Genomic DNA, 53428 nt, shown 5'->3' with positions numbered 1-53428 from the left:
GCTCCTGCACCTCGCCTATGGCGTCCTCAAATCGGGCACCGCGTTCGACCCGAAAAGGGGCCTTGCCTGCTAGGGGGTAAGACGGTATCTACGAGAAAGCGGCATGCACGCCGTAGGAGCGGCTTCAGCCGCGACCGCATGCGGTTGTGATGCGTTTCGTGCGGGCGCCGATGGCCGGCCGCACCTCATGCCCGCGGCGAGGCGCCTGGTTTACCGCCGCGCCGCAAGGCGCAACCCGCGCGGGGTCAGCACCCGCTCCAGCAGCTCGAACAGGCCCTGTACCAGCAGCGCCAGCAGCGCGGCCGGCACCGCGCCTTCCAGGATCAGGCCGAGATCGTCCAGGCGGATGCCGGTGAGGATCGGCTGGCCGTAGCCGCCGGCGCCGATCAGCGCGCCCAGGGTCGCGGTACCGACGTTGATCACCGCCGCGGTCTTGATGCCGGCGAGGATGGTGCGCAGCGCCAGCGGCAGTTCGATCCGCCACAGCCGGGTGCCCGGCGGCAGGCCGAGCGCGGCGGCGGTCTCGCGCAGTTCGCGGGCGATACCGGTGATGCCGGCATGGGTGTTGCGCACGATCGGCAGCAGGCTGTACAGGAACAGCGCGGCGATCGCCGGTTTGGCGCCGATGCCGAACAGCGGGATCATGAACACGAACACCGCCAGCGACGGCAGCGTCTGCAGCACGCCGGTCAGGGCCAGCACCGCCTGGCCGAGCCGTGGCCGGTGTGCCGCCAGGATGCCCAGCGGCAGCGCCACCAGCAGGGCCAGGCCCAGCGACAGCCCGACCAGCGCCAGGTGCTCGCGGGTGCGTTGCAGCAGCCGCTGCAGGCGTCCGTCCTGGGCCGGCGCGGCGATGCCCAACCAGTGCGCGGCGATGGCGCTTTCGGCGCGCTTGTCGAGCTTGGCCTCGGCGTTGAGGCGCTGCATGGTCGCCGCGTCGATGCGTCCGCCCAGTCCCTGCAGCGCCTGCACGAAGCGCGGCGCGCGCTGCGCCAGGTCGGCGCGATACAGGAACACTGCGGCGTAGCGCGGGAAGTAATGCTTGTCGTCCTGCAGCACCAGCAGGCCGTGCGCCGGAATCTCGGCATCGGTGCTGTACAGGTCGGTGAGGTCGATCGCGCCGCTGTCGAGCGCGCGGTAGGCGAGGTCGTGGTCCAGGCCGGTGGGGGTCTGCGGCAGGCGGTAGGCGTCGCGCACGCCGGGCCAGCCGTCGGCACGCGAGACGAATTCGCTGCTCAGCCCGAATTTGAGCGTCGGATGTGCGGCGAGGTCGGACAGGCGTGCGATGCCCAGCGCCTGCGCGCGTTGCCGGCGCATGCCGAACGCATAGGTGTTGTCGAAGCCCAGCGGCGCGCTCATCGCCAGGCCGCGCTGCGCCAGCGCCTTGCGCAGCGCGGCGTCGTCGGCGCCAGGCATCTGCAGCAGCTCGGCGGCCAGGGTGCCGGTGTACTCGGCGTAGGCGTCGATCGAGCCCTGCTCCAGCGCACGCCAGAGGATGCGGGTGCCGCCGAGTTGGCGCCGGTGCTCGACCTCGACGCCGGCCTGGCGCCCGGCGCCGGCGGCGATCTCGCCCAGCACCACCGCTTCGGTGAAGTTCTTCGAGCCGACCACCACCTTGGCGTCGGCGGCCGCGGCCGGCGCGCCCAGCAGGTTGGCCAGGCCGCCCAGGGCGACCAGCGCGATCGCGCGCCAGTGCGCGCCCGGCGACGTCACCGCGCATCCTCCAGGGTGCGCTGCGCCTGCAGGAACTGGCCGACGAACGGATCGGCCGGCGTCTCCAGCAAGGTGCGTGCGCTGCCTTCCTGCAACACGCGGCCGCCGCGCATCAGCACCAGGGTATCGCCCAGGTAGGCGGCCTCGGCGACGTCGTGGGTCACCAGCACCACGGTCTTGCCGAGCAGCGCGAACAGCTCGCGCATCTGCGTCTGCAGCTCGTGGCGCACGATCGGGTCGAGCGCGCCCAGCGGTTCGTCCAGCAGCAGCACCGGCGGGTCCAGCAACAGCGCGCGGATCAGCCCCACGCGCTGGCGCTGGCCGCCGGACAGCTCGGCCGGGTAACGCGCCAGCAGCGCTTCCGGCAGGCGGCACAATTCGGCCAGCTCGTGCAGGCGCGCCTCGATGCGCGGCCGTGTCCAGCCCAGCGTGCGGGCCAGCAAGGCGGCGTTGTCGCGCGCGCTCAGGTGCGGGAACAGGCCGCCTTCCTGGATCACGTAGCCGATGCGCCGGCGCTGCGCCAGCAGAGTGGCGCGGCGCAGCGGTTCGCCCTGGAAGCGCACTTCGCCGGCGTCCGGCCATTCCAGCCCCAGCAGCAGGCGCAGCACGCTGGACTTGCCGGCGCCGCTGGGGCCGATCAACGCGGTGGTGCGGCCCGGTGCGATGCGCAGATCGACCCGGTCCAGTGCTAGCGTGTCGCCGTAGCGGCGGGTGACCCGATGCAGTTCGAACATCGCCGCAGCATAGCCGCAGGCGGCGACCACGCCGCGCGAAGACGCCGCCGCGGCCTCAGCGGGCGGCGTCGGTCAGCAGGTCCAGGGTCGGTTTCGGCCGGCTCAGGTCGTACATCAGGCCGAAATGGGCTTCCGCGCCCTGCTGGTCCGGCTGGTCGAGCAATTCGTAGAGATTGACCTCGGCGACCACGTCGGCGTAATCGCTGCGCAGTGTCTGCAGGAGGTCCGCCACGCTGTCGTAGCAGGCGCCGTCGCCGGGATGGCCGCCATCGGTGTTGCCGGTGTACACCTCGGCGCAGTTGAGCTCGTTGACGTACACCTTGGTGCCGTACTTCTGCGCGGCGGCGCGCAGTTGTCCGAGATACAGGTCCATCCAGTAGCCGCGCTCCCCGTGGAAGGCGTAGTAGTGGAAGCTGATGCGGTCGAAGTCGAAGCCGGCCGCCTTGGCCTGGTCCAGGAACCACAGCGAGCCGTTGCGGTCGCCGGGGCAGCGCGCGTTGGCCGAGTGATCGTCGCTGTTGCAGGCGGTGATGTTGATGGTGAACTGCAGGCCGGCGCCGAGTTCGTCGGATGCCTGCTTCATGCCGCGGTACATCGTGGTCATCGCCGCGATCCGCGCCGGGGCGGCGGCACGGTCCAGATCCTGCTCGTTGCCGATCTCCCAGACCTTGATGTCGTTGGCGTAGCGGCGCGCCAGCGCGTAGCCGATCTCGCGCGACATCGGATACACCATCGGCCGCAGCGCGATGTTGTACTTGCGCGAGAGCTGCACCAACTGGTCGAGCACGGTGAAGTTGCGTGGATCCACGTCGAACCGGTAGCTGCGCAGGTTGCGCTGGTCGAGCAGCCGGAACACCGCCTCGCTCTGGCTGAGCGGGTAGGCCTGGCGGCCGTCGTGGCCGTTGACCCCGTACACGATGGCCGGTGCCGCGGCGGCCGGAAGGGCGGCAGAGGCGAGAACGGCGGCGAACAACCACAGCAGCGGGCGCAGGATGGGCATGGGCATGGGTCCCAGCGGATCGGCACGGAGGAGGCGTGGAGGCAGCCTAGCAAGCGCGGCCGGCGGCGTCGGCACCAATTCCCGGGACTGCGGTGCGGGTCGCACTCCGCCGTGCCTGGTCTGGAAGCGCGCGCACACGGCTGTGCGCCCTGTGGCCAGGGCAGCCCTGCTGCGTAGGCACCGGCCTCTGTGCGCCCTGGCGCGTCGCCACAGTCTTCCCCGGCGGCCGAACACACGCGCCGACCAGTCGGCAGAGGTCCAATCGGCAGCCCTCAAACGCGACAGGGGCCTTGCGGCCCCTGTCGGTGTGCGTGTTGCCGGCGCGGTGGATCAGCGCTGCATCTGCGAGTTGGACTGTCCGGTGGCGGCGGACTTCTCGCCGGCGAACGGGTTGAGCTTGCGGATCATCCACGGGTACTTCGGCCAGTTGCCGGTCAGCCACGGATGCTGCGGGTCGTTGAGCTCGAGCACGCGGCGCGCGTCGGCGGCCAGGGTCTTGTTGCCCAGGTGGGTGTAGGCATCGGCCAGCACTGCCACTGCGTCGTACTGGTACGCGCTCTGCGGGTAGGTCTCCAGCAGGTAGGTGGCGCGCGAGGCGGCCGACACCCAGGCGTCGCGGCGCAGGTAGTACAGCGCGTTGTCCAGCTCGTGCTGGGCGAACACGTTGCGCAGGGCGATCATGCGCTCGCGCGCATCGGCGGCGTAGCGGCTGTTCGGGTAGCGCTCGGCCACGGTATTGAAGTCGGCATAGGCCTGCTGCGGGGTGGACAGGTCGCGGCGGCTGGCATCCAGCGACCACACCCGGCGCAGGAACACCGTGTCGCGGTTGGAGTTGGACAACCCGCGCAGGTAGTACATGTAGGCGATGTTGCGCTGGGTCGGGTAGGTGCGGATGAAGCGGTCGATGGTGGACACCGCGTCGTCGTGCTTGCCGGCCTTGTACTGGGCGTAGGCGCTCTCGATCATCGCCTGCTCGGTGTAGTTGCCGTACGGGTACTGCGCGATCAGCCGCTTGAAGCTGCTCTCGGCGCCGGCCCAGTTGCCGCTCTCCATCTGCGCATGCGCCTTCTGGTAGAGCTGCTCCACCGGCATCCCCTCTTCGGGGTTCTTCTTCTGACGGTGGCAACCCGTCGCCACGACCAGCGTGACCAGCAGCAGGGCGATGAAACGGACGTGCGCGGACAGCGGGACGGAGCGTCGGATCATGGGTTCGGGCGCGGCAGGGCAGGAATACGAAGGGGCGATGATAGCCTAGTGGCCTGTCCTGCGACTGACTATGGCCGCCGCGACCCCCTTTTTCCGACCCAAGCCGTGCCTCTGCCATGCCCCATACCCCCCCGGATCTCCCCGAGGACGCCGTCAGCGACGGCCCGCGCCAGGCGCGCGTCCCCGATCATGCCGCCGGCCGCCGCTTCGACGCGGTGCTGGCCGAACTGTTCCCCGAATACTCGCGCTCGCGCCTGGCCGAGTGGATCAAATCCGGCGACGCCCTGCTGGACGGCGCCCCGGCGCGGCCGCGCGATGCGCTGCGCGGCGGCGAGATCGCCAGCCTGCACGCGGTGCTGGACACCCAGACCCACGCCCTGCCCGAGGACATCCCGCTGGAGGTGCTGTACGAGGACGACCAGGTCATCGTGCTGAACAAGCCGGCCGGGCTGGTGGTGCATCCGGGCGCCGGCAACCCCAGCGGCACCCTGGTCAACGCCTTGCTGTACCGCGATCCGGGGCTGTCGGCGCTGCCGCGCGCCGGCATCGTGCACCGCCTGGACAAGGACACCAGCGGCGCCATGGTGGTGGCGCGGACCCTGCAGGCGCACACCTCGCTGGTGGCGCAGCTGTCCGCGCGCGATGTGCACCGGCAATACCTGGCGGTGGTGGTCGGGGCGCTGGTCTCCGGCGGCACCGCCAACGCGCCGATCGACCGCCATCCGCGCGACCGCCTGCGCATGGCGGTGCGCGAGGACGGCCGCGACGCGGTCACCCACTACCGGCTGCGCGAGCGCTTCCGTGCCCACACGGCCCTGGAATGCCGCCTGGAGACCGGCCGTACCCACCAGATCCGCGTGCACATGGCGCACCTGAAGCACCCCATCGTCGGCGACCCGCTGTACGGCGGCCCGTTGAAGCTGCCCAAGGGCGCCAGCGAGGAGCTGATCGGCGAGCTGCGCGGCTTCAAGCGCCAGGCACTGCATGCCGAGACCCTGGAGTTCAAGCATCCGTCGAGCGGCGAGCCGGTGCGCGCCACCGCGGCGGTGCCGGCCGACCTGCAGCAGTTGATGGCCTCCTTGCGTGCGGATGCGCAGGCGGCCGCCGAGCGGACGCGGCGCTGAGCATGGCCAGGTCGCCCGTCTCCCGTGCCCTGCTGGCCTGCGGTCCGGCCCTGGCGCATGGACGGCCGGTCCGCGGCGACGCGGCAGTCGCTGCCGGCCGAGCGTGCCGCCGATGACCGACTTCGCCCTGCACGCCGACTGGCCGGCCCCGCCGCGCGTACGCGCCCTGACCACGCTGCGCCACGGTGCCGGCGCCTCGCTGCCGCCGTTCGACCATTTCAATCTGGGCAACCGCAGCGCCGCCGATGGCGACGACCCGGCCACGGTGCAGCGCAACCGCGACGAGCTGGCAGAGCGGCTGGCGCTGCCGACGCCGCCGCACTGGCTGCGCCAGGTGCACGGCGTGCAGGTGCTGCGCTTCGACGGGCCGCCGCACGGCACCGGCGTCGACGCCGAGCCGACTGCCGATGCCGCAGTCACCGCCGAAGCGGGCGTGGTGCTGGCGATCCTGACCGCCGACTGCCTGCCGGTGGTGTTTGCCGCGCGCGATGGCAGCGAGGTCGGTGCCGCGCACGCCGGCTGGCAGGGGCTGGCCGGCGGCGTGCTGGAGGCCATGGTGGCCGCGCTGCGCACGCCGGCGGCACACCTGCAGGCCTGGCTGGGCCCGGCGGCCGGACCGCAGCATTACGAGATCGGCAGCGAGGTGCGCGAGGCGTTCCTGCGCCACGATCCGGCCGCCGCCGCGGCGTTCGTGGACACCCGGCCCGGACACTGGCGGGTGGACCTGTACGCGCTGGCGCGGCAGCGCCTGGTCGTGGCCGGCATGGCGCCGGACCAGATCCACGGCGGCGGCCTGTGCACCATCGCCGATGCGCAGCGCTTCTACTCCTATCGGCGCGACCGCCGCAGCGGGCGCATGGCGACCCTGGCGTGGATCGCGCCCTGACCCCGCCGTTGTTCGCGCAGCTGCTGGGGCCGGCGTTCGCGCAGTTGCCGCCGGTGCTGCGCGCGCTGCACACCCCGTCGTCGCAGTCGCGCTATGTCGGTCAGGCCGTGGTGCAGCGCGGCCGGCATCCGTTGCTGCCGCTGTGCGCGTGGCTGGTACGGCTGCCGCGCACCGGGCCGGCGACGCCGGTGGAGGTGGTGTTCCGCGCCGATGCGCACGGCGAGCGCTGGGAGCGCCGCTTCGGCACGCATGCCATGCCCTCGCGGCTGTGGTTGCACCGTGGCCGCCTGCGCGAGCGCCTGGGTGCGGTGGTCTTCGAATTCGCCTTGCGGATCGACGGCGCCGGCATCGAATGGCGCGCGGCGCGCGCCTGGGCCTTCGGCGTGCTGCCGCTGCCTGGGCGCTGGCTGGCCGGCGTGCACTGCCGCGAAGACCAGCGCGACGGCCGCTATGCGTTCGTGATCGCGGTGACCCTGCCGTGGATCGGGCCGTTCATCCGCTACGAGGGCTGGCTTGCGCCGGCCTGAGCCGCTGCCGGTCGCGACGCCCACGGCGCCGGAGGACGCGGCCATCGTCGTGTTCGACGGGGTGTGTGCGCTGTGCAGCCGCTGGGTGCGGTTCCTGCTGCGCCATGACCGCCGCGGTCGTTACCGCTTTGCGGCGATGCAGTCGCCGCGCGGCAGCGCCTTGTTGCGCGAACACGGGCTGGATCCGGCCGATCCGCTGTCGTTCCTGCTGCTGACCCGGCATGGCGCATTGACCGATTCGGACGCGGCGATCGCGGTGATCGCCGGACTCGGTGGGGTGTGGCGCAGCGTCGCGGTGCTGCGCCTGCTGCCGCGGCGCTGGCGCGACGCCGGCTATCGGGTGCTGGCGCGCAACCGCCATCGCTGGTTCGGCACCACCGCGCAGTGTTTCCTGCCGGAGCCGGCGCAGCGGTCGCGGTTTCTGGACTGAGCGCGGCGCTCCGCCCGGCTCAGCCGCTGCCGCGCGCGAACGGCACCACCTTGCCTTCGGTACCGCCGGCGCGGCCGCTGTCGAGGCGGAACACGCCGACCGCGGCGGCCAGGCCGCCAGCCTGTTCCTCCATGCTGCGCGCGGCGGCGGTGGCTTCCTCGACCAGGGCGGCATTGCGCTGGGTCACTTCGTCCAGCTGCGCCACGGTGCGGTTGACCTGTTCGATGCCGCTGGACTGCTCGCCGCTGGCGGCGCTGATCTCGCCGATCAGGCCGGTCACGCGCTGCACCGAGCCGACGATCTCGTGCATGGTGGCGCCGGCGCGGTTGACCAGCGCCGCGCCTTCGCCGACGGTGCGCGTCGATGCCTCGATCAGGTCCTTGATCTCCTTGGCCGCGTCGGCCGAGCGCTGCGCCAGCGAGCGCACTTCCGCGGCGACCACGGCGAAGCCGCGGCCCTGTTCGCCGGCGCGCGCCGCCTCCACCGCGGCGTTGAGCGCCAGGATGTTGGTCTGGAAGGCGATGCCGTCGATCACGCCGATGATCTCGCCGATGCGCTGCGAGGAGGCGCTGATCGCGCGCATCGTCGCCACCACCTCGTCCATCACCTGGCCGCCGGAACGGGCGACCTCGCCGGTGTTCTGCACCAGGCCGTTGGCCTGCTGCGCGTTGTCGGCGTTCTGCTTCACCGCCGAGGTCAGTTCCTCCATCGAGCTGGCGGTCTCTTCCAGGCTCGCCGCCTGCTGTTCGGTGCGATCGGACAGGTCGGTGTTGCCCGCGGCGATCTCGGAGGCGGCGCGGCGGATGGTCTCGGCCGCGTCCTGGATGCCGACGATGATCTCGGTGAGCTTGGCGACGGTGCGGTTGGTGTCATCGCGCAACCGTGCGAACACGCCCTGCGCCTGGCCGTCGACGCGGTGGGTGAGATCGCCCTCGGCCAGCGCCGTCAGCGCCCCGGCCAGTTCCGCCAGGTTGCGCTCCACCGCGTCGGCGATCCGGTTGACGCCTTCGGCCAGCGACTTGAGCACCCCGTCCATCGCCGCGGTGTCGATGCGCTGGCTGAAATCGCCGCGCGCGGCGGCCTCGATCACCGTGGCCAGCGCCTGTTCGGCGGCGACCTGTGCGGTCACCTCCTCCCATTGCGCGATGGTGCCCAGGCGGCGGCCGTCGGCACCGTTGATCGGGCTGTACACGAAATCGATCTGGCGGCCGAAGAACGGCGCACGCACACGCTTGGAGCCGGTCAGCGCGCGCATGCGGTCGATCGCCGCCTGGCTGTCCGGGTAGATGTCGCCGATGCTGCCGCCGACGAACTGTTCGGCACGAAATTCCGGGCGGAAGCGCTGCACGTCCGGCTCGATGGTGCGCAGCATCTGCAGCAGCTTGCGGTTGGCGAAATGCACGCGGCCATCGTCGTCGGCGATGCGCACCATGGTGTCGAGATCGTCCAGCGCCTGGATGACGAAGCGGCCATGCTGCAGTTCCGCTTCGGTCTGCGCCTGGCGCGCGGCCAGCGCTTGCTGCGCGTGCTGCACCGCGCGCAACAGCGCCGCCTCGGCGGCGTCGCCGGTCAGGTCCACACGGTGCTCGAAGCGGCCTTCGCCGAGCGCCTGCAGCGCCTGCGTGGCCCGCTCCAGCGAGCGCGGCGCGCTGCGCCTGCCGGCCCAGGCCAGCGTCGCCGCCACGGCTGCGGCCCCCAGCAGTGCCGGAAGCAAGCGCGGTAGCGCCGATCCGGTGGGCCCGGCCGTGCGACCCACATGTACGGCATAGCCGGCCAGCGCCAGCAGCACCAGGACATGGGCGAGGGCGAGGGCGAGCAGCGCCGAATGCGGGCGCAGCCAGGAAGGGGAGGTCGGGCGGAGAGCGGCAGATGGCGAGGGCATGGTGTGCACCGGTTGGGAAACAACGGGCAACGCCGCGGGGGCGACGCGATCTCGCGGGGGTACACCCAGTATCGGCGCATCGCCAGGCGTGCTTGATCGCAGGCGCCTGCCGTTCGTCGGAAACTTCACATGGCCTGGACAACCGTCGCCCGCTGGGCAAGGTGTCATGGTGTGCTGCGTTGCAGCAGGATGGGCGCCGCGGGCGGACGTGCGGTCGGCCAGGCGGGCGCGCCGGCCCAGCCATGGCCGGGCAGGCCGTCATCGCCACCGGCCGCATCTGCGCGGCCGGTGGCGGGGTGGTACGGCGCGGGCCGCTTACTTCGCCGGCGTCGCCGCGTCGGGCAGGGTCCAGGCGATCACGCTGTCGCCGGCCTTGGTGTCCATGCGGTCGTGGCCGCCGATCGCGGCGACGATGTACTGCTTGCCATCGACCGTGTAGCTCAGCGGCGCGGCCTGCGGACCGGCCGGCACGCGCACTTCCCACAGCAGCTTGCCGGTCTGGGTGTCGTAGCCGCGCAGGAAGTCGTCCAGCGCCGCACCGATGAAGGTCACGCCGCCGGCGGTGGCTAGCGAGCCGCTGTTGTTGGGCGTGCCGAGCTCGAACTTCATCTTCGACGGAATGCCCATCGGGCCCTGGTCGTAGCCGGTGCCCAGCGGACGCCGCCAGATCACCTGCTGGGTGCGCAGGTCCACGCCGGAAATGTAGCCCCACGGCGGCGCCACGCACGGGGTGTTCAGCGGCGACATCCACGGCTCCTTGCGCGCGCCGTAGGGCAGGCCTTCCTGGGCCATGTAGCCGGGCGTCTTGCTCTTGCCGTTGAACACCGACATCACGCCCAGCGCCTGCATTTCCTGGCGCGGATACACGTGTTCGGTGTAGGGCAGGCGATTGCTGTTCATCACCATGATGCCGAGCTGCAGGTCCACCGACACGCCGCCCCAGTTGATGCCGCCGTGGTTGCCGGTGAAGGCCAGCGAGCCGCCCAGGCTGGGCGGGGTGAACATGCCCTCATAGCGCAGCCGCTTGAACTGGATGCGGCATACGAGTTGGTCGAACGGGGTGATGCCCCAGGCGTCGGATTCGACGAGGGTCTCGTAGTCCTTGCTCGGCGCGCCGACGGTGTTGGGCATGCCCGGCGACACCGGCTGGGTCTTGGCGGTCCAGTCGCCGTGGTCGGTGCCCTGCGGCACCGGGAGCTGCTGCACCGGCATGATCGGCGCGCCGGTTTCGCGGTCGAGCACGAACACCTGGCCGGACTTGGTGGCCTGGATCACCGCCGGGCGGGTGCCGCCGCCGGGCACCGGGAAGTCCACCAGGTTCGGCTGCGGGCCGATGTCGTAGTCCCACAGGTCGTGGTTGATGGTGCGGAAATGCCAGCGCTCCTTGCCGGTGGCCGCATCCAGCGCGACCAGCGAGGCGGTGTACTCCTCTTCCTGCGGCGTGCGCTGCTTGCCGAAGAAATCGCCGGAGGCGTTGCCGGTGGGCAGATAGACCAGGCCCAACTGGTCGTCGGCGGCCATCAGCGACCACACGTTCGGGGTCGAGCGGGTGTAGGTCTGGCCAGCCGGCGGCGCCGCGTCGATCGCCGGATTGCCGAGGTCCCAGGCCCAGCGCAGCTGCCCGCTGATCGCGTCGAAGGCGCGCACCACGCCGGACGGCGCGTCGCGTTCCTGGCCGTCGCGGATCTGCCCGGTGGGCTGGATCACCACGCCGCGCATCACCACCGGCGGCGAGGTGGGGCCGACGAAGCCGGGCTTGGTGTTGCCGGTGTCCTTGTTCAGATCGACGTAGCCGTGCGTGCCGAAGCTGTCGCACAGCTTGCCGGTGAGTGCGTCGAGCGCGCCCAGGCGGCCATCCACCATCGGCCAGAAGATGCGCTTGGCGCATTCGGCGACCGGGGTGGGCGCCTCGAAGTAGGACACGCCGCGGCAGGTGGTGGCGGCGACGCCGGCCATGGCCTTCGGATTGGTCTGCGGATCGAAGCGCCAGCGCTCCTTGCCGGTGGTGGCCTCGACCGCGATCACCTTCTGCGTGGGCGTGCAGATGTAGACCAGATCGCCGACCTTCAGCGGGGTGTTCTGGAACGCGTAGCCGAGCTTGGAGCCGGCCGGCTTGAGGTCGCCGGTATGGAATTCCCAGGCGATCTTCAGGTCCTTGACGTTGTCCGGGGTGATCTGCGCGCCGGGGCTGTAGTGGTTGGACAGGTTGGACCCGGCATAGGCGGTCCAGTTGCCGGCGTCGTGGTTGCCGGCGACGTTGCCATCGGGGCTGTTCACCGTGGCGCGGCTGAAGGCGGCCTGCGGGCGCTGCGCGGCCAGGCTGGGATCGGCCAGTTCCACCGTGCGCGGGAACAGCAGCGGCGCGAACACCAGGGCCGCGCCCAGCACCGGCAGCACGCCGGCGACCACCAGATAGCCGATGCCGGAGACGGGCGCCAGACGCCAGCGTGCGACCTTCCAGAACGGCAACAGCAGCAGGCCGAGCACCGAGATCATCGCTAGGCGCGGGATCAGCGCCCAGCCGTCCAGGCCGACCTCGGCCAGGGCCCAGGCGATGGTCGCGGCCAGGGTCACGCCGAACAGCCACAGGCCGACGCGGCGGCCGAGCGCGAGCAGCAAGCCGGACACGGCCAGTGCCACGCCGGCGAGCAGGTAGTACCAGGAGCCGCCGACGGCGACGAGTTGCCCACCCATGACGGCGAGCGCGACGCCGATCACGGCGATGAGGACGGCGTAGCCGGCGAACAGCCAGCGACCGGGTCCGTGTGGGGAGGAAGAAGCAGTCATGAGCGAAACATCCGACGAGGATCCCTGGCGCGTGGCGCGAATGGCGGCGGTGCAGGCGGATCGTGGGGGGAGAGGCGAGGGCGGGGCCGCGAGGACGGCGCGCATCGCAAGGCAGCGACCGCGCCGCTGCGTTCTCGGAAAGCATGGAACCGGCGCGGCGCGTCGGGCTTATTTTAGGCGGCGTAGGTCGTCGGGCCGTGATGGCACGCGGAACACAGCGTCATGCGGCGCCGTGGTGGACGCCGCATGGCGATATCTCGAGGGGAGCGCGCGGCGCGCAGGGGCCGGCCGCGCGGCGTGCGAAAGCGCGCCGCCGCTAACGCAGGCTTTCCAGCGCCTGCAGATAGCGCTGGCGCCAGGCATTGATGTCGTGCTTGCGCAGGTGGTCCATCATCGCCTGCCAACGTTCGATGCGCTTGGCCTTGGGCAACGAGGCGCCGGTGGCGATGGCGTCGGCGACGCCGTCCAGGTCGTGCGGATTGACCAGCAGCGCTTCCTTCAGTTCGTCGGCGGCGCCGGCCAGCAGCGACAGCACCAGCACGCCGGGATTCTCCGGATCCTGTGCGGCCACGTACTCCTTGGCCACCAGGTTCATGCCGTCGCGCAGCGGCGTCACCAGGCCGACCTGCGCGGCGCGGTAGAAGCCGGTCAGGGTGGCGTGGGTGAAGTTGCGGTTGACGTAGCGCAGCGGGGTCCAGTCCGGCTCGGCATGGCCGCCGTTGATGTGCCCGGCGATCTGTTCGAGCTGGTTGCGCAGCTGCTTGTATTCGGTGACGTCGCCGCGCGAGACCGGGGCGATCTGCAGGTAGGTGAGGCTGCCGCGCTGGTCGGCATGCCGTTCCAGGTAGCGTTCGAAGCCGAGGAAACGTTCCGGCAGGCCCTTGGAGTAGTCCAGCCGGTCCACGCCGATCGCCAGCTGGCGATCGCGCAGACTGTTGCGCAAATCGCGTACCGCCGGCTTGCTCACTGCCGCGCGCGCCTGCTGCGCGATCAGGTTGGTGTCGATGCCGATCGGGAACATCGCGGCGCGGAAGCGGCGGCCGCCCGGGGCTTCCAGCACGCCGTCCTTGATCACCTTGCCGCCGCCGAACAGGCGCACGTAGGCCTGGAAGCGGTCGACGTCGCGGCGGGTCTGGAAGCCGATCAGGTCGTAGGCGTAGAAGCCGGAGAACAGTCGTGCGTGGTCCGGCAGCGCCTGGATCAGGTCGGCCGAGGGGAACGGCACGTGCAGGAAGAACCCGATGCGGCAGCCGATGCCGCGTTCGCGCAGCAGCGAGGCCAGCGGAATCAGGTGATAGTCGTGGATCCACACCGTGTCGTCCTCGCGCAGCATCGGCGCGAGCTTGTCGGCGAACATGGCGTTGACCCGGCGGTAGCCTTCGCGCGTGGCGCGGTCGTAGTCGACCAGGTCCAGGCGGAAGTGCAGCAGCGGCCACAGCGTGCGGTTGGCGAAACCGTTGTAGTAGGCGTCCAGGTCGGCGCGATTCAGGTCCATGGTGACGAAGCGGATGTCACCCTGAGTCTGTTCGTGCATGGCGCCGCTGTCGCCGCGCACGGTCTTGCCGCTCCAGCCGAACCACACGCCGCCGCGCTCCTTCAGCGCCGCCAGCAAGCCCACCGCCAGGCCGCCGGCGCGGTTCTCGCCGGGCAAGGCCACACGGTTGGATACCACCACCAATCTGCTCATGATGCCTCCTGCCAACTGCGCGACAGACGCATGGCGGCGATGATCAGGCCGACATGCGAATAGGTCTGCGGGAAATTGCCCCAGGCTTCGCCGTTGTCGAAGGCCAGATCCTCCGACAGCAGGCCCAGGTGATTGCGCCGGGCGAGGATGCGCTCGAACAGCTCGCGCGCTTCCTCCTTGCGGCCGATCGCGGCCAGGGCGTCGATGTACCAGAACGTGCAGATGGTGAAGCTGGTCTCCGGTTCGCCGAAATCGTCCGGCGCCACGTAGCGGTACAGCGCATCGCCATGCTTGAGGTCGCGGCCGATCGCCTCGACCGTGGCGATGAAGCGCGGATCGTCCGGGGCGATGAAGCCGATGTCCGCCAGCAACAGCAGCGAGGCGTCCAGCCGGTGGCCGTTGAAGGTGTCGGTGAAGTGCCCCAGCTCCGCGTTCCAGGCCTCGGCCAGCACGCGCGCGTGGATGCGGTCGGCGCGTTCGCGCCAGTGCGCCACGCGCTCGTCCAGGCCCAGCCGTGCGGCGATCTTGGCCAGACGGTCGCAGGCGGCCCAGCACATGGCGCTGGTGTAGGTGTGCACCTCGGCGCGGCCGCGGAATTCCCACAGGCCGGCGTCGGGCACGTCGTGCAGTTCGAACGCGCGCTCGCCCAGCGGTTCCAGGCGCAGGAAGGTGTGGGTGTCGCCGGGATCCTTCAGGCGCAGGTCGAAGAACAGCTGGGTGGAGGCCAGCACCACGCTGCCGTACACGTCGTGCTGCTTCTGGATCCAGGCCAGGTTGCCGCGCCGCACCGGGCCCATGCCGCGATAGCCCGCCAGCGATTCGACCTCGTGTTCCTCCAGCGCCGCCTCGAAGCCGATGCCGTACAGCGGCTGCAGGCTGCCGTCGGTGGTGGCGATGTTGAAGATGTAGCCGAGGAACTGCTCCATGGTGCGGGTGGCGCCGAGCCGGTTCAGCGCGCGCACCACGAAGGCGGCGTCGCGCAGCCAGCAGTAGCGGTAGTCCCAGTTGCGCGGTGTGTCCGGCGCTTCCGGGATGGAGGTGGTCATCGCCGCGATGATCGCGCCGCTGTCCTCGTACTGGCACAGCTTCAGGGTGATCGCGCTGCGGATCACCGCGTCCTGCCAGTCCAGCGGCACCGACAGGTAGCGCACCCACTCGCGCCAGTATTCCTCGGTGCGTTCCTGCGCTTCCTGGATGTAGCCGGTCAGCGAACGGGTCAGCGATTCGTCCACGCCCAGCATCAGGTTGACCGGGTGGTTGAGCACGAACGGCAGCTCGTCGCGGATGAAGCGCACCGGCACGTCGGTGGTCAGGCGCAGGGTGAAGTCCGGCAGCAGCCAACGCACGTGGTTGCTGCCCCAGGTGCGCTCCGGCTGGCGGGCGCCCCAGTCGGCCAGCGGCCTGGCCAGCACGCGGATGCGCGGGTTGCCGGCCAGCGGCCGCACTTGGCGGATGATGCTGACCGGGCGGTAGAAGCGGCCGTGGTTGCGCCAGCGCGGCGCGAAGTCGATCACCTCCACCGCGCCGCCATGGGCGTCGCGCAGCACGGTGCGCAGGATCGCGGTGTTGACCAGGTAGTGTTGGTCGCTGTCGACGAAATCTTCCAGCTCGATGCTGAAGTCGCCGCCGGGATGCGCACGCGGGGAGAGCAGGGCGCAGAACGCCGGATCGCCGTCGAAGGCCGGCAGGCAGCTCCACACCACGCTGGCCCGTTTGTCGATCAGGGCGCCGAAGCTGCCGTTGCCGATGACGCCGAGGTCGAGATTGGGGGAACTCATGGAGCGGACGGGTCCTTGTGCGGAAGCAGTGGGGGAAGCGGCCACGGGGCGCAGGCGGGCGGGCGCATTGGCGCCCTCATCCAGCGTTATCGCGCAGCCAGGCGTGTACGCCGCGTGGATCGGGCAGCGCATAGGTGGCGACGCTGTCGGCGCGGGTGCCGACCAGCACGCTCCAGCCGCCGGCCTGGTTGGCCGCGGCGAAGCCGAATTCGTCGGTGAGATCGTCGCCGACGAACACCGGGCGGCGCCCGCGGAACGGCGGCTGCTGCAGCAGCGTGGTCAGCGCCACGCCCTTGTCGCTGCCCTCGGGCACGAACTCGACGACGTGGTCGCCGGGCTGCAGGCGGTAGCCCGGCAGGTCGGCGATCTGTTCGTGCGCGAACGCCAGCACCGCGTCGGCCGCTATCGGTGCCGCACGCCAATGCAGCGCCATGCTGGCGCCCTTGTCTTCGACCAGCACGCCCGGATGCGCCTGGCGCAGGTGTGCGGCGCGCGCATGCAGCGCATGGAGAAACGCCGAGGTATCGGCGGGCATCGCCGCCTGCGCGTCGGCGTCGCTGCGCAGCTCGTGGCCGTGCAGGCCGGCGGCGGGCAGCCGCAGCGGTGCGAACAAGGCGTCGAGCTGGGTCAGCGGACGTCCGCTGACCAGCGCCACCGCGCCGCCGAGGCGCTGGTGCAGGCGGCCGATCGCCTCGCGGACCTCGGGCAGCAACTGCACCTGGTCGGGGCGTTCGGCAAAGGCGATGAGGGTGCCGTCCACGTCCAGGAACAATGCGCAGGCATCGTCCAGACGCGGCGGCGGCGGTCGGAGGGGGAGCGCGTCTGCCATCAGGCGATGATGAACGAGACAGCGTTAGCGCCAGGTGGATTGGGGGCGGGGATTCGGGAGTGGGGATTGGGGATTCGCAACATCGGGCGCCCAGCGGCTGCGGTTGTCTGCAGATGCCGGGATTGGGAGTGGAGATTCGTGCTTGGGTAGCGCTCCACGAGCGCCGACGCGCCGCTTTTGCGAATCCCCAATCCCCACTCCCGAATCCCGGCTGTCTGCAGATGCCGGGATTGGGGAATGGAGATTCGGGATTGGGTAGCGCTCCACGAGTGCCGACGCACCGCTTTTACGAATCCCCAATCCCCACTCCCGAATCCCGGCTGTTTTTGCGACTCCCCAATCCCGACTCCCCAATCCCGGCACCTCAGTCAGAAGGTGTACCGCACCCGCCCATAGTAGTAAGCGCCGTTGCTGCCGATCGGCGACAGCACGTCGTAGGGCAGGTTGCCGAAGTAGGCGATGTCCGGTTTGGAGCGGTCGGCGTAGGCGTCGGTGAGGTTCTGGCCGCCCACCGCCACGCTCCACTGCGGGGTGAGGTGGTATTCGACCTCGGCGTCGAGTTGCCACTTGGCGCGGTAGGTCTGCTCCGGGGCGAAGCCGTCGCCGAAGTCGAACACGCGGGTGGCGCTGCCGTAGCGGGTGACACGGGTCTGCAACGACCAGCGCGTGTCGCTCCAGTTCGCCGCCAGCTGCGCGCGGGTGCGCGGGGTCGCCTCGGTCAGGGTGTTGCGCTCTTCCACGCCGAACAGCACGTAGTCCGGGTTCAGCGCCAGCAACTGCGCAGGCGTGGCCACGACGTTTTCCAGCTCGGTCTTGGCGTAGCTCCAGGTGCCGGTCAACTGCAATTGGCCCTGGCCCAGCGCCTGCCGCCAGTTGCTGACCAGCTCGGCGCCGCGGGTACGGGTGTCGGCGGCGTTGACGAAGAAGCTGGCGCTCTGCAGGCCGGTGATGCCGAAGCGCTGCGCGACGAAGTCGGTCAGGGCGTCGCCGTCGATGCTTTCCGACAGCGCGATGCGCTTGTCGATGTCGATCTGGAACAGGTCCAGCGACAGGTCGAAGTGGCTGCCGACGCGGCTGGTGAAGCCCAGGCTGTAGTTGCGCGACTTTTCCGGCTGCAGCGTGCGGGCGCCCAGCGCCTGCGCGATCGGGTTGTCGACCGAGAGCAGGCGGCCCTGCAGCAACTGCCCGTTGGCGTTGTAGCCGGTGGAACTGGCCTCGTAGCCGATCTGGCTCAAGGACGGTGCGCGGAAGTTGTTGGAGATCGCGCCGCGCAGGGCGAACGCCGGGACGAACTCGTAGCGCGCGGCCAGCTTGCCGGTCAGTTCGCCGCCGAAGTCCTGGTAGTGCTCGTAGCGCGCGGCCAGGTCGGTGGAGAGCTTGTCGCCGAACTGGCTGGACACGCTGGCGTAGACGCTGGCGACGTTGCGCGACAGGTCGGCCGCGTCCTGCGGGGTCAGGCCGCCGCCGGCCTGGGCGCCGGTGGGCCGGTCGGTGTAGGGACCGGCGGCGTAGCTGGCTGGGTCGCCCGGACGGGTGCGGTAGTGCTCGCGGCGCAGCTCCACGCCGCTGCCCACGGTGTGGGTGGCGCCGGCGGCGTCGAAGCTGCGGCTCAGGTCGAGATTGGCCACGCCTTGTTCGAAGGCGTAGTCGCCGGTCTTGAAGCGGGTCGGGCTGCCCGGGCCCAGCGAGGCGTTGAGCGAGTGCTTGAGCCGGTAGGTGAAGTCGTTGCGGCCGTAGTCGAGGCTGGCGTCGTAGGCCCATTCGCCCCATTGCCCGCGCGCGCCGACCACGGCCTGCAGGTCGCGGTTCTCGCCCAGCGACACCGGGCGGTAGCCCTGCGGATACACCTGCGTCCAGTTGGCGGCGCCGTCGGGGTAGCGGAAGTAGTTGGCGCCCTGCGTGTCGCGCTGGTTGTAGGTGCCGAAGGCATAGACCTCGCCGCCCTGGCCGAACGGCAGCTTGCCGTTGATCCAGGCGTTGAGGTCCTTGCTGGCGCCGTCGCCGAGTTCATAGTTGCGCTTGCCGGCCAGCGCCAGGTTGGCCGGGGTCTGCTCCTCGAACGGCGGGATCTGGTCGAAGCCGGCGCGGTTGGTGGACTCGTGGTTCTTCAGCTCCAGGCCGACCTTGAAGAAGCCGCCGTCCTCGCCCAGGCGCGTGCCGACCTTGCCGCTGGCATAGCCGGTCTGGCCGTCGGTGAGGGTGCGGTGGATCGGCTTGACGTCGGTGTGGTTGGCGCCGTAGCTGGCCTCCAGCGCGCCGCTGTCCGGGTCGTCGTCGAGGATCACGTTGATCACCCCGGCCACCGCGTCGGAGCCGTACTGCGCGCCGGCACCGTCGCGCAGCACTTCGATGCGCTTGATCGCGCTGATCGGGATCGCGTTGAAGTCCACCGGCGTGGTGCCCTTGCCGATCTTGCTGTCGGTGTTGACCAGGGCGGAGGTGTGGCGGCGCTTGCCGTTGACCAGCACCAGCACCTGGTCGGGCGAGAGTCCACGCAGCTGCGCGGCGCGCACGTGGTCGGCGCCGCCGGAGTTGGACTGGCGCGGAAAGTTGAAGGAGGGCAGCAGCGCCTGCAGCGCGCTGCCGAGTTCGCCGTTGACCACGCCGGCCTTGCGGATGTCCTCGGCGCTGAGCACGTCCACCGGGGCGGTGGATTCGAGCACGGTGCGGCCGCTGGCGCGGGTGCCGGTGACGATGACCGTGTCCAGGTTGGTCGCGGTGGCCGGGGCGGCCTCCTGGGCGAACGCGGGGGCCGCCAGGGCCAGGGCGATGGCCAGGCTCAGCGGCCTGACGAACGGGGACGACATGGGGGTTCTCTCCTGAAACGATGACCATCAAGACCGGCCGCGCCGGCCGTGGCGGCGACTGGGGTCGGCAAAGGTTGCTGCATCCATCCGGATGAAGCGATATATTAGCCCGACGTTAAGGCGATGTGCGAGCCGCGTGCTCGGTGCTTCGGGCATGAGTTCATGCCCGGCAGTTATCCGGCCCCGCACCGCGCCTGGCCTACGATCGCCTGCTCCCTTCCCGTTCCGACCGAGACCCTGCCGATGCTGCTGCGTGCCCCGTTGATCGCCGTCCTCCTGGCCCTGAGCGCCTGCGCCAGCATCGCGCCCACCGCGTCCACCGCGCCGAGCAAGGTCAGCGCGACGCTGCAGGGCGATGCGGCGCGGCCGGGGCAGGCCAGTGGTTGGGTGCGCAGCGAGCTGTACTTCGGCGTGGGCGAGGAGAGCGGCCCGGCCGACCGCCCGCAGGCCGAGCCGATCAGCGAGGCGCGCTGGCGCGCGTTCCTGGACCAGGAGGTCACGCCGCGCTTTCCCGATGGCCTGACCGTGTTCGACGCCTACGGCCAGTGGCTGTTCCGCGGAGCCAAGGAGCCGAACCGGCTCAACACCAAGGTGCTGGTGATCCTGCACGAGGACACCCCGCAGCGCCGCGCCGACATCGAGGCGATCCGGCTGGCGTGGAAGCAGGCCACCGGCCACCAGTCGGTGCTGTGGGCGCGGTCGCCGGTGGACGTGTCGTTTTGACGGCGGGGATTCGGGAGTGGGGATTGGGGATTCGCAAGGGCGGGGTGCTGCGGTGATGGTGGGGCCGTTCGTGATTCGGCCCGGTGATCTCGACGATCCGGCGGTGCGTGGGTTGCTGGAGTACCACCTGCAGCAGATGCATGCGCAGTCGCCGCCGGGCAGTGTGTATGCGCTGGATCTGTCGGGTCTGCGGCAGCCGCAGGTGCGCGTGTGGAGCGTGTGGCGCGACGACGCGCTGGCTGCGGTCGGTGCGCTGCGCGTGCTCGGCGATGGCGGCGGCGAGCTGAAGTCGATGCGCACGCATCCGGCCTTCCTGCGGCAGGGTGCGGCCGCGGCGCTGCTCGAGCATATGATCGCGGTCGCCCGCGCCGAGGGTCTGCCGCGGCTGAGCCTGGAAACAGGCAGCGGCGCGGCGTTCGAGGCGGCGCTGGCGTTGTACCGGCGGCGCGGCTTCCGCAACGGGCCGGCGTTCGGCGACTACGTGCCGAGTGCGTTCAATCAATTCCTGCATCTGCCGCTGTCGCCGTAGCGGCGCGCCGTCGCCGGAAAACGGCATCCTGCGCGTGCAGCGTTCTTGCGGCACCGCTTCCCCTTACCATCCCTCGACTCCCAACGCCGCCACTGCCCGCATGTCCACTCCCGCTCCTGTCTCGCCGCGTCCGCGTTGGTTCGTCGCCGGCGACCTCAACGGCTTCTTCGGCCTGGTGGTCGACAACCTGTCGATCCTCGGTTTCATCACCCTGGCCCTGGTCGGCCTGTTCCAGTTCCCCGCCGAGGTCATCTACACCCGGATGATTCCCGGCACCGCCTTCGGCGTGCTGGTCGGCAATCTGCTGTACACGTGGATGGCGCGGCGGCTGGCCGCGCGCAGCGGGCGCAGCGACGTGACCGCGATGCCGCTGGGCCTGGACGCACCGACCAGCATCGGCATGGCCCTGCTGGTGCTCGGCCCGGCCTTCGTGCGCTACAAGCAGCAGGGCCTGGATCCGCAGGCCGCGGCGCTGGCCACCTGGCACCTGGGCATGGCCGCGCTGGTGGTGATGGGCGCGCTGAAGACGGTGCTGTCGTTCTTCGGCGATGCGGTGACCCGCGCGCTGCCGCGCGCCGCGCTGCTCGGCTCCATCGCCGGCATCGCGATCGTGTTGATGGGCTTCCTGCCGCTGCTGGAGACGCTGCGCACGCCGCTGGTCGGGCTGGTGGTGCTGGGCCTGCTGCTGTACGTGCTGATCGCCAAGGGGCGGCTGCCGTGGCGCCTGCCCGGGGTACCGCTGGCGCTGGCGCTGGGCACCGGCCTGTACTACTGGGCCAATGCGGCCGGCTTCGGCATTCCCGGCCACCAGGCGCCGCAGTGGATCGCGCCGCAGCTGGTGCTGCCGTGGCCGAGCCTGGGCTTCGTCGCCGGCCTGGCCGACACGGTGCCGTTGCTGCCGCTGCTGCTGCCGTTCGGCCTGCTGATGGTGGTCGGCGGCATCAACGTCAGCGAAAGCGCGCGCGCCGCCGGCGACGACTACCGCACCCGCGACATCCTGCTGGTCGAAGCCGGCGCGACGCTGATTGCCGGCGTCTGCGGCGGCGTCGCCCAGACCACGCCGTACATCGGCCAGCCGGCCTACAAGCACATGGGCGCGCGCAGCGGCTACACCCTGCTGACCGGCCTGTTCATCGGCCTGGGCGGCATGTTCGGGCTGGTCGCCGGCCTGGTGCAGTGGCTGCCGATGGCGGTGCTCGCGCCGATCATCGTCTACGTCGCCATCGACATCACCACCCAGGCCTTCCAGGCCACGCCCAAGCGCCACGCCGGGGCGATGGTGCTGGGTTTCCTGCCGTCGGTGGCGTACCTGCTGGCGATCAAGGCGCCGGGCTGGATCGCCCCGGAGCAGCTGGCGAAACTCACCACCACCCTGGACGGCCACGGGCTGCCGGAACTGGCGGTGATCCTGACCCTGGGCAACGGCTTCATCATCACCGCGATGCTGTGGATCGCCACGGTGGCGGCGATGGTCGACGGGCGCCTGCGCCGCGCCGCCGTGTTCCTGCTGGTGGCGGCCGGGCTGACCCTGTTCGGGCTGATCCATTCGGTGGACCCGCGCGGGGGCCTATACCTGCCGTGGACCCTGAGCGGCGTGCCGAAGCTGATCGCCTGGCAGTTCGTCGGCGGCTATCTGGTGCTGGCCGCACTGCTCGGCCTGCTGTCGCTGCAGAAGCCGCGCGCGGTGCTGGTGGAGTGAGCGCCGCTGCGGCACGCTTTCCGCCTCGCGTGCGGTGGTCGTGCGGCTGCCGTTCGATCGCAAGCCGGCCGTGGCCGCCTCGTTGCGGGTGCGCGCGTCGCTGCGGCCTCCCGGATAGTGCCTCGCCGCCGCGCAGCTAGCGCCCTGCGGCGCGAGGATGCGTCGCAGACCGAATGCTTGAGGTCTGCCGGTCATCACCTCCCATGGCGCGCCGCACCGCGACAACAGTGAAAGCGTTCTTCGATTGATGTGCGCCCAGGCTGAACGCTGGCCGTCCCGCGCTGGAACCGGGGCGCACCGCCGCGGTCACACCTTCACTGTCCAATGGAGATGTGCATCCCATGCAGCCGCGTCATTCGTTCTGGCCGTGGATCCTGGTCGCCGTGCTGGTGGCCGCCGCCGCGGCGTGGTTGTTCCGCGACAACATCGCGGCGCTGTGGCCCACCGCCGCGCCGGCACCTGCCGCGGCCGCGCCAGCGCCCGCCGCCGCCCCGCCTGCAGCACCCGACGCGCCGGCCGCGGCCGCAACGCCACCGCCGATCCAGCACCCCATCGATGCGGCGGAAGCCGCCGATGCGGCGATTCCGGCCCTGGCCGCCAGCGACGATGCCGCCTGGGCGGCACTGAGCGCGCTGGCCGGCGGCGATGCGCCGCTGGCGCTGCTGCTGCGCGACCACCTGATCCAGCGCCTGGTGACCATGGTCGACAACCTGACCCAGCGCCGCGTCACCTCGCGCGCGCTGGCGCTCAAGCCGGTGCCGGGCGAGCTGCAGGTGAGTACCGATGCCAGCGGCGTCAGCGTCATTGCCGACGCCAACGCACAACGCTATGCGCCCTACGTGGAGGCGTTCACCCGCGCCGATCCGGCGACGGCGGTGGCGGCCTACCGGCGCTTCTATCCGCTGTTCCAGCAGGCCTACGTGGAACTGGGCTATCCGCAGGGCTACTTCAACGATCGCCTGGTGCAGGTGATCGACCATCTGCTGCAGACCCCGACGCCGAAGGGTCCGCTGGCGGTGGCGGTCGATCCGGTGCGCGGCAAGTACGGCTTCGTCGATCCGGCGCTGGAGTCGCTGTCGATCGGGCAGAAGGCGCTGCTGCGCATGGGCCCGACCCAGGCCGCTGCGGTCAAGGCGCAATTGCGTGCGGTGCGCGAGGCGCTGACGCGGACCTGAGCGACAGGGCGATCCAGGGGAGGCGCCTACCGCGCCATGCGGCCGCGTCTGCGGGTCTTTTGTTTTTTGTAGGAGCGGCTTCAGCCGCGATGGGCATTACCGGTAACGCCCGTCGCGGCCGATGGCCCGAGGCCATGTCGAGCCGCTCCGGCGGGAAGCGCATATGGCCACCCCTGAAGCGCCCTTGTGGGAGGGGCTTCAGTCCCGACGCGCTACACCATCCCTGTCATTGCCAAGTGGGAGATCACCACGGCATGACGGCTGTTTTTCAACGGACGTGGCAGGCCAACGCCAGACGTACAGCCCCGCTCAACCATCCAACTCCGGGTAATGCCGGAAGATGCCGTTCTCGTTGAACGGCAGGCGCCGTGGCGAGGCCAGGTAGGTGGCGATGCCCGGACGCTCGCACACGCGCTGCTGCAACGCGCGCAGCCGCGGCAGCTTCGGCGAGAGCCGTTTCATCGCCTGCGGGAACGCGTAGTCCAGCCCGCTCATCAGTTGGAACAACGACAGATCCACGTAGGAATGCTCGCGCAGCGCGTGGCGGCCGCCGCCCTGGTCCAGCACCTGCTCGAAATAGCCCAGGAACTTCGGCAGCCGCTGCGTGCGCAGGTCCTCGGCGCGGCGCCGCGCTTCGGCTTGCTGGTCTTCGTAGTACAGCCCGCTGGCGATGGGGTGGTGGCTGTCGTGGATTTCGGTGACCAGGTCGGCGATGGTCAATTGCAGTTGCAGTGCCTGCAGTCGCCGCGATTCGCTGTCCGGCACCAGGCCCAGCGATGGACCGAGGAAGTGCAGGATGTTGGCGACCTGCGCGATCACCAGCCGGCCGGCCTTGAGGAACGGTGGCGCGAATGGGCGCGCACCGGCATGAGCGCCGTCGAGGAAGGGCTGCATCGCCGCGTCGCCCTGCTCGCGGGCCACGTCGCGATAGCCGGCGCCGGCATCCTCCAACGCCAGCCGCACGAACTCGCCGCGGCCCTGGATGCCGGTCCAGTAGTAAAGCTCATAGTGCATGGCGGCTCCTGCGCGTGGGGACGGGAGCGCCGAGGGTAGCCGCCGTTCCGGTAGCGGCGTGTGACCGCCGGGAGGCGGCGGCCGCGGCGGCCCTGGACCGCGGCGATGGCCGTCCGCCGTCTACGGCGATCGCCGCCGGCCTTGAAACAGGGGCGGACAGCCGCATTTTGCTGGCATGCCGGCACGGCCGGCCCTTCATGACAGAGGACTTCCCGATGCGGATGGACAAGCTCACCTCGCGCTTCCAGCAGGCCCTGGCCGACGCGCAGTCGCTGGCCGTGGGCCGCGATCACACCATCATCGAGCCGGTGCACGTGTTCGTGGCGCTGCTCGACCAGGCCGGCGGCAGCACCCGGCCGTTGCTGGCGCAGGCCGGCGTCAACGTGCCGGTGCTGCGCGAGCGGCTCGGCGAGGCGCTGGAGAAATTGCCCAAGGTCAGCGGCCAGCCCGGCAACCTGTCGATGGGCAACGACCTCAGCCGCCTGCTCAACCAGACCGACAAGCTGGCGCAGCAGCACAACGACCAGTTCATCGCCAGCGAGTGGTTCGTGCTGGCCGCCGCCGACGACAGCGGTGCGCTGGGCCTGGCGCTGCGCGCCGCCGGCGCCGACAAGAAGAAGCTCGAGGCCGCCATCGACAAGCTGCGCGGCGGCGAGACCGTGCAGTCGGAGAACGCCGAGGAACAGCGCCAGGCGCTGGAGAAGTACACCATCGACCTCACCGCGCGCGCCGAGAGCGGCAAGCTCGATCCGGTGATCGGCCGCGACGAGGAAATCCGCCGCACCATCCAGGTGCTGCAGCGGCGCACCAAGAACAATCCGGTGCTGATCGGCGAGCCCGGCGTCGGCAAGACTGCGATCGTCGAGGGCCTGGCGCAGCGCATCGTCAACGGCGAGGTGCCGGAAGGCCTGCGCGGCAAGCGCGTGCTGTCGCTGGACATGGGCGCGCTGATCGCCGGCGCCAAGTTCCGCGGCGAGTTCGAGGAACGGCTCAAGGGCGTGCTCAACGACCTGTCCAAGAACGAAGGCCAGATCATTCTGTTCATCGACGAGCTGCACACCATGGTCGGCGCCGGCAAGGCCGATGGCGCCATGGACGCGGGCAATATGCTCAAGCCGGCGCTGGCGCGCGGCGAGCTGCACTGCATCGGCGCCACCACCCTGGACGAGTACCGCAAGTACATCGAGAAGGACGCGGCGCTGGAGCGGCGCTTCCAGAAAGTGTTCGTCGGCGAGCCGTCGGTGGAGGACACCATCGCCATCCTGCGCGGGCTCAAGGAGCGCTACGCGGTGCACCACGGCGTGGAGATCACCGACCCGGCGATCGTCGCCGCGGCCACCCTGTCCAACCGCTACATCACCGACCGCCAACTGCCGGACAAGGCCATCGACCTGATGGACGAGGCGGCCAGCCGCATCCGCATGGAGATCGACTCCAAGCCGGAGGAACTGGACCGCCTGGAGCGGCGCCTGATCCAGCTCAAGATCCAGCGCGAGATGCTGAAGAAGGAGAAGGACGACGCCTCGCGGCAGCGCCTGGCCGACCTGGAAAGCGACATCGACAAGCTCGAGCGCGAGTTCTCCGACCTGGACGAGGTGTGGAAGTCGGAGAAGGCCGCGCTGCAGGGCGCGACCAAGATCAAGGAGCAGATCGAGCAGGCGCGCGTGGAACTGGAGGCGGCGCAGCGGCGCCAGGACTACGCCAAGATGAGCGAGATCCAGTACGGCCTGCTGCCGAACCTGGAGAAGCAGCTGGCCGCGGCCAACGAGGCCGAGCAGCACGACTTCAAGCTGGTGCAGGACCGCGTCACCGCCGAGGAGATCGCCGAGGTGGTGTCGCGCTGGACCGGTATCCCGGTCAACAAGATGCTCGAGGGCGAGCGCGACAAGCTGCTGCGCATGGAAGACGAACTGCATCAGCGCGTGGTCGGCCAGGAAGAGGCGATCAAGGTGGTGTCCGACGCGGTGCGCCGCTCGCGTGCCGGCCTGTCCGATCCGAACCGGCCCAGCGGCTCGTTCCTGTTCCTGGGTCCCACCGGCGTCGGCAAGACCGAGCTGTGCAAGGCGCTGGCCGAGTTCCTGTTCGACAGCAGCGACGCGATGATCCGCATCGACATGAGCGAGTTCATGGAGAAGCACTCGGTGGCGCGGCTGATCGGCGCGCCTCCGGGCTACGTCGGCTATGAAGAAGGTGGTTACCTCACCGAGGCGGTGCGGCGCCGGCCGTATTCGCTGATCCTGCTCGACGAGGTCGAGAAGGCGCACAGCGACGTGTTCAACATCCTGTTGCAGGTGCTCGACGATGGTCGCCTCACCGACGGCCAGGGCCGCACCGTGGACTTCCGCAACACCGTCATCGTGATGACCTCCAACCTGGGCTCGCACCAGATCCAGGAGCTGAGCGGCGACGGCAGCGCCGAGGCCTACACGCAGATGAAGGCGGCGGTGATGGGTGTGGTGCAGGCGCATTTCCGCCCGGAGTTCATCAACCGCCTGGACGACATCGTGGTGTTCCATCCGCTGGACAAGGCGCAAATCAAGTCGATCGCGCGCATCCAGTTGCACGGCCTGGAGAAGCGCCTGGCCGAGCGCGGGTTGAAGATCGAGCTGGGCGAGCGTGCGCTGGAGTTGCTCGGCAACGTCGGCTTCGATCCGGTGTACGGTGCGCGCCCGCTGAAGCGCGCGATCCAGGCGCAGTTGGAGAATCCGCTGGCGCAGCAGATCCTGTCCGGCCAGTTCCTCAGCGGCGACACCATCAAGGTCGAGGCCGAGGGCGGCCGCCTGGTGTTCGAGAAGGCCTGATGGGCCCCGTCGGGCAGGCGCCGCAGGCGCGTTCCGCCGCGTCTGCGGCGCGCGCGCTGCTGGTGGACATGGACGGCGTGCTGCGGCTGTGGCCCGACAACGACGCAGCATTGGAGCGCGCGCACGGCGTGCTGCCAGGCAGCCTGCGCGCGGTGGCGTTCGCGCCGGCGCTGCTGGAGCCGGCGATCCGCGGGACCACAAGCGACGCGCAATGGCTCGCCGAAGTGGCCGCGCGCATCGCTGCGCTGGCGCCCGAGGCGGACGCCCCCGCGCTGGTCGCCGCATGGTCCGCGCCGACGGCGGCCCGCCTCAATCAGCCCGTGCTGGCGCTGCTGCGGGACGTGCGGCAGCGCATGCCGGTTGTGCTGCTGAGCAACGCCACTTCGCGGCTGCCGCGCGATCTGGACGCACTCGGCATCGCCGATGCATTCGATGCGGTGGTGAATTCGAGCGAGGTCGGCGCCATCAAACCGGAGCCGGCGATCTTCCTGCATGCGCTGGCGCAGCTCGGGATGGGCGCGGACGAGGTGCTGTTCGTCGATGACACCGCTGCCAATATCGAGGCCGCGCGCGCCTTGGGCCTGCGCGCCGAGCGCTACGTGGACGCCGCGGCATTGCGGGCCTGGTTGCTCGCGCAGGGTGCGCTCGGCAACGATTGAACCCGCTCGGCCACGGCAGCGACGCATCTTCCCGCACCCGCCGGCGTGGGGTTCGGCGCCGCAACGTCGATTCTCTGGACCCGCGTGGCGTTGTCGACGCTGACAGCGAGCCGGGTGGACCCGGCCGGCGGCGGCCCGCCTTTGCTGCCGCGCAAGACCGTCTCGGCCGTATCCGGCGCTGGCGTTCGTGTCTCGTCAGGTGCCGGCGTGTGCGCCTATTTCGCGAGGGACAGCGTGATCTCCGCGACGCAGGCCGCCTCCGGGTGGGCGCGCTGGTCGACGAACGGCCCCTGCAGCACGGCGCCGACGGCAAGGGCGTCGCGGCGGAAACTGGCGCTGACCCCGAAATCGGAGTCGGCAGCGTCCGGCGCGGGCGGCTCCAGCGCGTAGTACTCCTTGGAGAATCCGGCGGCTGCGAGCCTGTCCGCCAGTTGTCCCAGGCGCAATGGGCAGGCATCGCGCATGTCGCGATAGCGGAAGCCGAGCTCGCTCCCCGAGGCCACGGGCGCGTCCTCTGGCGAACTGATGGAGAGCGAGAGCAACGCCTGCTCCGGCGTATACGTGGCTTCGATCCGTTGCCGAAACGCCGTGCCGGCGGCCTCGGCATACGCGGTGAAGACGTAGCCGACTGGCGGCGGTGGTTCGGGATTCCACGGCTCGGGGCGCGACGGCGGCAGCACGCCGGCAACCAGATCGACATTGAGCCGATCGCACAGATGGGCCAGCTTCAGCGCCGTCGTGTCGCCGCCAACCACCGCGTCGAGCACGTCGAGAAAGCGGTGCATCAAGACCTGCGTGGAGACGTTGTCGGCGTGCGCCGCAGCGTCAAGCCGGCGCTGGTGCTGCGCCTGGCAGATGCCGGGCTGGCTCCAGGGTTCCATCGCGTAGGCCGGCGGCGCGGCCGCCGCAGTCGCGGGCAACGCCACGAAACCCAGCCAGAGCAGGCAGCGGATGGCGTCTTTCATCGCAAATGTCCCGCAGGAAAAGTGGTCCATCATAGGCCGCGCCGGCACCGTCGCGTTGCGGCTGACCAACCGCACAGCCCGTGAGCGCTGACAACCCCACGGCATGGCCTCATAACCGCAGGTTTGCATTCGCCGCCGCGCGCGGCGCTATCGTCTGCGCTCCCGTTGCCGAGACCTGCCCATGTCCGACCCGAACTGGAAGCTGGAAACCATCGCCGTGCACGGCGGCTACCGTCCCGATCCGACCACCCGCGCGGTGGCGGTGCCGATCTACCAGACCGTGGCCTATGCCTTCGACGACACCCAGCACGGCGCCGACCTGTTCGACCTGAAGGTGCAGGGCAACATCTACAGCCGCATCATGAACCCCACCACCGACGTGCTGGAGCAGCGCATCGCCGCGCTGGAAGGCGGTATCGGTGCGCTGGCGGTGGCCTCCGGGCAGGCGGCGGTGACCTACGCCATCCAGACCATCGCCGAGGCCGGCGACAACATCGTCTCCTCCAGCGCGCTGTACGGCGGCACCTACAACCTGTTCGCGCATACGCTGCCGCTGTCCGGAATCCAGACCCGCTTCGCCGACTACCGCGATCCCGGTGCGTTCGCCGGGCTGATCGACGACCGTACCAAGGCGATCTTCGTCGAGTCGATCGGCAACCCGCGCGGCAATGTCACCGATCTGGAAGCGGTCGCCGCCATCGCCCACGCGCACGGCGTGCCGCTGATCGTCGACAACACCGTGCCCACGCCGTACCTGCTGCGGCCGTTCGACTTCGGTGCCGACATCGTGGTGCATTCGCTGACCAAGTATCTGGGCGGCCACGGCACCAGCCTGGGCGGGGCGATCGTCGATTCCGGGCGCTTCCCGTGGGCGGCGCATGCGCAGCGCTTCCGTCGCCTCAACGAGCCGGACGTGAGCTACCACGGCGTGGTCTACACCGAGGCGCTGGGCGAGGCCGCCTACATCGGCCGCGCGCGGGTGGTGCCGCTGCGCAACACCGGCGCGGCGCTGTCGCCGTTCAATGCCTTCCAACTCCTGCAGGGCATCGAGACGCTGCCGCTGCGCATGGACCGGATCAACCAGAACACGCTGGCGCTGGCGCGGCAGTTGCAGGGCGAAGCCAAGGTGGAGTGGGTCAACTATGTCGGCCTGCCCGACCATCCCGAACACGCGCTGGCGCAGAAGTACCTGCGTGGGCACGGCTCCGGCGTGCTCACCTTCGGCCTGCGCGGCGGCCGTGCCGCCGGCGCGCGCTTCCTCGACGCGCTGCAGTTGTTCACCCGCCTGGTCAACATCGGCGACGCCAAGTCGCTGGCCACGCATCCGGCGTCCACCACGCATCGCCAGCTCTCGCCCGAGGAACTGCAGCGCAGCGGCGTCAGCGAGGACACGGTGCGCCTGTCGGTGGGCATCGAGCACATCGACGACCTGCGCGCCGACCTGCAGCAGGCGCTGGCGCAGGCCTGAGTGCGAGGCCGCATCACCGCGATGGCGGCGTCTGCGAAACTGCTTCCGGTGATGTCAGTCGGACACGCGCCAATCGGCGAAGATCTCCAGCAGGAAGTCGACGAAGGCGCGGACCTTGCGTTCCTGGGTGGCGCGACGCGGATACAGCGCGGTGATCTCCAGATCCGGCCAGCGTTGCCAGCCGGGAAGCAGTCGCACCAGCTGGCCTTGGTCCAGCCGCGACTGCACCAGCGGCTGGGAGAGCAGGGCAATGCCGGCCCCTTGGACGACCTGGCGGATCACCGTGGTCGATTCGTTTGAAATCAGCACCGGCCGCAGGGTCAGCTCGATCGATTCGCCAGCGCTGTGCCGCAATGCCCAGAGGACCAGCGGCGCATCCGCGCCCACCGCGAGCACGGCGTGGCCGAGCAGCTCCCTGGGGTGGGTGGGCGTGCCGGCGCGGGCCAGATACTCGGGGCTGCTCACCAGGATCCCGCGCGAGGCGCCCAACGGCCGCGCCACGTAGCTGGCGTGGGCCGGTGGCCCGACATGGACGGCAACGTCCAGGCCATGGCTGAGCAGGTCCAGCGGCTGATCGTCGTAGGTCAGCGCCAGTTGCACGCCTGGGTGGCGCTGGCGGAAGCGCGCCAGTTGCGGTTCCAGCACCAGCAGGCCCAGCGCATAGGGGGCAAGCACGCGCAGGGTGCCGCGCGCCTGAGCGCGCAGGTCGCGCGCGGCCTGCACGGCATCCTGCAGGGTCTGCTCGGCCTCCACGCAGCGGGCATAGAAGGCGCGCCCGGCCTCGGACACCGCCAGCCGACGGGTGGTGCGGTGGAGGAGTTGCACGCCCAATGCCTGTTCCAGCGCCTTGATGCGACGGCTGACGCTGGTCAGCGGCACGCGCGCCTGGCGCGCGGCGGCGGTCAGGCTGCCTTGTTCGACCACGCGCAGGAACAGCCGCACGCTGTCGAAGTCCACGCTGGCGGCGCGCCTGGTTTCTCCCGTTTCTGGCAAGAGTCTATCCATCTCTGGCGCCATTATCCTGCAGGTCGTCTGCTTCTACGATGACGGCCATGCGCCTGCCCTGCTTCGACCCGGTGTCGATGGTCCGTCTCCGTCCTTCGCCCGCGTTGTGGTTCGCGCTGCGGACCACGGCCGCCGCGCTGCTGGCGCTGGCCATCGCGCTGCTGTGTTCGATGGAAGACCCCAAGTGGGCGGCGATGACGGTCTTCATCGTGGCCCAGGCCGACCGCGGCATGAGCGTGGTCAAGGCGCGCAACCGCATCGTCGGCACGCTGGCGGGTGCCAGCGTGGCGGTGGTCTTGATGGGCCTGTTCGGCCAGGCGCCCCCCTTGTTCATGATCGCGCTGGCGCTGTGGCTGGGCGCGTGCACCGGCATGGCCAACCTGGTATCGCCCTTCCGCAGCTATGGCGTGGTGCTGGCCGGCTACACGGCGATGATCGTGGGCATGTCCTCCACCCCCCATCCGCAGCAGGTGTTCGACATCGCCGTGGCGCGCGCCACCGAGATCCTGCTCGGCATCGTGGTCGAAGGGGCGATGGCGTCGGTCTTCTCGCCAGCGTCGCCGCGCCCGGCACTGGAGTCGCGGCTGGAGGCGTACCTGCGCCAGGGCAGTGCGCTGGCCGCGCGCCTGCTGCGCGGCGAGGCGACAGGCACGCAGATCCACGACTTCTTCGCCAGCGCGTTGGCGCTCAACGATGCGGTCGACTATGCCGCCGCGCGCTCGCGCGAGATCGCGCGGCTGGGCGGGCGCCTGCGCCACATCAGTTACCTGATGCTGGCGCAACTGTTGGCGGCGCAATCGTGCCGGATCGGCCTGGATGGACGCGCGCCTTCGCGTGCGTTGCGCGGCGTGCACGACGTCTTGGTCCAGCGTGCCGAGGGCCGGTTGCCCGGCCAGGAAGAACTGGCCGCCGCGCTGGGGTTGCTCGACCGGCGCCATCGCCGCCTGCGCCGGCTGTGCGCGCATCGGCGCGAGGCCTTCGACCGCGCCTTCGCGCTGGAACACGCGCGCAACATCGTGCGCGACATGCAGGCCAGCCAGCGCGAACAGGCGGCGTTCGAACAGGGCCAGCCGTCGCGCCGCCGTTTCGCCACGCGCCGCCATCGGGACCTGCACGAGGCGGTGTACAACGGATGGCGCCCCTTCCTGGCAGTGGGAGCGGCATCGTTGTTATGGGTCTACAGCGGCTGGAGTGCGGGTTCGGGCATGGTGACCATCGTCGGCGTGGTGTGCGCGCTGTATGCGACCCGACCCGATCCGGTGTTCGGCAGTCTCGGCTTCCTCAAGGGTGCCGGGCTGGCGGCGCTGGCGGCCTTCGTGTGCATCGTCTGGCTGCTGCCGTGGGTGGAGGATTTCGCCGGACTGGCGGTGGTGCTGGCGCCTTTCCTGATCCTGGCCGGTGTGGCGATGCGGCGGCCGTCGACCGCCGCGCTGGGCGCCAGTGGCTCGATCTTCTTCCTCGATCTGGTGGGGCCGCTCAATGGCACCAATACCGGGGTGGTGCAACTGTTCAACGGCGCGTTGACGCTCTTGCTGGGGATCGGCATCGGCGTGCTGATGTTCACCGTGCTGCTGCCCAGTGGGGCCGAGCGGTACGTGCGCAGACTGCGACGTTCGGTCGATGCCGATCTCGCGGCGATCGCGCGTCATCCAGGGCGCATGAAACGACGGGCATGGTTCGGCCTGATGGCCGACCGCATGCGCGCGCGCCTGGGCCTGGCCGCCGCGTTGCCGGAGACGGCGCTGCAGCGCGACCTGGCTGCCTTGCTCGGCGCGCTGGGCGTGGGCAGCGACGCGCTTGATCTGGCGCGGACCGATCGCACGCCGGGGCCCCGCGTGCGTGCGGTGCTGCGCCGGCTCGCGCGCGGCGACCTGTCGGGCGTCGCGCACCAGGCCACGCGCGCGGCGCGCCACCATGCGGCGCTGGCCGGCGACCGCCAGGACGTGCAGGCCCAGGCGCACTGGCACACGGCGATGCTGCTGTGGGACATGGCGCTTTGCGCGCGCGAGTATCTCCAGGCCGGCGCCCGGGAAAACGTGCAACTCCAGGCGCCGCTGATGCCCTCGGCGCCGCTGCAGTCCTGATCGGCGCGCGCTTCGACCGACAGGCCGGGCTGCGCCGATCCAGGCCTGCTCCGGCGCCGCCTGGCGCTAGACCTGGGCGAGGCCGCCGTCCACGAACACTTCGCTGCCGGTCATGAAGCTGCTCTCGTCCGAGGCCAGGAACAGGGCCGTGGCCGCCACTTCCTCTGCACGGCCGATGCGACCCAGCGGCAATTGCGCGGTCATGTCGGCAAGGATCGCGTCCTGCTGGCCGGTGCCGGACAGCGCGGTGTCCAGGCCCGGCGTCGTGATCGGTCCCGGCGACAGCACGTTGACACGGATGCCGGTGCCCTTCAGGTCCAGTGCCCAGGTCCTGGCGAAATTGCGCAGCGCGGCCTTGCTGGCGCTGTACACGCTGAAGGCCGGCGTGCCGGTGCTGCCGGCGGTCGAGCCGGTGAGGATCACCGAACCGCCGGCGCGCATCAGCGGCAAGGCCTTTTGCACCGTGAACAGGGTGCCCTTGACGTTGATGCCGAAGGTGCGGTCGAACGATTCCTCGGTGATCGCGCCCAGCGGCAGGAAGTCGCCCAGCCCGGCATTGGCGAACAGCACATCGATGCGGCCCTTTTCGGCCTGGATCTGGGCGAAGACGCGGTCCAGATCGTCCAGCTTCGAAATGTCGCCCTGAATGGCGATGGCGTCGGCGCCGATCAGGCGCAGCGCCTTGTCCAGTTCCTCCTGCCGACGCCCGACGATGACGACCTGTGCGCCTTCGGCCGCGAAGCGAATCGCGCTTGCCAGACCGATGCCGCTGTTGCCGCCGGTGATCACTGCAATCTTGCCGTTGAGCCTGCTCATGCTGCGCTCCAGAGAATGGGGAGGCGCCACTGTAGATCTTGACTATTATTTTGAATAGTATGCACCATTTGGTAAGTGCCTTCGGAGCGAGCGATCATGGCCAACCCCACATTCCGTTGCGGTCTCGAGGCCGCGCTGTCCGTGCTCAGCGGCAAGTGGAAGCCGCTGATTCTCTACAACCTGGCGATGAACGTTCACCGCTACGGCGAGTTGCGGCGTGCCATCGGCGGGGTGACCGACAAGGTGCTCATCCAGCAGCTCAAGGAGCTGGAACGCGACCTGATCGTTGCGCGCATCGACTTCCAGGAGATCCCGCCCAGGGTCGAGTACTCGCTGACGCCGTTCGGGCAGTCCCTGGCGGCGGCGCTGGTAGGGCTGTGCGAGTGGGGCACGCAGCACATGCAGATGGTCGAGCGCATCAGCGAGCGTCGCGCGTCCGCCGTCTCCGAATCCAAAGCTGACGCCTGATCGCCAGCGGCATGGCCGCCAGCGGTGCTCATGGTCTCGACGCAGGCGCCTGGCTGCGCGAACAGCGCGGTCGTGTTGGCCCGGTGCTAGCCGTCGCCCTGTCGATGCGCCGTCGCCGCCGCGATGCCTGCGTCGCTAGCGGAAGAACTGGCTCGGCGGCTGCCCGAACTGGCGCTTGAACATGGCGGTGAACGCGCTGGGACTGTCGTAGCCCAGTTCCACCGCCACGTCGATGATGCGGTCGCCGGCGGCCAGCCGCTCCAGCCCGCGCAGCAGGCGCAGCTGCTGCCGCCACTGGCCGAAGCGCATCTGCAGTTCGCGCTGGCACAGGCGCTGGATGGTCTTGACGTCCACGCCCAGTTCCGCGGCCCAGGCGTGCAGGGTGGTGGCATCGGCCGGGTCGGCGTCGAGCGCGGCGGCGATGCGCAGCAGGCGCGGATCGCGCGGCTGCGGCAGGTACAGCGGCAGCGCCGGCAGCGCATGCAGTTCGTCCAGGATCAGCCGCATCAGCCGCCCGTCGCGCGAGTCGGCGGCATGGTCCCAGGGGATCTCTGCGGCGCTGCGGATCAGCGCTTCCAGCAGCGGCTCCACCGCCATCACCGCCGGCGTGTCGGGCATGCCGGCGATGGCGGTGGGACGGATGTACAGGCTGCGCATGTGCAAGCTGCCGATCCAGCGCACGCTGTGCTCGGTGCCGGCGGGGATCCACAGGGCCCGCGTGCTCGGCACCACCCAGTGGCCCTGGCCCGAACGCACCACCATCAGTCCGGACGCCGCGTAGATCAACTGATGGCGCGCATGCCGGTGCGGGGCGATCGCGCTGTCGGGTGCGTAGTCGACGGCCTTGCACGCCACATCGGCCGGCGCGTCGTCCGCATTGCGGGTGGAGCGCGGGACCAGCGCGCCCTTTTTGCGATGGTTGCTGGGCATGTCGCGCAAGAAGGTCGGGGCAGGGAAGCCTACCATGCACGCACTTCCGGCAATGCCCGTCCCGCCATGTCCACTCTGCGTCCTGCCGCGCCCGTCGTTTCCTCAGCTACTGGCACCGCCGCCCCGCGCAAGCTCGCCTCCGGCGTCCTGGCCGCGATCACCTCCTCGCACCTGATCAACGACATGATGCAGTCGCTGATCCTGGCGCTGTATCCGGTGCTCAAGGGCCAGTTCCAGCTCAGCTTCGCCCAGGTCGGCCTGATCACCCTCACGTACCAGATCACCGCCTCGCTGTTCCAGCCGCTCATCGGGCTGCGCACCGACCGCCGGCCGGCGCCGTATTCGCTGCCGATGGGCATGAGTTCCACGCTGTGCGGACTGTTGCTGCTGGCCTATGCGCCGAGCTTCGGCATGGTGCTGCTGGCGGCGGCCCTGGTCGGGATCGGCTCGGCGATCTTCCATCCCGAATCCTCGCGCATCGCGCGGCTGGCCTCGGGCGGCCGCCACGGCCTGGCCCAGTCGGTGTTCCAGGTCGGCGGCAATACCGGTACCGCGCTGGGGCCGCTGATCGCCGCGGCGGTGATCGTGCCCAACGGCCGCCACAGCGTGGCCTGGTTCGGCGGCGCGGCGCTGCTCGGTATCGCCCTGCTGTCCTACGTCGGCCGCTGGTACGCGCTGCACCTGCAGGCCGCGCGCGCGGCGCCGCGGCCGGTCGCCGCGGTGCCGGCGCTGCCGCGCGCCACGGTGGTGCGGATCGTCGGCATCCTGCTGCTGCTGATCTTCTCCAAGTACTTCTACATCGCCGGGCTGAGCAGCTACTACACGTTCTACCTGATCCAGCGCTTCGGCCTCTCGGTGCAGAGCGCGCAGTTGCACCTGTTCGCGTTCCTGCTGGCCTCGGCGCTGGGCACGCTGATCGGCGGCCCGGTCGGCGACCGCATCGGCCGCAAGCCGGTGATCTGGGTGTCGATCCTGGGCGTGGCGCCGTTCGCGCTGGTGCTACCGCACGTGGGCCTGCATGCGGCCACCGTATTGACCGTGCTGATCGGCTTCGTGCTGTCCTCGGCGTTCTCGGCGATCCTGGTGTACGCGCAGGAGATGATGCCCGGACGTATCGGCACCATCTCCGGGCTGTTCTTCGGCTTCGCCTTCGGCATGGGCGGGCTGGGCGCGGCGGTGCTGGGCCTGCTCGCCGACCACCGCGGCATCGTCTTCGTGTACCAGGTGATGTCGTTCCTGCCGCTGCTGGGCATCGTCGCGGCGTTTCTGCCGAGCCGGCGCCCGGGCGCCGCTGCGGCGCAGTAGCGCGGCGGTCGCGATCGGCCTCCGCCGGCACGGACAGCTTGGCGAAAGCCAGCGGCAGCATGCTGTCGCGCCGGCCGTCGCGCCCCCATCGCAGTCTTCGCATGCCTGTCATCGCCATGGTCTCGTCCATTGCTCACGCCTGGTCCACGCTGGTCGACCTGGTCGCCAGCCACGCCGTCGCGCCGCTGTTGGCGGCGCTGCACCTGACCGGGCTCAGCGACGATCCGCACGACATCGCCGCCTCGCTGCTGGTGGCGGCCCTGCAGCTGTCCATCATCGGCGTGCTGTTCCGGCCGCTGGAGAGCCTGTGGCCGGCCGAGCGCTGGGAACACCGGCGCCTGGCGCGCATCGACTTCCACTACACCTGGCTGATGCTGATCGGGGTGTTCCCGCTGTTCTCGTTCCTGATCCTGACGCCGGTGGTCAACGCACTGGGCGGCGCCGACCCCAATGCCGCGGCGGCGCCGGAGACGGGCCTGCGCCATGCCTGGCCGTGGCTGGACCAGCATCCGCTGGTGCTGTTCGCGCTGTACTACCTGGCCTACGACTTCACCTACTACTGGATGCACCGGGTGCAGCACTGGATGCCGTGGTGGTGGGCGATGCACAGCATGCACCACAGCCAACGCCAGCTCAGTTGCTGGGCCAACGACCGCAGCAACTACCTGGACGGCATGCTGCAGTCGTTCGTGCTTGCTGCGGTGGGCATCGCCTTCGGCATCGAGGCCGACGAGTTCGCCTGGTTGATGCTGCTCGGCGAACTGGTGCAGAACCTTTCGCACGCCAACGTGCGTTTCGGCTTCGGCCCGGTGCTCAATAAACTCCTGGTCGATCCGCCGTTCCATCGCCTGCACCACATGCGCGTGGACCCGGAGCGGCCCGGCCTGCACAACTGCAACTTCGGCCAGGTGTTCGCGTTCTGGGACGTGCTGTTCGGCACCTCGCTGTACGGCGAGCCGGTGCGGCCGACCGGAGTGGGCGATCCGATGGTGGACCGAGACAACGAGCTGGGCCTGGTCGCGTTGCAGTGGGAAGGACTCAAGCGCTTCTGGGGCGCGGTGCGGCGCCGCTCCGGATGGACGCCGGGCGAGGTGGCGTTCGGCGAGGACTACGCGCCGATCCCGGTGGATCATGCGGGGTTGCCGGTGGGCGGCGGGGATTCGGGACTGGGAATTCGGGATTCGTAGGAGCGGTGGCGGTTGGCAACACGGTTGTTGTCTGCATTGCTGGCTGTCGTACCCTCACCCCAACCCCTCTCCCGGGGGGAGAGGGGCTCAGCTTTTCCCTTCTCCCTCCGGGAGAAGGTGCCCCGCAGGGGCGGATGAGGGTAAGGGCGCAGCCTCGTGCACCCAAACATCGCGAGACGCTGCGCGCCGTACCCTCACCCCAACCCCTCTCCCGATGGGAGAGGGGCTAGTGGGCTCATTGCTTCTTGAGGCAGCCGCTCATGAAGGTCTTGCGGGCATCGCCCTGCAGTTTCTGCGTGGCCGCCTGGGCGTTGCAGTCTTTCATGCGTTGCTGGGAGGCGTTGCCCGCCGCCGGGGCGGTGCCGCCGCTGAGGCAGGCCTTCTGCGCGCTCTTGTACTCATCGCCTTTCTTGCCCTTGTTCTGGGCCGAGCACTTGGCCATCAAGGTCTGTTGCGCGGTCTGCGGCTTGGTCGCGGCGGTGGCCAGCAGCGGGGCGGCGGTGAAGCTCAGCAGCAAACAGGTAGCGGCGAGACGGGCGCAACGGGTCATGGCGGCAGCTCCGGTTGGGTGTGCCGGCAGGGTGCGCCGGCACGGGTGACCGGATCATGACGCGGCGGCGGCCGGGTCGGCAATGCGGCGCTGCGGCATGGCATCGGGGGCCTGCGCCGGGCCGTCGAGGAACAGCATCTGCGGCGGCGGATGCATCAGGAATTGCTGGTGCGAGATGTTCCAGGCGTAGGCGCCGGCCAGCGGGAATGCCAGGCAGTCGCCCGGCGCCAGCGCGGCCACCGGCTGGTCGCGGGCCAGCACGTCCTTGGGCGTGCACAGCTGCCCCACCAGGGTCACCCGCGCATCGCGCAGCAGCGGCGGCTGCGTGCCGCGCAGCACCAGGAACGGATGATCGTGGCCTTGCGCGGCGGGCGTGCGGAAATGATGGGTGCCGCCGCGGCCGATGGCGAAGTGCGCGCCATGGCTGCGCTTGATGTCCAGCACCTCCATCAGGTACCAGCCGCAGGCGGCGCTGACGTAGCGGCCCGGCTCCAGGCGCAGGCGCAGGCCTTCGCCATGCGTGCGCAGCAGCGCCGGCAATCCCGCGCAGAACGCGGCCCAGTCGAACGAGGCCGCCGGATCGGCATAGTCGACACCGAAGCCGCCACCTGCGTTCACCGTCAGCGGTCCCAGGGCGTAGGCCTGGCGCCAGCCCTGCACGGTCTGCAGGTAGTGCGCGATCAGCCGCAACTGCAGCTGCGCATCGCGCTGGTGCGACAGCAGGTGGAAGTGGAAGCCGTCCAGGCGCAGCCCGGTCGCGCCGCGCAGCAGCTGCATGGCCGCGTCCAGGTCGTCCACGTCCAGGCCGAACGGCGAGGGCCGCCCGCCCATCACCAGGCGCGTGTCCTGCATGCCCGGTACCACGATGTTCAGGCGCAGGAATACCGACAGCGGGCGGGTACCCGACGCGGCGATGCGGGCAAGCCGCTGCAGCTCGCCCAGGCTTTCCACGTGCACGCTGCAGTCGGGCAGGCTGGTGGCCAGCTGCAGTTCGGCGTCGAGCTTGCCGGGGCCGCCGAACAGCAGCCGGCGCCCCGGCTGATGCGTGTGCAGCCACTGCAGCTCGCCACCGGAGGCCGCCTCGAAGCCGTCCACCCACGGTGCCAGCGTGCGCAGCACGGGGGGCTCGGCGTTGGCCTTGGCCGCATAGAACAGGTCGCACTCGGCCGGCAGGTGCGCGCGCAGCATCGCCGCGTGCGCCTGCAGTGCCGCCAGGTCGTAGACGTAGGCGCAGACCGGGCCGTCTGCCTGCGCGCGCAGCCGCGCCAGCGCCGCCTGCAGTGGGGCAGGATCGATGCGCAGGCTCATGCCGCCGCCTGCCGCAGCGCGGCGCTGCCGATCGGGTTGGGCAGGAAGCTGTAGTCGGCATGGCGGTCGGCACGTTGCAGCAGGCGCAGGCGCAGGTTGTTCTTGGCCGGCAACGGCGCGCCGTCGAGCAGGGCCTGCAGCGTCGGCTGTGCGCCGTGGCGCTGCTGCCAGCGGCGGGCGATGTCGCCGACGATCTGCCACAGCTGGTGCTCGCGGCGGTCGTGGCCGTCGGCGAGGTGGAAGATCGCTTCGGCCAGGTTGTTGACCAGCGCGCAGTAGGCGATGCGGTTCCAGCCGCGTTCGGCGCTGTAGTACAGCGATTGCCGCGCGGTCTCGGACATGCCGGGCAGGCGCGCGGCCGGCCAACGCGACGGCAGCAGCTTGGTGCCTTCCAGGTCGCGGATCCACACCTGCGTCGGCAGGCCGTCTTCGCAGCCGATCACGGTGTTCTGCAGATGCGGCTCCAGCACGATGCCGTAGCCGAACCAGGCGCTCCACACCCCGTCCAGCAGCAGCTGTGCGTAGGCACGGAACCAGATCGCGGTGGCCGCGTCCGCGCTGCTGCCGGTGCGCTGCGCCAGGGTCTTCAGCGCAGCGGCGCAAGCCGGCTGGCCGCGCGCATCGTTGGTGAACAGCGCACCGGCCACCTGCGGGCGATAGCGCGCGCGCTGCGCTGCCGGGATCGCCTGCCGGTACAGCACGCCGAAGCTCTCGCCCAACTCGCGGCAGGCCTGCGCATCGGCGTCCAGTGCGGAGAAATCCAGGTCGGTGGCGGCCGGCTCCAGCAGCACGTGGAAGCCGGGCACGCGCTGCGCCAGCGCCTGCCAGTCCGGCGCCAGCAGACGGGTCAGCGCCACCGCGCTCTCCAGTTCGTACCAGGCGTTCTTGCGCACGCAGTTGGTCAGGCGCACGTGCACCGACAGCTTGAGGAAGTAATCCAGATCGGCGTGGTACAGCGTGCGCACCGACGAGGTCGGGCGCAGCGCCAGGCCGCGTTCGCCCAGCGGTTCGATCCAGCCGCGCGCCTGCGCCTGGCGCAGCAGCGGATGCGCCAGGACGCGCTCGGCTTCCCACGGATGGCAGGGATACAGGTCGGCGCCGCCGCCGGCCTGCGCCAGCGTGGCGCGCACGTCATCGCCCTGCGCGCGGTACAGGCGCGGGTCGATGCGGAACCAGAACAGCGGGAACGCGCTGCGCGCTTCCGGCGCGCACGCCAGCACCTGGTCCAGCGGCACGCCCTCGCGGCTCTTGGGCGTGGGATGGAAGGCGTGGCCCCACAGCATCGACTGCTCGGCATCGATCAGCGCCTCGCCGGTGGGCGGCGCGGCGTCGGCCTGGCGCAGCAGCTGCGCGGTGATGGCGACGCTGTTGGCGCTCTGCGCCAGCAGTTCCAGGTTGGGCGCCTGCTCGCCTTCGCTGAGTTCCTGCAGCAGCAGGCGCACCAGTGCCTCTGCGTCCAGACAGTGCCACGGACGGCCGTCGGCCTTCAGGTAGGGCGCCGAAGCGAAGCGACAGCGGCCCAGGCGGTCGGCATGGGCCAGGCGCACGCACAGCGTCGCGCCCGAGGGCAGTTGCAGGCGTAGCCAGCGTTCGCCCGCAGCGGCCACACCGGGCCGGTCCCGGCCGCGATAGTCGAAGTCGGCCAGGCCGCGATCGAGCGCGACTTCGCGCAGGTAGCAGTTGAGCCAGCAGGTGATCGCCTGCGCTTGCGCCAGGCTGTCGTACCACGGGTCATGCATCGGCAACGGGGACATGGACGGTTCTCCGAACGGACGTGAGCATCAGGGCCGGCAGCAGCGCCAGCAGGGCAGCCGCGGCGGCGGCGAGGAACGGAACGGCCAGGCCATGGCCTTGCACCAGGGCACCGGCGAGGGCACCGCCGGCGACGCCGGCGTACTTGCCGGCGGCATCGAAGCGGCCGAACAGCTGGCCCGCGCCGCGCCCGCCCGCAACCTCGGCCAGGGTGCGGTTGAGGCCGCGCAACGCCATCCACATGCCCAGGCCGAACAGCAGCCGCGCCGCGATCAGCCAGCCGGGCGCCGGCGGCGCCATCTGCAGCAGGCAGGCCAGTGCGAACAGCGCCAGCCCCGCAGGCAGCGGCGACACGCGGTGGTCGCGACCGCGCCAGCACGGCATCAGCACCAGGTAGACCAGGTGCGGCAGGCTGTACAGCAGGCCGGCGACCGCAGTGCTGCCGATGCCGTGCGCCTGCGCGTACGGCAGGAAATAGGGAAAGGTCACCACCATCGCGAAGCAGAACAGGAACTGCGTGGCCCACAGCGCCCAGCGCTGGCGGCGCTGCGCCGCATCCGCGTGTGGCATGGCGGGTGTGGATGCGGCTGTCGCCGGCGCGCGCGGCGGATCGGCCGGCAACCGCCAGCTCAGCGCGAAGGCGAGCAGCGGCAGCAGCGCCAGATAGCGGTACAGCGATTGCGCCGGCCCCAGCGCGGTGGCCAGGCCGAGCAGCGCCGGGGCGGTGACCATCGCCAGCCGCGCCGAGAACTGGGTCCAGTCCAGCGCCCGCGCCAGCGAGCCACTCTGCGCCTGGCTGCTGAGATAGGCGTTGGTCGCGGCCAGCGAGCCGCCGCAGGCGCCCTGCACGACCAGGCCGGCGACCAGCCAGCCCAGGTTCGGCGCGAAGCCGGCCATGAGGAAGCCCAGCGCCAGGCCGAGTTGCGCGCGCAGCAGCGAGCGCTTGCGCCCGTAGCGGTCGGCCAGCCGGCCCCAGGCGCTGGCGGTGAGTGCGGTGCACAGGGTCGGCAGCACGTACAGCACGCCGCTCCAGCCGATCGCCGCGCCCGGTGCGAGTTGCTGCAGCACCTGCGGCAGGAACAGCGGCATGCCCAGCGCGGTGAAGGCGGCCAGATAGTGCGCGGCCAGCACCGGGCCGAGGAGGCGCTTCATCGCGCCGCCCCGGCCGCGACCGCGCGCGCCGCCAGCGCATCCTCGCGCAGCAGGTTGGGCGCGCTGTCGCCGTAGAACTTGTTGATGTCCGCCGCGCCGGTGATCTGCTTGCCGAGCAGGCTGCCGGCGCTGAGCAGGTACTTCACCGGCAGCGTGGGGGCGTCCAGCAGCGCCTGCGCCGGCGCGGTGTCGATGCCTTCTTCTCGCAGCGCGCGCAGGGTGCCGTGCAGGCGCGCGCGCAGCAGTGCGTACAGCGGCGCGCGCAGCCCCGGCTGCCATTCCGCCAGCCCTTCCAGCACCGCCTGCAGATCCAGTTGCAGGATGATGGTGCAGAACATCCGCGCCAGCGCGTCGTCGTCCTGCACCAGGATGCGCGCGTCGCGCGGCGCGCCCAACGCTGCAAGCGCCGGCCGTTGCGCGTGCAGCCGCGACAGCATCACCCGCGCCGCGTCGTTGTCCTTGAGCAGCAGTCGCGGCGCGCGGCCGGCGGCGTAGATCAGCACGCTGTTCTGCTGGTTGGCCTCCAGCGCGATGCCGTAGCGCAGCCACAGCCGCAGGTGCACCTGGCACATCAGCGCCAGGTAGCTGTCCCACCAGGCGGTGAGGTCGCCGCCATGGAAGCGCTCGGCCAGGTGCACGGCCAGCGGCCGCCCGTCCGGCAGCGTCGCGCACAGGCCGGCCACCGGCACCAGGGTCGCCTCCGGGAGTGCCGGATAGCGGCGCAGCAGATAGGAGAGATGCCGTGTCTCGCCGACGTGGCCGGCATGCGCCTCGTCCACGTGCAGGTAGCGTTCGCCCAGCGCCGGATCGTGCGCGGCCAGGTCGCATAGCACGCGTTCGAACCAGTGCCCGTCGTACAGCGTGGACGGCTTGATCAGGCGCAGGTTGAGCGCGCCGAGGGTGCGCATCGGTACCGGCAGCTTCAGATGATGATCGGGAAACGCCAGCGGGATCACCGTGCGCAGCGACAGCGACGGGCGCACCTGCAGCCACGGCTGCGGCGCAGCGATCGCGCCGTCGGGCAGGGCGAAGCCGTCCTCGCCCAGCCGCGCGAAGATCAGTGGGTGCACGGGCCAGGCGACGTGGTCGGCATCCAGCGCCGGGTCCAGGCCGAGCATGCTCGGGCGCGGCCAGAACGCCGGCGGCGGCGTGGTCTGGGTGACCTGCGCGGCCGGCAGCGCCAGCCAGCGCAGCGCGAAGCTGGGGCCGAACTCCGGTGCGTAGCGCGGCAGGTCGGCGTCGTCCAGGCCGAGCTTGGCGCGCGCGCTGGGATAGAACGGGTGGTCGCGGTGGCTGGCTAGCTGTTCGCAGCGGTAGGCGCGTTCGTGCGCGTCGGCGGCATCCAGCGCGGTGGCCAGCAGCGGCCGTTGCTGCGCGTAGGCCTGCCGCGCCAGCGCGCGCTGGCGCACCGCGCAATCGGCTTCCTCGACATAGGCGCGGTGCAGCGCCTGCGTCTCCGCGTCGAGCCCGGCGCCCAGCCGCGCCAACCAGTGCGCCGCGCCGGATTCGTAGGCGCTGTGCTGCGCGGTGTGCAGGACCCAGCCGTCGCTGCAGGCGCTTACGGTCTGCAGGTAACCGGCGCGGCGCAGCGGCAGCCACAGCTCGCCGTCGGGCAGGTGCGCGATGCGCCACCAGGTGGCGTCCGCGGGCAGCGGCGCTTGCGCCCAGGCGGCGAGCACCGCTGGCGGCGGGGTGGCGGCGGCGCCACGGCTGACGATGCCGCGCAGGTCCTCGCGCAGGCAGGCATCGATCACGCGCAGGTCGATGTAACGGCGGTCGGCGTCCTGGCTCATGCCGCCACTCCGGTGGTGGTGTCGATACGCCAGTGCAGCGACGCCTCGGTGCTGGCCAGCGCCTGCTGCAGGTCCGCCTCGGTGTCGGCGAGCACGTCCAGCACGCCCAGGTAATCCTTGTTGGAATGGCTCAGGCGGATCGCGTCGCCGGGTTGCCGCAGGCGCCGGTAGCGCGCTTCCCAATGCGTGTCGCTGCTGCCGTGGTCGGCGCTGGCCACCGCCAGCGTGCCGTCGTGCTCGGCCACGTAGTAGCGCACCAGCGCCTGCGCGCGGCGCGCCTGCAGCGTGGGCAGCGGCCGGCCCAGGTGCAGGCCGAGCACGCTGTCGAACCAGTGCCCGCCGAACAGGCGATCGAGCAGGAACTCGCGGCCGTCGCCGATGCTGCGGTAGTTGATCTCCACCAGCACCGGGCCGTCGGCGGTGAGGATGAACTCGCTGTGGCACACGCCGAAGCCGATGCCGAACGCCTGCAGTTGCGCCAGCGCCTGCTGCAGCACCGGGGTGTCGATGGCGCTACGCCAGCGCGCCTCGCACTCGACGAAGTGTGGCGGCGCCGACAGTCGCACGTCGAAGCCGCCGACCGGCTGCAGGGTGCGCCCGTCGCCGAGCGTTTCCAGGGTGAACAGCGGGCCCTCCAGCACGCTCTCCAGCAGCACGCTGCGCTGCGGGTGGCGCTGCCAGAAATCATCGAGGTAAGCCTGCAGCGCCGCCGCGTCGGCGCAGTGGCGCACGTCCAGGCTGGCCACGCCTTCGCGCGGCTTAGCGATCAACGGCCAGGGTGCCTGCGCCGGCGGCATCGCGCCCGGCGCCAGGCTGCAGAACCACGGCGCCGGCAGGCCGAGCGCGCGCAACCGCTGGCGCATCGCCGCCTTGTTCTTGGCCGCGTAGCAGACCTGCCAATCCTTGCCCGGCACGCCGAGCGCGGCGGCGACCACGGCGGCGCTGGTCTGCAGGTGGTCGCTGTTGCTGAACACCGCGCGCGGCGGCTGCGGCAGGCTGCCGAGCAGGTCGAGCATGCCCAGCGGATTGAACACGTCGCACTCCAGCACCTGCACCGGTGCGGCCGGCGGATGGCGACGGAAGTGGTCGAGGTGCGCGTGGCGATGGTCGGTCAGCAGCAGCACCGGCACGCCCAGGCGCTGCGCGGCGGGGAGGAAGCCATCGGTCACCGCCGGGTGGCAGACGTGGCTGAGGATCAGCAGAGGAGCGTCGTGCGAGGTCATGTGCGGGTCTCGTCGGGCGCAGGCGCACGCACGCCGCCGGCGCGGCCGCGCGGAGGCGGACACGGGAGGCATGCGCCGCGGCTGCGGCAGGGTCGCGTGGTTGCCTGGCGCATCGCATCGGGCGCGCGCTGGGTGGGAAAGGACGCGGCTGCGTCCGTTGCACTGGCCCGCGTCTCCCGCGGGCGGCGGCGCGCCGTGGTGGCGCGCGGTGGTGCGGCGGCCGGCGTCGTCGTCCGACGCCGGCGTGGATCAGAACGTGTACTCGAGGCCGACGGTGACGCTGCGGCCCGGCGCCGGCTGCCGGCCCCAGGGGCTGGTGTCGATGCCGCGGTACCAGTACTTGCGATCGAACAGGTTGTTGACCGCCAGCGACGCGCTGAGCTTGCCGCTGGCGCCTTCGCTGAGCACCTGGCTCAGCTGCGCATTCCACACCCAGTAGGCCGGCAGTTCGCCGACCGAGCCGATCGCGTTCTCCTGCACGGTGTTGGCCGCATCGCTGAAGGCGCGACTGAAGTAATAGCTGGAAACGGCGACGGTGGTATGACCGGATTCGGGCTGGTACGACGCACCGAGGGTGAGCTGGTTGCGCGAGGTGTAGGGCACGCGCAGGCCGTCGTACACGCCCGATTTCTGGCGTGCGTCCAGGTAGGCGTAACCGGCGTTGAGGGTCAGCGCGCGCAGTTGCGCGGGGCTCCACTGCAGTTCCACTTCGCCGCCCTGGTGGCGGGTCTTGCCGAGGTTGCGGTAGGTGCGGGTGGTGTTGTCGAGCTGGATCTGCTGGTCGAAGTCGATCAGGTAGCCGCCGAACTGCACGCGCGTGCGCTCATTGGGCTGGTAGCGCGCGCCGGCCTCGTAGTTCCAGGCGAGTTCGGCGTCGAGGTTGTCGCCGAAGATGATCTGGGTGACCTGCGGCGCGCGCAGCGAGCGCTGGCCGTCGGCGTACAGGTACCACTGCGGGCTGGCCTGGACGCCCAGGGTCAGGCCGGGCAGCACGTCGTCGGTCTTGTTGCGCGTGCGCGCGCCGCTGGCAAGGTTGTAGTAGCGCGAATCGACCTGCTCGTAGCGCAGGCCGGGGGTGACGGTGATGCGGCCGTCGGCGAAGGCGATCGCGTCGCTGACGTAGGCGGCGGCGCCGCGGTCCTTGAAGCGCCAGTCGCGCACCAGGGTGTACAGGCCGTCGCTGAGGCGGGTGTTGCCGACCAGGAAGTCGATGTCCTCGTTGATCGCGCGCGCGCCGAGCGTCCATTGCTGGGTCACCGCGCCTGAGCCCATTTTCCAACTCAGTCGCGGCTCGCTGCCGTAGACGCGGAAATCGCGCGGCGCGCTCTGCCGCAGTTGCGGCGGCAGGTCGGGGCGCCAGGTCTCGCTGGCCGAAGAACGCATGCCGACGATGAAGTTGCGGCTGCTGCGCGCGCTGAAATTGCTCCAGTCCAGGCGCAGGTCCTGGAGCGGCCCCACGTCGCCGAAGTCCTGCTGGTAGACCAGCGAGGCGCGGGTGGTGCGGCCGGTGAATTCGTCCAGCGGCCGCGTCGACTGGCGCGGATCGCGCAGGTAGTCCGCGGTGGACAAGGCGCCGGCCATGTCCATGTCGGCAACGTAGCGCTGCACGCTGGCCTTGAGCAGCTTGTCCGGCGCCAGCCACCATTCCGCGCGCAGGCGCAGGTTCTTGATGTCGGTGGCGCTGTGCTCGCGCCAGTAGTCGCCCTTGGTCCAGTTGGCGTCCAGTTGCAGGCCGAAGGTGTCGCTGGCGTAGCCGCCGGTGCTGATCGCGGTATCGCCCAGGTAATGCCCGGCGCCGCCGGCGGTGACCTTCTGCCCCAGCGTGGTGGTCCAGGTGGTGGGGATGTCCGGGCTGATCAGGTTGATCACCCCGCCGACGTTGTTGGGGCCGTACTGCACCGCCGCGCCGCCGCGCACGATGTCGATGCGGTCGACCTGGTTTAGGCCGACCGGGAACAGCGACAGGCTGGTCTGCCCGTATGGCGCCAGCGCCAGCGGAATGCCGTCCTCCAGCACCTGCACGCGGCCGCTGCGGCTCTCGTACAGGCCGCGCAGCATGATCTGCGGCAGCGCGCCGGTGCCGGTCTCGTCGAACACCTTGATCCCCGGCACCTTCTGCAGCGCGTCGTCCAGGGAGCGGTTGGCGCCGTTGCGCAGTTGCGCGTTGTCGATCACCTGGCGGCTGCCGGCGTAGTGCTGCACGTCTTCGACAGTGGAGCGGCCGAGCAGGCTGCCCTGCACCTGCACCGCGTCGAGCTGGCGGATCCGCGCCTGCGCGTCGGCGTCGGGCGGGGTGTCCTCGGCGCGCGCGCTGGAGGGGGCGAGCATGGCGGCGACGAGGGCGACGGCCAGCAGCGAAGGGGAAAGCGAAGCGATCAAGACGACGACTCCAAGGGCACGAAAACGGTCAGGGACTGCGCAGGTCGGCCGCGCGTTGGCGCAACGCGGCCTGCAGCAGCGCGCGGTCTTCGCCGGCGAACAGCCACTGCAGGTCCGCCTGCGCCAGCCAGTGCGCGCGTTGCGCGGCGTCGCGGGGATTGGGGCAGAAGGGAACGCCGGCGATGCGGCAGGCCGCGTCGATCGCCAGCAGTTGCTGCCAGACCTGCGGATGGGTGGGGTGCGGGCCGACTCCCAGGTCCAGCGCAAGATCCAGCGCCCCTTCCATCACCAGCGACACGCCGGGCACCTGCAGGATCTGCGGCAGCGCGCGCACGCCGGCAGCACTCTCGATCATCGGGATCACCCGCAGGCGCGCGCGGCTGCGGGCGATGTAGTCGGCCAGGCCCACGCTGCCGAAGCCGGTGACGCGGCCGCCGGTGATGCCGCGGCGGCCATGCGGCGGGAAGTGCGCGGCGGCGACCGCGCGCTCGGCCTGCTCGGCGCTGTCCAGCCCGGCCAGGACTACCCCGCGGGCGCCGGCGTCGAGCACCCGGCCGATCAGCTTGGCATCGACCTCGGGCACGCGCACCCAGGGTTCGCAGCCGCCCAGCTCACAGGCGCGGATGGCGTGTTCCAGCTCGGCCGGCGAGCGCAGCACGTGTTCCAGGTCGAGCACCGCGAAGTCGTAGCCGACATGCCCGAACATCTCGCACAGCAGGGCACTGGGCACGGAGTTGAGCAACCCGATCTTGCAGGCCATGGGGGAGGGCGAGCGGAACTGGGGAAGGGAGCGCAATCCTGCCGCAAACGAGAATGCTTATCAAGAAGATTCGCTGCGGGCCATTACAGCCGCGGTAGACGGTTTCTGTGCGCTACCGCGCTTTTCGCTCTGCGGCTCACCGTCCGAAGAGGAGCCGCTTTTGCGAATCCCCACTCCCCACTCCCCAATCCCTGCCGCCGTGCGCTTAGCGCGCGGCGGCCCGCATCCCCCGGTACGGCGGCGTCGCCATCACCATCTCCGCCAGCGAATAGGCCAGCTCGCGCTCGGCCATCACCGTGCCGTCGGCGCCGTGGTCGAGCAGGTGCTTGACCTCGGCATCGCTGTGCGCGCGCGCCAGCAGGGTCAGCGCCGGGTTCAGCGCACGCAGCTTGGCCAGCGCTTCGCCGGCCTCCAGCGGTTGCGGGATCGCCAGGATCGCGATCTTGGCCCTGTCCGGATGCGCCTCGGCCAGCACCCGGTCGGCCGCAGCGCTGCCGCGGATGCCGGGAATGCCGTCGGCATGGGCGCGCTCGACGTGGTCGCGGTTGTCGTCGATCACCAGCACCGGCACGCCGCGCTCGCGCAGCACCGCCGCCAGCGCGCTGCCGACCCGGCCGTAGCCGATCACGATGGCGTGGTCGACCAGGTCCAGCGACGGGCCCGGCGGCAACTCCGGCTCCACGGTCACCGGCGCCTCCACCGCCTGCCGTGCCTGCCAGCGGTCCAGCCAGGTGAACAGCAGCGGGTTGGCGATGATCGACAGCAGTGCGCCGGCCAGGATCAGGTCGCGGCCGGTCTCGGGCAGGATCGCCAGGCTCACGCCCAGGCCGGCGAGGATGAAGGAGAACTCGCCGATCTGCGCCAGGCTGGTGGAGATGGTCAGGGCGATGCCGGTGGGATGGCCGAACGCACGCACGATCACGAACGCGGCCAATGACTTGCCGACGGTGATGGTCAGGAACGTGGCCAGCACCTGCCACGGATGCTCGAGCAGGATGTGCGGATCGAACAGCATGCCCACCGAGACGAAGAACAGCACCGCGAAGGCGTCGCGCAGCGGCAGCGAGTCGCTGGCGGCCTTGTGGCTGAGCTCCGACTCCTTCAGCAGCATGCCGGCGAAGAACGCGCCCAGCGCGAACGACACGCCGAACAGGGTGGCCGAGCCGAACGCCACGCCCAGCGCGATCGCCAGCACCGACAGGGTGAACAGCTCGCGCGAACCGGTCGCGGCCACCTTCTCCAGCGCCCACGGGATGGCGCGGCGGCCGACCACCAGCATCACCGCCACGAACGCGGCCATCTTCAGCAGGGTGATGCCGAGCGCGCCGAGGATCGCGCCGGTGTCGGCGCCCTTGCCGCCGAGCGCGTCGGCCAGCGCCGGCAGCAGCACCAGCGCCAGCACCATCACCAGGTCCTCCACGATCAGCCAGCCGACCGCGATGCGCCCGCGCAGCGTTTCCAGCAGGCGCCGCTCCTCCATCGCCCGCAGCAGCACCACCGTACTGGCCACCGACAGCGCCAGGCCGAATACCAGGCCGTGCAGGGTCGGCCATCCCATGCTCCAGGCCAGCCCCCAGCCGAGCAGGGTGGCGACCGCGATCTGCGCCAGCGCGCCAGGGATCGCGATCCACTTCACTTCCATCAGGTCTTCGAGCGAGAAGTGCAGCCCCACCCCGAACATCAGCAGCATCACCCCCAGTTCCGACAACTGGTTGGCCAGGGCCTGGTCGGCGACGAAGCCGGGCGTGAACGGGCCCACGCAGATGCCCGCCACCAGGTAACCGACCAGCGGCGAGAGTTTGAGACGGTGGGCGAGCGTGCCGAGGATGAAGGCGAGCGCGAGCCCGACCGCGATGATGTCGATGAGACTGGTGTCGTGATGCATTCAGGATCGCAGAACAAGTAGGCCCCGAGTGTCGCCGATCGGGGCTTTTGTCGGCAAATCGGTGTGGCGGGGTGGAGCGGCGGCAGTGGCTGCCCGCGCCTGGTGCGCGCGCGTCTGGGGCGTTGCGCGCGGGGCGGGTGGTTCGACTGACAGCGAGCGGCCAGCGTCCGGTGCCCGGCCAGGCTCGACCTGTCATGGCCTGAACGGATCAGCTGAGGCTGGCTGGAGGGGTTGGCCCGTCCCCGTGACGCGCCGGTCCGGATCAGGCAGGGAAGGAGGGGCGGCCAGGCGTCCGTCGCTGCGCAGTTGGCCCGTGGCGGTCCTGCACCATGCCCCTGCAGGCCTGCTCCCCGACACCCTGAATGGGATGGAGGTCGCAGCGATCGGGGGGCGCACGCAACTCCCTGTCAGGAAAGGCATTACACCGCATGACGGACGTTAACTGTCTACTGTTTCGGCCCATTCCCTGGTGTATGTTTGCGCCACTTGTTGCGCCCCATCGGGCGTCCTGCAGGACAGGGTGGCATGGCTAGATTGACTACTTTCGCGAAGGGACTCCTCCTGAGCGCCGTGTACTGCGCGGCCTACCTGGCTGTATGGCACTGCTCTCTGGATCAATGGTTCCTGCCGATCGGACTGCGCACTGCAGCACTGCTGTTTCTCCCGTATCGGCTTTGGCCCTACGTGTTTCTTGGAGATGCTGCGGCGCTGTTGAGCATGCGTGTGCCGATGATCGAGGTGGGAGCAAATCCGGCCTGGGTCTATGGCAGCTCGTTCCTGTTGATGCCGGCCTTCTCGCTGCTGCCCTGGGCGGTCCGGCGCAGCCTTCCTGATTTCCGGGTCGAGCAGAGTTGGCTGCCGCTGATCTGCCTGTGCGCGGCATTGTGGGCGGTGCTCGTCAACAAGGGGACCAACTGGCTGTTGGGTGGGCCTGCCGCCTACATCAATCTGGAGAATACGCTGAAGTTCTGGATAGGTTTCTATCTGGGTATCGTCATGTTCGTCTTTCCCGCACTGCTCTGGGTCAGGCGAGCAGAGGGGGAGGCAGGTGACCGAAGGACGCTGCTGCACAGCGCAGGCGTCGCCGCGCTGTTGATGGCCGTCCTGTTCGCGGGCGCAATGCAGGTCGAGGGCGTTCTGCGCCAGTTCGTCCTGGTTCTGATGATTGCGCCTGCCGTTTGGTTGACCTTCAAGCATGCCTGGCGGGGCGCTGCAATCGGTGTGGTGATGGCCAACTTTGCAGTGGCTATGTCCCTGCCAAAGACCAACTATGCCGGTGCCTACGATGCAGACACATTGCAGGTGCAGTTGTTGGTGGCATTCGCGGTGACTGCGTTAGCTTCCCTTGGCGCCAAGCTGTCTGTCGCCTTCGACCAGGCGCAACGCTTCGGCTTTGCCGAAAGGCAGGCGCTGCAGGTCGCCCAGGCCAGCTACATGTCGGCCGAGCGCACCCTGCGCAACCGGGTGATCGAGTACACCGACATCCACGTGCACATCAACAAGCTGCGCCGCGACATCGCCACCACGCTGAAACAGCACGGCCACTACGCCGCGGCGATGGAAATGAACCGTACCGGGGTGATCCAGGCGCAGCTGCTGGACGACTACGTCGCTGCACTGTACCCGCTGGATATCGAAACCCATGGCCTGTATGGCGCGCTGAATTCGGTCGCCTTCGCCAACGCCTGCGATACCGAGGTCGAGGCACGCCTGCACGGGGATTCGCGGCGGCTGTCGATCGGGCTGCAACTGGCGGCGTACCGCTGCGTGCTCAATGCCATGGAAATCCTGCCCAATGCAGGCCGGCACACGATCACGGCACGGGTCTGGTCGGCACGTGGCAAGCGCGGTGTGGTGGTAACCCTGGAAGCCGATGCAGCGATGCCGGGCAGCGGCCGCAAGCAGCACAGTTCCGACGAGATGGACTGGGAGCTGGCCAGCCGGTTGAAGGCTCATGACGGCACCTGCCGGCGCCGTCATGAGCGAAAGATCAGTTTCCTGATCTCCGAGCCGCTGGAAAGGACCGTTACTTCTTGATGGTCACGGTCCAGACGTCGCCGTTGGTGCCGCTGGCCAGCTGCACGGTGAAGTAGCGCGCGTCGTAGACCACGGTGCCGCGGCTGCTGTCGAAGGTGTCGACGGTGCTCACCCGATCCACGTCCTTGCCCATCGGCGTCACCCATGCGGTGTCGCCGACACGGCCGATCGCACCACGCACCTGGCCGGTGCTGTCGTTGATCTGCAGGTAGGTCACGCCGTTACGCTCGAACTGATAGATGCGCGCAGAGGCATTGGTGGACAGGTTGGTCGCCGCCGGTGCGCTTTCGCCCAAGCCACGAATGGCGATCGGCGTGCCGACACCACCGCCCGGACAGCAGCTCTGCGCGTAAGCGTTCGACGCAAGCGCC

Annotated in this window: 41 protein-coding genes (1 of these 41 cut by a window edge); 16 read left to right on the top strand and 25 right to left on the bottom strand. The window is 70.3% G+C overall.

All coding sequences use genetic code 11. The features are described 5' to 3' along the window. Nucleotides 1-210 precede the first annotated feature (210 nt). The 4 genes from FHR66_RS18020 to FHR66_RS18005 all read right to left on the bottom strand — a co-directional run bounded on the left by FHR66_RS18020 (nt 211) and on the right by FHR66_RS18005 (nt 4653). Nucleotides 211-1668 carry an ABC transporter permease/substrate-binding protein gene (locus FHR66_RS18020; RefSeq protein ID WP_456361779.1) on the bottom strand — a complete coding sequence of 486 codons (1458 nt, stop codon included), beginning with the start codon at nt 1666-1668 and terminating at the stop codon, nt 211-213. Between the two features lie 41 nt (nt 1669-1709). Next, nucleotides 1710-2447, bottom strand: a complete 738-nt coding sequence (locus tag FHR66_RS18015) for an ATP-binding cassette domain-containing protein (RefSeq protein WP_160970947.1) — start codon at nt 2445-2447, stop codon at nt 1710-1712. A gap of 55 nt (nt 2448-2502) precedes the next feature. Continuing rightward, nucleotides 2503-3453: a glycoside hydrolase family protein gene (locus FHR66_RS18010; RefSeq protein WP_160970945.1), complete on the bottom strand. Its 951-nt coding sequence runs from the start codon at nt 3451-3453 to the stop codon at nt 2503-2505. Nucleotides 3454-3777: 324 nt separating this feature from the next. Beyond that, entirely contained in the window at nt 3778-4653 is an 876-nt protein-coding gene (locus FHR66_RS18005) for an outer membrane protein assembly factor BamD (protein ID WP_160970943.1), read from the bottom strand. 116 nt (nt 4654-4769) lie between these two features. On the opposite strand from FHR66_RS18005, the gene rluD reads away from it, so the two are divergent. The 4 genes from rluD (at nt 4770) to FHR66_RS17985 (ending at nt 7620) form a co-directional block, all read left to right on the top strand. Then, nucleotides 4770-5777 carry a 23S rRNA pseudouridine(1911/1915/1917) synthase RluD gene (rluD, locus tag FHR66_RS18000; protein WP_160970941.1) on the top strand — a complete coding sequence of 336 codons (1008 nt, stop codon included), beginning with the start codon at nt 4770-4772 and terminating at the stop codon, nt 5775-5777. A 112-nt stretch (nt 5778-5889) separates the two neighbouring features. Continuing rightward, nucleotides 5890-6663, top strand: a complete 774-nt coding sequence (pgeF, locus tag FHR66_RS17995) for a peptidoglycan editing factor PgeF (RefSeq protein WP_160970939.1) — start codon at nt 5890-5892, stop codon at nt 6661-6663. Beyond that, nucleotides 6648-7190, top strand: coding sequence for a DUF4166 domain-containing protein (locus FHR66_RS17990; RefSeq protein WP_160970937.1), 543 nt, complete (start codon nt 6648-6650; stop codon nt 7188-7190). Before pgeF ends, FHR66_RS17990 begins: the two co-directional genes overlap by 16 nt. Then, a complete protein-coding gene (locus FHR66_RS17985) occupies nt 7177-7620 on the top strand; it encodes a thiol-disulfide oxidoreductase DCC family protein (RefSeq protein WP_456361778.1) in 444 nt (147 codons plus the stop codon). Before FHR66_RS17990 ends, FHR66_RS17985 begins: the two co-directional genes overlap by 14 nt. 19 nt (nt 7621-7639) lie before the next feature. On the opposite strand, the gene FHR66_RS17980 is transcribed toward FHR66_RS17985, so the two are convergent. The 6 genes from FHR66_RS17980 to FHR66_RS17955 form a co-directional block, all read right to left on the bottom strand. Next, nucleotides 7640-9502 carry a methyl-accepting chemotaxis protein gene (locus tag FHR66_RS17980; protein WP_160970935.1) on the bottom strand — a complete coding sequence of 621 codons (1863 nt, stop codon included), beginning with the start codon at nt 9500-9502 and terminating at the stop codon, nt 7640-7642. A 315-nt stretch (nt 9503-9817) separates the two neighbouring features. Next, a complete protein-coding gene (locus tag FHR66_RS17975; protein ID WP_202395001.1) occupies nt 9818-12250 on the bottom strand; it encodes a membrane-bound PQQ-dependent dehydrogenase, glucose/quinate/shikimate family in 2433 nt (810 codons plus the stop codon). A gap of 355 nt (nt 12251-12605) precedes the next feature. After that, nucleotides 12606-13976, bottom strand: coding sequence for an alpha,alpha-trehalose-phosphate synthase (UDP-forming) (gene otsA / locus FHR66_RS17970; protein WP_160970931.1), 1371 nt, complete (start codon nt 13974-13976; stop codon nt 12606-12608). Next, the gene (locus FHR66_RS17965) at nt 13973-15754 is read right to left on the bottom strand and encodes a glycoside hydrolase family 15 protein (RefSeq protein WP_160970929.1); all 1782 of its coding nucleotides are present in this window, start codon (nt 15752-15754) and stop codon (nt 13973-13975) included. Before FHR66_RS17965 ends, otsA begins: the two co-directional genes overlap by 4 nt. Before the next feature lie 76 nt (nt 15755-15830). After that, entirely contained in the window at nt 15831-16583 is a 753-nt protein-coding gene (otsB, locus tag FHR66_RS17960) for a trehalose-phosphatase (protein WP_160970927.1), read from the bottom strand. A gap of 368 nt (nt 16584-16951) precedes the next feature. Then, on the bottom strand, nt 16952-19390 hold the full coding sequence (locus FHR66_RS17955) for a TonB-dependent receptor plug domain-containing protein (RefSeq protein ID WP_160969120.1): 2439 nt from the start codon (nt 19388-19390) through the stop codon (nt 16952-16954). Between the two features lie 243 nt (nt 19391-19633). Between FHR66_RS17955 and FHR66_RS17950 the strand changes: the two genes are divergently transcribed. The 4 genes from FHR66_RS17950 (at nt 19634) to FHR66_RS17935 (ending at nt 23516) form a co-directional block, all read left to right on the top strand. After that, complete coding sequence (locus FHR66_RS17950) at nt 19634-20113, top strand: DUF3574 domain-containing protein (protein WP_160969118.1); 480 nt, start codon at nt 19634-19636, stop codon at nt 20111-20113. Nucleotides 20114-20183: 70 nt separating this feature from the next. Then, the gene (locus FHR66_RS17945) at nt 20184-20642 is read left to right on the top strand and encodes a GNAT family N-acetyltransferase (RefSeq protein ID WP_343160684.1); all 459 of its coding nucleotides are present in this window, start codon (nt 20184-20186) and stop codon (nt 20640-20642) included. A 100-nt stretch (nt 20643-20742) separates the two neighbouring features. Then, on the top strand, nt 20743-22341 hold the full coding sequence (locus tag FHR66_RS17940; protein ID WP_160969114.1) for a hypothetical protein: 1599 nt from the start codon (nt 20743-20745) through the stop codon (nt 22339-22341). Between the two features lie 341 nt (nt 22342-22682). Further along, on the top strand, nt 22683-23516 hold the full coding sequence (locus FHR66_RS17935; protein WP_160969112.1) for a DUF3014 domain-containing protein: 834 nt from the start codon (nt 22683-22685) through the stop codon (nt 23514-23516). 309 nt (nt 23517-23825) lie between these two features. Here the strand turns inward: FHR66_RS17935 and FHR66_RS17930 are convergent, their stop codons facing one another. Further along, nucleotides 23826-24530, bottom strand: a complete 705-nt coding sequence (locus FHR66_RS17930; protein ID WP_160969110.1) for a glutathione S-transferase — start codon at nt 24528-24530, stop codon at nt 23826-23828. Nucleotides 24531-24745: 215 nt separating this feature from the next. On the opposite strand from FHR66_RS17930, the gene clpB reads away from it, so the two are divergent. Both clpB and FHR66_RS17920 read left to right on the top strand, forming a co-directional pair. Next, nucleotides 24746-27331, top strand: a complete 2586-nt coding sequence (clpB, locus tag FHR66_RS17925; RefSeq protein WP_160969132.1) for an ATP-dependent chaperone ClpB — start codon at nt 24746-24748, stop codon at nt 27329-27331. Continuing rightward, nucleotides 27331-27990, top strand: coding sequence for an HAD-IA family hydrolase (locus tag FHR66_RS17920; RefSeq protein WP_160969108.1), 660 nt, complete (start codon nt 27331-27333; stop codon nt 27988-27990). Before clpB ends, FHR66_RS17920 begins: the two co-directional genes overlap by 1 nt. Before the next feature lie 215 nt (nt 27991-28205). On the opposite strand, the gene FHR66_RS17915 is transcribed toward FHR66_RS17920, so the two are convergent. Continuing rightward, nucleotides 28206-28955: a hypothetical protein gene (locus FHR66_RS17915; RefSeq protein ID WP_160969106.1), complete on the bottom strand. Its 750-nt coding sequence runs from the start codon at nt 28953-28955 to the stop codon at nt 28206-28208. Nucleotides 28956-29136: 181 nt separating this feature from the next. On the opposite strand from FHR66_RS17915, the gene FHR66_RS17910 reads away from it, so the two are divergent. After that, a complete protein-coding gene (locus FHR66_RS17910) occupies nt 29137-30423 on the top strand; it encodes an O-acetylhomoserine aminocarboxypropyltransferase/cysteine synthase family protein (RefSeq protein ID WP_160969104.1) in 1287 nt (428 codons plus the stop codon). Nucleotides 30424-30477: 54 nt separating this feature from the next. On the opposite strand, the gene FHR66_RS17905 is transcribed toward FHR66_RS17910, so the two are convergent. Beyond that, nucleotides 30478-31428, bottom strand: coding sequence for a LysR family transcriptional regulator (locus FHR66_RS17905; RefSeq protein WP_237475403.1), 951 nt, complete (start codon nt 31426-31428; stop codon nt 30478-30480). Between the two features lie 47 nt (nt 31429-31475). Between FHR66_RS17905 and FHR66_RS17900 the strand changes: the two genes are divergently transcribed. Next, entirely contained in the window at nt 31476-33512 is a 2037-nt protein-coding gene (locus tag FHR66_RS17900; RefSeq protein ID WP_160969102.1) for an FUSC family protein, read from the top strand. 66 nt (nt 33513-33578) lie between these two features. Here FHR66_RS17900 and FHR66_RS17895 read toward each other — a convergent pair whose 3' ends face one another. Then, nucleotides 33579-34328 (bottom strand): SDR family NAD(P)-dependent oxidoreductase, encoded by a 750-nt coding sequence (locus tag FHR66_RS17895; RefSeq protein WP_160969100.1) that lies wholly within the window; start codon nt 34326-34328, stop codon nt 33579-33581. A gap of 96 nt (nt 34329-34424) precedes the next feature. Here FHR66_RS17895 and FHR66_RS17890 point away from each other — a divergent pair, with 96 nt between their 5' ends. Then, a complete protein-coding gene (locus FHR66_RS17890) occupies nt 34425-34796 on the top strand; it encodes a winged helix-turn-helix transcriptional regulator (RefSeq protein ID WP_167087993.1) in 372 nt (123 codons plus the stop codon). Between the two features lie 135 nt (nt 34797-34931). Here FHR66_RS17890 and FHR66_RS17885 read toward each other — a convergent pair whose 3' ends face one another. Beyond that, on the bottom strand, nt 34932-35726 hold the full coding sequence (locus FHR66_RS17885) for an AraC family transcriptional regulator (protein ID WP_456361777.1): 795 nt from the start codon (nt 35724-35726) through the stop codon (nt 34932-34934). A gap of 66 nt (nt 35727-35792) precedes the next feature. Here FHR66_RS17885 and FHR66_RS17880 point away from each other — a divergent pair, with 66 nt between their 5' ends. Then, a complete protein-coding gene (locus FHR66_RS17880; protein ID WP_160969096.1) occupies nt 35793-37031 on the top strand; it encodes an MFS transporter in 1239 nt (412 codons plus the stop codon). A gap of 101 nt (nt 37032-37132) precedes the next feature. Then, complete coding sequence (locus tag FHR66_RS17875) at nt 37133-38218, top strand: sterol desaturase family protein (RefSeq protein ID WP_160969094.1); 1086 nt, start codon at nt 37133-37135, stop codon at nt 38216-38218. 235 nt (nt 38219-38453) lie between these two features. On the opposite strand, the gene FHR66_RS17870 is transcribed toward FHR66_RS17875, so the two are convergent. The 9 genes from FHR66_RS17870 to ybaL form a co-directional block, all read right to left on the bottom strand. Beyond that, nucleotides 38454-38768, bottom strand: a complete 315-nt coding sequence (locus FHR66_RS17870; protein ID WP_160969092.1) for a PsiF family protein — start codon at nt 38766-38768, stop codon at nt 38454-38456. A gap of 54 nt (nt 38769-38822) precedes the next feature. After that, nucleotides 38823-40076: a type III PLP-dependent enzyme gene (locus tag FHR66_RS17865; RefSeq protein WP_160969090.1), complete on the bottom strand. Its 1254-nt coding sequence runs from the start codon at nt 40074-40076 to the stop codon at nt 38823-38825. Beyond that, the gene (locus FHR66_RS17860; protein WP_160969088.1) at nt 40073-41830 is read right to left on the bottom strand and encodes an IucA/IucC family protein; all 1758 of its coding nucleotides are present in this window, start codon (nt 41828-41830) and stop codon (nt 40073-40075) included. Before FHR66_RS17860 ends, FHR66_RS17865 begins: the two co-directional genes overlap by 4 nt. Continuing rightward, nucleotides 41808-42980, bottom strand: coding sequence for an MFS transporter (locus tag FHR66_RS17855; protein ID WP_160969086.1), 1173 nt, complete (start codon nt 42978-42980; stop codon nt 41808-41810). Before FHR66_RS17855 ends, FHR66_RS17860 begins: the two co-directional genes overlap by 23 nt. Then, nucleotides 42977-44773 carry an IucA/IucC family protein gene (locus FHR66_RS17850; RefSeq protein ID WP_160969084.1) on the bottom strand — a complete coding sequence of 599 codons (1797 nt, stop codon included), beginning with the start codon at nt 44771-44773 and terminating at the stop codon, nt 42977-42979. The genes FHR66_RS17855 and FHR66_RS17850 overlap by 4 nt, the downstream gene beginning before the upstream one ends. Next, entirely contained in the window at nt 44770-45996 is a 1227-nt protein-coding gene (locus FHR66_RS17845) for an ATP-grasp domain-containing protein (protein WP_160969083.1), read from the bottom strand. The genes FHR66_RS17850 and FHR66_RS17845 overlap by 4 nt, the downstream gene beginning before the upstream one ends. A gap of 249 nt (nt 45997-46245) precedes the next feature. Continuing rightward, complete coding sequence (locus tag FHR66_RS17840) at nt 46246-48324, bottom strand: TonB-dependent siderophore receptor (RefSeq protein ID WP_167087999.1); 2079 nt, start codon at nt 48322-48324, stop codon at nt 46246-46248. A 79-nt stretch (nt 48325-48403) separates the two neighbouring features. Further along, nucleotides 48404-49135, bottom strand: coding sequence for an HpcH/HpaI aldolase family protein (locus FHR66_RS17835; RefSeq protein WP_160969079.1), 732 nt, complete (start codon nt 49133-49135; stop codon nt 48404-48406). Nucleotides 49136-49340: 205 nt separating this feature from the next. Continuing rightward, a complete protein-coding gene (gene ybaL / locus FHR66_RS17830) occupies nt 49341-51020 on the bottom strand; it encodes a YbaL family putative K(+) efflux transporter (RefSeq protein ID WP_160969078.1) in 1680 nt (559 codons plus the stop codon). Nucleotides 51021-51545: 525 nt separating this feature from the next. Between ybaL and FHR66_RS17825 the strand changes: the two genes are divergently transcribed. After that, nucleotides 51546-53057 carry an MASE1 domain-containing protein gene (locus FHR66_RS17825; protein WP_160969077.1) on the top strand — a complete coding sequence of 504 codons (1512 nt, stop codon included), beginning with the start codon at nt 51546-51548 and terminating at the stop codon, nt 53055-53057. On the opposite strand, the gene FHR66_RS17820 is transcribed toward FHR66_RS17825, so the two are convergent. Then, nucleotides 53047-53428 carry the 3' portion of a hypothetical protein gene (locus FHR66_RS17820; protein WP_160969126.1) on the bottom strand. 50 nt of this gene lie beyond the right edge of the window, so 382 of the gene's 432 nt are visible here — the last part of the coding sequence; its start codon lies off the right edge, out of view — the gene reads right to left on this strand; its stop codon occupies nt 53047-53049. The two genes, FHR66_RS17825 and FHR66_RS17820, sit on opposite strands and share 11 nt — an antisense overlap.

Source organism: Xanthomonas sp. F4 (assembly GCF_011761895.1).
The sequence above is the reverse complement of the archived record's forward strand: the minus strand, read 5'-3'. Positions and strand labels throughout refer to the sequence as shown.

What these genes read in the sequence shown, in the direction of transcription:
- FHR66_RS18010 (WP_160970945.1), bottom strand. Translation starts at nt 3,453, where the DNA reads ATGCCCATGCCCATCCTGCGCCCGCTGCTGTGGTTGTTCGCCGCCGTT.
- FHR66_RS18005 (WP_160970943.1), bottom strand. Translation starts at nt 4,653, where the DNA reads ATGATCCGACGCTCCGTCCCGCTGTCCGCGCACGTCCGTTTCATCGCC.
- ybaL (WP_160969078.1), bottom strand. Translation starts at nt 51,020, where the DNA reads ATGCATCACGACACCAGTCTCATCGACATCATCGCGGTCGGGCTCGCG.
- otsA (WP_160970931.1), bottom strand. Translation starts at nt 13,976, where the DNA reads ATGAGCAGATTGGTGGTGGTATCCAACCGTGTGGCCTTGCCCGGCGAG.
- FHR66_RS17885 (WP_456361777.1), bottom strand. Translation starts at nt 35,726, where the DNA reads ATGCCCAGCAACCATCGCAAAAAGGGCGCGCTGGTCCCGCGCTCCACC.
- FHR66_RS17880 (WP_160969096.1), top strand. Translation starts at nt 35,793, where the DNA reads ATGTCCACTCTGCGTCCTGCCGCGCCCGTCGTTTCCTCAGCTACTGGC.
- FHR66_RS17915 (WP_160969106.1), bottom strand. Translation starts at nt 28,955, where the DNA reads ATGAAAGACGCCATCCGCTGCCTGCTCTGGCTGGGTTTCGTGGCGTTG.
- FHR66_RS17900 (WP_160969102.1), top strand. Translation starts at nt 31,476, where the DNA reads ATGCGCCTGCCCTGCTTCGACCCGGTGTCGATGGTCCGTCTCCGTCCT.
- FHR66_RS17865 (WP_160969090.1), bottom strand. Translation starts at nt 40,076, where the DNA reads ATGAGCCTGCGCATCGATCCTGCCCCACTGCAGGCGGCGCTGGCGCGG.
- FHR66_RS17980 (WP_160970935.1), bottom strand. Translation starts at nt 9,502, where the DNA reads ATGCCCTCGCCATCTGCCGCTCTCCGCCCGACCTCCCCTTCCTGGCTG.
- FHR66_RS17845 (WP_160969083.1), bottom strand. Translation starts at nt 45,996, where the DNA reads ATGACCTCGCACGACGCTCCTCTGCTGATCCTCAGCCACGTCTGCCAC.
- FHR66_RS17825 (WP_160969077.1), top strand. Translation starts at nt 51,546, where the DNA reads ATGGCTAGATTGACTACTTTCGCGAAGGGACTCCTCCTGAGCGCCGTG.
- FHR66_RS17890 (WP_167087993.1), top strand. Translation starts at nt 34,425, where the DNA reads ATGGCCAACCCCACATTCCGTTGCGGTCTCGAGGCCGCGCTGTCCGTG.
- FHR66_RS17835 (WP_160969079.1), bottom strand. Translation starts at nt 49,135, where the DNA reads ATGGCCTGCAAGATCGGGTTGCTCAACTCCGTGCCCAGTGCCCTGCTG.
- FHR66_RS17930 (WP_160969110.1), bottom strand. Translation starts at nt 24,530, where the DNA reads ATGCACTATGAGCTTTACTACTGGACCGGCATCCAGGGCCGCGGCGAG.
- FHR66_RS17870 (WP_160969092.1), bottom strand. Translation starts at nt 38,768, where the DNA reads ATGACCCGTTGCGCCCGTCTCGCCGCTACCTGTTTGCTGCTGAGCTTC.
- FHR66_RS17850 (WP_160969084.1), bottom strand. Translation starts at nt 44,773, where the DNA reads ATGAGCCAGGACGCCGACCGCCGTTACATCGACCTGCGCGTGATCGAT.
- FHR66_RS17895 (WP_160969100.1), bottom strand. Translation starts at nt 34,328, where the DNA reads ATGAGCAGGCTCAACGGCAAGATTGCAGTGATCACCGGCGGCAACAGC.
- FHR66_RS17950 (WP_160969118.1), top strand. Translation starts at nt 19,634, where the DNA reads ATGCTGCTGCGTGCCCCGTTGATCGCCGTCCTCCTGGCCCTGAGCGCC.
- pgeF (WP_160970939.1), top strand. Translation starts at nt 5,890, where the DNA reads ATGACCGACTTCGCCCTGCACGCCGACTGGCCGGCCCCGCCGCGCGTA.
- FHR66_RS18015 (WP_160970947.1), bottom strand. Translation starts at nt 2,447, where the DNA reads ATGTTCGAACTGCATCGGGTCACCCGCCGCTACGGCGACACGCTAGCA.
- FHR66_RS17910 (WP_160969104.1), top strand. Translation starts at nt 29,137, where the DNA reads ATGTCCGACCCGAACTGGAAGCTGGAAACCATCGCCGTGCACGGCGGC.
- FHR66_RS17855 (WP_160969086.1), bottom strand. Translation starts at nt 42,980, where the DNA reads ATGAAGCGCCTCCTCGGCCCGGTGCTGGCCGCGCACTATCTGGCCGCC.
- FHR66_RS17860 (WP_160969088.1), bottom strand. Translation starts at nt 41,830, where the DNA reads ATGTCCCCGTTGCCGATGCATGACCCGTGGTACGACAGCCTGGCGCAA.
- FHR66_RS17920 (WP_160969108.1), top strand. Translation starts at nt 27,331, where the DNA reads ATGGGCCCCGTCGGGCAGGCGCCGCAGGCGCGTTCCGCCGCGTCTGCG.
- FHR66_RS17935 (WP_160969112.1), top strand. Translation starts at nt 22,683, where the DNA reads ATGCAGCCGCGTCATTCGTTCTGGCCGTGGATCCTGGTCGCCGTGCTG.
- FHR66_RS17965 (WP_160970929.1), bottom strand. Translation starts at nt 15,754, where the DNA reads ATGAGTTCCCCCAATCTCGACCTCGGCGTCATCGGCAACGGCAGCTTC.
- clpB (WP_160969132.1), top strand. Translation starts at nt 24,746, where the DNA reads ATGCGGATGGACAAGCTCACCTCGCGCTTCCAGCAGGCCCTGGCCGAC.
- FHR66_RS17940 (WP_160969114.1), top strand. Translation starts at nt 20,743, where the DNA reads ATGTCCACTCCCGCTCCTGTCTCGCCGCGTCCGCGTTGGTTCGTCGCC.
- rluD (WP_160970941.1), top strand. Translation starts at nt 4,770, where the DNA reads ATGCCCCATACCCCCCCGGATCTCCCCGAGGACGCCGTCAGCGACGGC.
- otsB (WP_160970927.1), bottom strand. Translation starts at nt 16,583, where the DNA reads ATGGCAGACGCGCTCCCCCTCCGACCGCCGCCGCCGCGTCTGGACGAT.
- FHR66_RS17955 (WP_160969120.1), bottom strand. Translation starts at nt 19,390, where the DNA reads ATGTCGTCCCCGTTCGTCAGGCCGCTGAGCCTGGCCATCGCCCTGGCC.
- FHR66_RS17875 (WP_160969094.1), top strand. Translation starts at nt 37,133, where the DNA reads ATGCCTGTCATCGCCATGGTCTCGTCCATTGCTCACGCCTGGTCCACG.
- FHR66_RS17905 (WP_237475403.1), bottom strand. Translation starts at nt 31,428, where the DNA reads ATGGATAGACTCTTGCCAGAAACGGGAGAAACCAGGCGCGCCGCCAGC.
- FHR66_RS17840 (WP_167087999.1), bottom strand. Translation starts at nt 48,324, where the DNA reads ATGCTCGCCCCCTCCAGCGCGCGCGCCGAGGACACCCCGCCCGACGCC.